We start from the raw sequence: 57,671 nt of genomic DNA, 5'->3' as shown, positions 1-57,671 counted from the left end.
ATTAAAAGAAATTCGATGATTTTGTTCATATCTAGATCAAAATCATCGGCTCTTACCCCTCGAACAATAAAGTCTTCATTGTCGGATAAATTTATATCTTCAGCCATTACGTAACGGCCATCTAGAGAATTATAGAATGAACGCACATTAGGATTGATTGGATCGCCATCATTTCTGCTTTCGACAATAGCCAGTTTATTGGAACTTAATTCGACTAATGAACCAACAGGATAAATACCCATACACTTGATAAATAAGTCGACTAAACGCTGATCTAAATGCTCTTTTTGCGCCAAACTTCGTAAAATACTAAATGCTTTTATATGGCTATAACCCTCTTTATAACAACGGTTGGCGGTTAGGGCATCAAAAATGTCACAAATGGCAATCATCCGACCATATTTCGTGATTTTTTCTTTAGGGATGTTATAAGGGTAGCCAGTGCCGTCGAGCTTCTCATGGTGGAGTGCAGCAACTTCAAGACTCAATTCGGAAATACCCGGCGTCGACTCTATTATTTTTATCGAATGGTTTACGTGGCTTTTCATAATGGTAAATTCAGCTTCTGTTAACTTACCCGGTTTATTTAAAATGCTATCTGGGATATTAATTTTACCGACATCATGTAAAAAAGCACCAACTGAAAGTAACTGAATTATTTTTTTGTCTATTTTTAAAAAGCGCGCAAAAATCGTCATTAATACAGAAACCGATACTGAATGCTCGAGTAAGTACTCATCTTTTTTCCTGATATTGATCACACAGGCTAAGGCATCCGCATTTTTAAATACGGTATCAATGGTTTTATTCGTTATTTCAATAACGGGTGTTAGGTTTATATTTCGTCCTTGTTGAGCATCTGAAAATACTTGCCGTTGAATCTCTTTTGATTGATTAAAGAGTTTTTTCGCTTTGCTTATCTCTAAGATAATGGGGGATTTATTACTTGCTGGTAAGGGCGTCTCTTTTATACGACCAACAATATTATTATCGGCATCGAAGGTGAGTGTTTTGCTGGTATCAATTAATAAACTTTCGACGCCCCTGCTACGCAAATTACCTATAACCTTGATATTTTTTATATGGCCAGGGGTTGTTAAGCTGTAAGCGCCTCGTTGTTTGGCGATATCAACCACATAATGCCCTTTTAATAATCCTGAAATTTCAATTTCAACAATCATAAATAATATACTCGTTAAACTAGCAGCTGTTTTCTATTATTCTTTAGTTGATATAAATGGGTATCCGCCTCTTTTAGCAGTTCGTCCATCGAACGTTTACCATCACTTGCTGCTACCCCACAGGTTATTGTAACGGGTAAAACTGCTTGTTGATAAGGCATAGGGTTTTTGATAAAAAACTCGCTTAAACGTTTTGCTGCTAGTTCTGCTTCTTGGTATTTTTGGCTTGCCAATACCACAACAAATTCATCGCCTGCAAAACGAAAACAGCGGTCATTTTCTCTTATTAATCCTTGTAAATTTGTCGCTATATAAGCCAGTACTCTATCACCACAATCATGACCGTATCGGTCATTAACTTGTTTGAAATCATCACAATCAACAAATAATAGTGAAAAGGGAACGCCATACCTTTGCTGTCGTACTAACTCCTCAGCAATAAAAATTTCCATTAAACGACGGTTGGCAACACCGGTTAAGCGATCATAATGTGCCATGTATTCAAGTTGCTCTCGAATGAGCACATTGGATAAGCACAAACTTACTTTAGTAGCGAGTTGCTCTAAATGAAAGGTGCCGAGTATATTACTAAAGCGACTTTTATCTCTATCAGAAAACAATAGGCTACCAAAAAGTTGCCCTTCTAGTATTAAGGGAATAAGCGCAATAGATTGTGCTTCTATAAGTAATTCAGGAGGTATAACAGCAGGTAAATTATCTAAATCATTCGTTAGGAAAGGTTTACTGTCATGATGAAAAGCTTTTAGCTGCTCTAAAGATATTTTGTTACTATGTCGTTGTTGCCAATTCGATTGCAATCGTTCATTGAATAAATAGCTGATCGGTGTTGGTTCAACCAAAAGTAAAGTAATTGAAGTGATATCAAATTTTTGTTGTATTGAGTTCAACAAACGTTGGATAAGTTCTTCACAAGATTTACTTTCAAGTACTTCTTTTTCTATTTCAAATAGCTTTAGTGCAATGTTTTCATTAGCTTTTGAGTTGGCGATTAGTTGCTCAATTTCTAATTCTGACATAATCATTTCTTGTTTTATGAAACCGTTTTAATTGTGTTCTTTTCAGAGCTATTGTGCAAGGGCTTAGTCAGGTCCCCTTTGTTAATCGCTATATTTACTAAAACATCACTTTTAAACGCTAAGGTAGTTGAGATAATGGTATTAATATTGCTTAACCTTTAATCGTTGATAAGAGAGGCTGTTGGCAACAAAAAAATGTCAGTCTTTATTACTTAACCTTTTTTATGTTCAGCCGATAATAAGTTAATGCTTATATATTTTTTTGAATTTTTGGATTGTCATTTATGCGATTTTTATTAGTAATTTTAGCGTTGTTATTTTTTATAAGTAATACCTGCTATGGTCAAAAACTTGAAGCAGTGCAAATTTATACAGATAACCAGCTTTTGGGTTTAATTAAAGAGAATAAACATTTGGGGCAAGTTGTGCTCGACGAATGTCAGCTTGTACAAGACATTGAAGCACGAGCCACTAAATCAGAATACCCTTCGTACCAATTTCTTTGGGGGGATATGCTAGCGTATGGTGTCTGTGTTAAAAAAGATGTGCCGCTTGGACTTCACTTTATGAAAAATGCTGCAGACCAAGCTTTGCCTGAGGCACTTGAACAACTGGGGCGTTACTACCATACCGGTAAATTTATGCAGGTTGATGTAGAAAAAGCAATGTTTTATCTCAAAGAAGCCGCGGCAGTAAATAATTTAAAAGCACAGATCCGTTTAGCGGATATTTATGCACAAGGCTATGGTAGTCCATTAGACTACCCAGAGTTATATACACAACTTCATCACTCAGTTACCGATGATAAAAAAATTCATCAGCAAATTGCAAAAATATTATCAGCGTTGGCAGATAAAATGCCGGAGCATGTTGTTAATTCAGCCAAAGAAGGTAAATTTTAAGCTGTTTTTTATGTGATGACATTTTTTATCGCATTACTCTCTTAATAGCTTTAGCTAGTAAATCCCATAATTAACATGGGGCTAAACGATTTATATTGCGTTATTAAATTTTAAAAAAGCATCATCATTCGATAAAATTAATGTCTATCGACAGCGTTTTTAATTACCACTTAAAACCAACGCTTTGAATGGTAACGGGTATAGGTATATAATTGCTGTATTAACACATTAATCGAGTTTATCCCCTGAAAGATCCTCATCAAAAACGCGAAGCACAAAAATACGACAATCCAGTGGCGAGTCGAGAATTACTATTATCAGTAATAGAAAACTCTGCTGTGCCACTTAATTTTAAAGCGATATGCAAAGCTTTGAATTATCATGATGAAACGCATCATGTTGGCGTAAAACGACGTTTGCGTGCTATGGAAAATGCAGGTCAGCTTGTTTTTAATAAACTTAAGCAATATGTCATTCCTGCCAAAAATAGTTTGATCACGGGTAAAGTTACCGGTCATCGTGATGGTTTTGGCTTTTTTATACCTGACATTGCTAAAGGTGAGAAGCCAGGCAAAGATTTTTATATTTCATCTCATGAAATGCAACGGGTATTCCATGGTGATATTGTTAGCGCTATTTTAGTGGATCGTACCGATCGCAAAGGCCGACAAGAAATTAAAATAATTGAAGTCATTGAACCGCGTAAAGCCGGTATTGTTGGCCGTTTCTATGTTGAACATGGTATCGCTTATATTGTTCCAGACGATGCGCGTATTAAGCAAGATATTTTGATTGAACCCGAAAGCAAGCTTGGTGCACGGCACGGACAAATGGTGGTGGTCAATGTTCTGCATCGCCCATCAAAACGCAATAATGCCGTAGGTGAAGTGATTGAAGTCTTAGGTGACCATTTAGCACCAGGCATGGAAATTGACATTGCTCTACGTGAGCATGATTTACCGCACGAATGGTCTTCTAGCGTTATTGAAGAAGTTGCAACAATAGCAGACGAAGTCGAAGACGAAGCAAAAATTTCACGAGTTGATTTACGTGACTTACCGCTAGTTACTATAGATGGCGAAGACGCCAGAGATTTTGATGATGCTGTTTACTGTCAGCCTGAAGAATCCGGTGGCTGGCGTTTATGGGTGGCTATAGCCGACGTAAGTTACTACGTACGTAATGGTACAGCGCTTGATGATGAAGCTATATCTCGTGGTAATTCGGTGTATTTCCCGAGCCAAGTTATTCCTATGTTACCGGAAAAACTATCTAACGGTTTATGTTCATTAAACCCTGATGTTGACCGTTTATGTATGGTTTGTGAAATGACTATCAGTGCGTCAGGTGAGTTGTCGGGTAGTAAGTTCTACTCTGCGGTTATGCGCTCACATGCTCGTTTTACTTATAGTAAAGTAGCAGCAATTCTATCGGGTGAAGACGCAACCGAAAAGGCAGCGTTGCGCGAACAATATCAGCCATTAGTCGGCGATTTAGAAAATTTATATCAAATGTATTTAGCATTAAAGACCTCGCGAACTAATCGTGGTGCCATTGCCTTTGAAACCTCCGAGTCTCTATTTTTGTTTAATAGTGATCGTAAAATAGAATCGATTGTGCCGCTTATTCGTAACGATGCGCATAAAATCATTGAAGAATGTATGGTTTTAGCGAATGTGGCAACGGCAAAATTTGTAGAAAAACACCAAATGCCGGGCTTATTCCGTGTTCATGACAAACCGAGTGAAGATAAGTATAAAAACTTTGTCAGTTATTTAACTGAACTCGGCATATCCTTGCCAACGCGAGAGCAACCTGAACCTGCTGATTACGCTAATATTTTAAACCATGTTCAAGGTCGTCCAGACCAAGAGTTGATCCAAACCATGTTGCTGCGCTCTATGCGCCAAGCAGTTTATCAAAGTGAAAATTTAGGACATTTTGGTTTAGCACTCGAGTCTTATAGTCATTTTACTTCGCCAATTCGTCGTTATCCAGATTTGGTTATTCATCGAGTGATTAAAGCGATTCTGGCAAAGCAAGCACAAAGCGCTAACGAAAGTAATGAAGCGAATGCCGGATTTTACCAATACTCACCTGAAGAAGTTATTGAACTAGGAGAGCATTGTTCAATGACCGAACGTCGTGCTGATGATGCGACTCGTGATGTTGCTGATTGGTTGAAATGCGAATTTATGCAAGATCACGTTGGTGATACTTTCACCGGTGTTATTTCAACCGTTACTAATTTTGGTCTATTTGTACGCTTAACCGATTTACATATCGAAGGCTTAATTCATATAACCTCTTTAGGGCATGACTATTATCACTTTGATGATGTTCGCATGTGTTTGAGCGGTGAACGTTCGGGCACTAAATATCGTATTGGTGATGTTTTAGAAGTTAATGTTGCCGCAGTAAACTTAGATGAGAAAAAAATAGATCTCGTTTTGTCGGGTGAACAAGCCCCGAAAAGTAGTGGTAAACCTGATGGTAAATCGAAAGCTAAAAGTACAGGGCTGAGAAAAAACGCCGATCAGGGCTTTAATAGGCCCAAGGGAACTAGCGACAAAGGAGCGCCTAAAAAGCCAAAAGACAAGAAAACAGAAAAATCAAAAGCTAAAAAGCGTACCGCACGAAAAAAACGTCCAGGTAAAAATGCTCGTAAAACGGCTGAGTAATATCGGTTAAAAAGTCGTAACGATTAACGTTCGACCGATACGTAATGAAGCTCGATATAGAGTAATTAAAGAAGAAGTTGAAAAGAGAATAACATGGCAAAACAAGACGAATTAGTATTTGGCATTCATGCTGTTAATGAATTAATTAAACGTGCTCCAGAACGCTTTATTGAGCTTTTTTTATTAAAAGGTCGTGAAGATGAACGGTTAATGACGATCATTAATTTGTCAAAAAAGTATGACATATCCACCCAGCTTGTTAGCCGTAAGGTCCTTGATGAAAAAAGTGATGGCGAACAGCATCAAGGCGTCTTAGCACGTATTACTCAAGGAAAAACTTACACCGAAAATGATCTCGTTGATATTCTAGCCCAAGCCAAACAAAAAGATGAAACACCCTTTTTATTAATTCTTGATGGTGTCACCGATCCTCATAATCTTGGTGCGTGTCTTAGAAATGCAGATGCGGCCGGTGTACAGGCTATTATTGTTCCAAAAGATAATGCGGCCCGCTTAACAGCAACAGTGCGTAAGGTTGCTGTTGGTGCAGCTGAAACCGTGCCATTGGTACAAGTGACAAATTTAGTACGTACGATGAAACAGTTGCAAGACAATGGTGTTTGGATTATTGGTACAGCAGGAGAAACGGATCATTGTTTGTACGATGAGAAATTAGCTGGCCCAATGGCATTAGTGATGGGCGCAGAAGGCAAAGGTATGCGTCGATTAACCCGTGAAAACTGTGATCAATTAGTTAAATTACCTATGGCTGGCAGTGTTTCAAGTTTAAATGTTTCTGTTGCTACCGGCATTTGTTTGTTTGAAATAGTACGCCAACGCCGTTAATGCTTACCTACATTTATGGTAGTTAAGTTGCTCCACAGCTTTAAACCTCAATAAAATCATCAAAGAAGTCATTTTCTTGGTGATTTTTTTGTTTATTGCCCTGTATCCTTATATTTATCTTGCCTTCGCTGCTTATATTTACTACACTTCGCGACCTTAATTCAGCCCGAACTTTTTGTTCCTTGCCTCTTTCTGGTGTTTGGCTGAGCCAGCTAATGAGGCTACAACCGTAAGGAGCTCGTAATGCGTCATTACGAAATCGTATTTATGGTTCACCCTGATCAGAGTGAACAAGTACCTGGCATGATCCAGCGCTATACAGACTTGATCAATGCTGCTGAAGGCAAAGTCCACCGTCTTGAAGACTGGGGCCGTCGCCAATTAGCATACCCAATCAATAAATTGCACAAAGCACACTATGTTTTATTAAACATTGAAGCGCCACAAGCAGTTATTGATGAGCTTGAAACAGCTTTCCGTTACAATGATGTTGTTATTCGTAACATGATCATGCGTACTAAAGACGCAGTAACAGAAGCGTCAGCAATGGCTGCTGCTAAAGAAGAACGTCGCGACGATCGCCGCGAAGTTAAGAAAGATGCTCCAGCTGTTACAGAAGCACCAGTTGCTACTGAAACTACAGAAGAAGCTGCGAGCGAATAAGTAACTCGTGACAAACTCTCTTTATGAGAATTGCCTTGTGTTGGTAGGTGAAGTGGTAAAACCACCGAAAAAATCAACAAGCCCTGCAGGTATTCAGCATTGTCAGTTTTCAATGGACCATAAGTCCATACAAAATGAAGCTGGCATGAACCGACAAGCATTTGTCCGGATACAGGTTGTCGCAACAGGTGAGCTGTCACAAAACTTAACTCGTGATTTAATTGCGGGCAGTAAGCTCAAAGTGACTGGTTTTATAAACCGTCATGAATCAAGAAATGGTAACCCACTTCTTGTCTTACATGCTCAACATATTGAAATGATTAATTAAGGTGGTTTTTTTGGTTGGTTAATCTACCCAATAAAGACACCATATTTAGGAGAAATCCATGTCTCGTTTTTTTAGACGTCGTAAGTTCTGCCGCTTCACAGCGGAAGGTGCTACCTCTATCGATTATAAAGATATTGCTACACTGAAAAACTATATCACTGAAAGTGGTAAAATCGTTCCTAGCCGTATTACTGGTACTGCCGCTAAATATCAACGTCAACTTGGTCGTGCGATCAAGCGTGCTCGTTACTTAGCTTTATTACCATATACTGATTTACATAAGTAACCTAAAAAGGGGTTTTGAAAATGGAAGTAATACTTCTTGATAAAATCGCCAAATTAGGCGGCCTTGGTGACAAGGTATCAGTTAAATCTGGTTATGCACGTAACTTCTTATTACCGCAAGGTAAAGCAGTTTTTGCATCTGAAGCTAACGTTGAACATTTTGAAGCACGTCGTGCTGAAATTGAAACAGCATTAGCAGCAACTTTAAAAGCTGCTGAAGCTAAAGCTGCTAAAATCGTTGAATTGGCTGAAATCACTATCGCATCATCTGCGGGTGAAGAAGGCAAATTATTCGGTTCTATCGGTACTAAAGATATTGCTGATGCAATTACTGAAGCAGGCGTTGAAGTAGCGAAAGCTCAAGTACGTATGCCTTTAGGTACAATCCGTGAAACGGGTGAATTCGAAATCGCAATTCACTTACACAACGATGTTGATACTAACATTAAAGTTGTTGTTATCGCTGAAGCTTAATTTAGTTCGCTAAATTACGTTGATAAAATACCGTTATTTCTTTTTAAGAATAGCGGTATTTTTTTGCCTATTGTTTCCGATAGTATAAATATTTTTACCTGAAAATTATCACTGTAAAATAATTCCCCTCTAAAATATCATCAAAAAGTAGGTATACTCCAGTCGTTAGCATTAAGTAAACCTCGTTCAATTAAACCGCCAATACCTTGTAAACCACCAGTATGTAATAAGACGAGGCGATGTCCTTTAGGAAAATACTGCTGATCTATTAAGTCTAATAACGCTAAAATCATTTTTCCTGAATATACAGGTTCAAAAATGAAACCTGTTTGTTGGCTAAAGCTTAATATTTTCTCCACATCTTCTTTACTAAATTTAGCATAACCGCCACGGTGAAATTCTGGCATTATTTGCCAATTACTGAAATGTAGATTATCACCGAGCAGGCTATTTACTTGTTCTGTTAAGTAACCATCTTGCTTTAATACGCCAATCCCTAAAAGATTATGCTGATTATTATCTGCTTTTATAAGTCCGGCTAATGTACCACCACTACCCACAGGCGTTACTAAAGTATCAAATTCACATTGTTGATTTAATTCAGTTATGACTTCGCCAACGCCAGCTAATGCTAAGGTGTTACTGCCGCCTTCAGGCACAATTAAATAGCCAGGGTATGTGAGTTGTAATTGAGCTAAGTACTCCTTGTTTTCACGAAGTCGATAGGATTTTCTGTCAACAAAGTGCAGTTCCATGCCCCATTGCTGCGCCATCGAGAGGGTGAAGTTACTCGCATATTCTTTTTCACCACGAATAATACCGATACTTTTTAACCCCTGCTTATGGCAAGCAAAGGCGAGGGCGTGAATATGATTAGAAAAACTACCACCAAAGCTTATCACACCAATATAGTTATGTGCTCGGGCGTGGCGTAAGTTAAATTTTAATTTACGCCATTTGTTGCCAGATATTATCGGATGAATAATGTCGTCTCGTTTGATCGAAACAGAGAGTTGATGCTTCTCAAATAAAGGGTGGATGATTTTCTGTAAAGGAGATTCTGTTTTCATAAAAGGTAATGTTATTCTTTACTTAAATATAACTACTCGATAAAAAACTTGCGCCTTCAATGGAATAGGGGATAATGATTTATAGACATCTGACTATAAATAATAATATTGATAAATGTCACTTATTAAAAAAATAAATAATTTTTTCTCCAAAGTTGAGTCCAAAGACTTGTTAGGTGTAAGTTTACATCAGCATTCTTTTGCTTTTTTTTCCTGTCCAGAGCAGGGGGAATCTCAGTTTCAACAAATTAACTCGCCATTGGCAGAGCATCCTCAACAGATTAAAATTCAAAAAGAAAAGTATCAGTTGCAAGGGCAATGTCATCTAGTGCTGGCTTCATCACAAACCCAAATATTGCAAGTCGACAAACCCAATATTCCCGATAATGAATTAAATGCCGCTTTAAAATGGCAGATTAAAGATCTCGTTAACCATTCTCCAGAAGATATGGTACTCGATTATTTTGACGGTCCAACACTTTCTGGTGGCAATGACAAAATAAACGTTGTTTGTGCTTCTAAAAAAGAATTATTAGCCTTAATTGGTCCACTTAATCAAGATGGGCTAATATTGAAGACGATTACTACCGAAGAATTCGCCTTTGCCAGTTTATTGCCAGTGAAAGATGATGCCTGTTTAATGGTATGTCAGCAACCTAACGAAGAAATAATTTTATTGATCGTTAAGCAAGGCAAAGTATTCTTCTCTCGTCGTTTACGTGGTTTTGCTCATATTGCAACCAAAACAGAAGAAGAGTTATCGTTTGGCATTGTTGATAATTTAAACCTTGAAATTCAACGCTCAACTGACTATTTTGAACGTCAATTAAAACAAGCACCTATACGCAGTATTGAAGTTATTGTGCCGATGGCTAATGAGGCGTTACTTGCACGTAAATTGGCTGAAAACACCAATGTTGCTGTGAACTTATTCACCATGCCTGAAGGTTTTAACCATGCACGAGAGTTTGCGGTAAGCTTAGGAGCAACAAAATTGAATAATATGGAGCCAATAAAATAATGGCAAAAAATTCAATTAATTTACTACAACAAGACTTATTGCCTAAACAAGTGCTGGTGACTTTACCCCGCGTTGTTATGCTTTGGTGTTTAACTCTCGTCTTTATGTTGTCTTGGACTTTTTTCAACCTTTATCAAGTAACTGAATTGACGGCTAAGTACGTAGCGCTTTCTCAAATAAAAACTAATCAAGATAACCAACTTGCTCAACTAGAAAATAAGCTCAAAGCGAACAGGGCAGACGTAACAGTGCTTGAAGAACTAGCAATGTTGAAAATTGTTTTGAAAAATAAAAGTGTGCTACTGAATGAATTAACTGATCGCACTCATACTTCGGTGGCAGGCTTTGCCTCATCGATGACAGAACTGTCTTTAATGCATCATAAAGACATTAGTTTGCAGCATGTTAATATTACTTATCAAGATTTAACGTTTTCTGGTGTGGCGCGAACGCCAGAAGCTGTACCCGCATGGTTAGCTAAATTTGAAACATCAAAGTTTTTATCAGGTAAATCATTTATTAATTTTTCTCTTAACGAAAATGAGCAAAAGCTTACCGAATTTTTAGTTAGTTCTAAATCAAAGACCGGAGGCGCCGATGAATAAACAATGGCAAGCGTATAGTGAAAAATATTTAACGATTACTCCTCGTGAACAATATATGGTGTTATTAACTGGGTTAGTTGCCATTATATTTATTATTCATAACTTCTTTATTGATGATAACGCGCTAAAGATTGTTAAGCTTGATAAGCAAATTATACAAGTGAACAACGACAATCGAACAGCTAAAGCTTCTATATTAATTTTTGAAGAAGGCTTGTCAAAAGATCCTAACGAATCATTAAATAAGCAAATTTCACAATATAAAGATAAATTAAATAAGGTTGATGTAAATTTATTAAAACTTACCTCAGACTTAATAGACCCTGTTCAAATGCGTTACGCGTTAATGCAGTTATTAAAAACCCAGAAAGGTGTTTCTTTACAATCATTTCAAGTTATTGCTGCACAGCCGATGAACATCGCTAGTACAGCGACTGCGGTTACCGATGATGGCACTAAAACGGCTATCGTTAACTCTGACCAGCCAGAATTGATACTTTATCGTCATGCGATAAAAATTAAACTCAGCGGTAGTTACTTTCAATTACGTGACTACTTAACACAGCTGGAAGCATTATCTTGGAAGTTTTTTTGGCAAGAGTTTACTTACCAGCTAAAAGAATACCCAGTGAGTGAGTTAGAAATAGAAATGTACAGCTTAAGTACTAAACGGGAGTTTATAGGTGTTTAAAATCTTAACTTTCAACAGTATTTTTTTTATAATTTTGCTGACTTCTATTGTGGCTAACGCTCAAGATGTTGACCCAACTAAACCGCTTTCAGGTACTGATTTTTCATCAATGAGTAAAGCTCAAACGACACCGAAAGCAGAATTAATATTAGAAAGTATTATTCATGGTGTAGAAGTACACACTGCTGTTATTAATGGCCAAGTGTTAAAAATAGGTGATTTTATTCGCCAATATGAATTAGTAGCTGTGAACAATACCAGCGTGGTCTTACGTTCAGCAGAAAAACGCTTAAAGCTCAGTGTTTTTTCTAGTGTCGTGGTTAAATCAAAATGAAAAGATATGATCAAATGAAAAACACTCAAAGAAAATTTTATTGTTTCACCTTACTGTTAACTTTGTTTGGTTGTCAAACGGCGCCAGATAAACCAACTGAAATGATTAATGCACTAGACAAAGCGATTGAAGAATCGAGTAAACCTGCGCCTAAAGCATTGCAACAAGTGCCAAGTGCTATTCAGCAAGAATTAATGCAACGTAATGTTAGCCAAGCTCGAGAGGGTTTATTGGCAGAAAAACGCTTAGAAATTGCCGCTAGCGATGTTAGCGCACAAGAGTTTTTCGCAGCCTTAGTCGACGAGTCAGCGTACAGCGTTGTTGTACATCCCGACGTAAGCGGTACGATTACCTTGAACTTGAAAAGCAGTACGCTTAATGAAGTGCTTGATGTTGTTGAAGAGGTTTATGGCTATGAAATTAGACGTAGTGGCAAAATAGTACAAGTTTATCCAGCCGGTATTCGCACTGAAACTATTCCACTAAATTATTTGTTTGTTAAACGCTCAGGCATGTCGAGTACTAGTATTAATTCTGGTGGCGTGTCAGAAAATGACCAAGGTAGTGGTAATAACTCAAATAACAGTTCAAACGGTAATTCAAACAATTCTGGTAATTCAGGTGGTGGAAACAACCAAAATAGTCAGCAAGGAAGTAGCGGTATTAATATTTATACTGAGACCACATCTGACTTCTGGGCTGAATTAAAAGAAACGCTAACGGTATTGGTAGGTTCTGAAGAAGGCCGTTCAGTTTTTGTTTCTCCGCAAGCAGGCTTAGTGACTGTTCGCGCTTTTCCAGATGAAATAAAAGTCATTAAGAGTTTTATTAACGATACAGAAACTCATTTACGTCGCCAAGTCATTATTGAAGCTAAGATTATGGAAGTTACGCTCAACGATGATTATCAGCAAGGTGTTAAATGGGATCAAATTTTAGGCAGTATTGGTAGCACTAACTTAGCTTTTTCAACGTCTGGCTCCATCGCTGGCAATGTTATTTCAAATACTATTGGTGGCACAAGTAATCTTACCATTAACAATAACGATTTTTCAGGCGTTATAGATTTACTCTCTACCCAAGGAAATGTTCAAGTATTGTCAAGCCCAAGAATTACCGCTACCAATAATCAAAAAGCGGTAATTAAAGTCGGTGGTGATGAATATTATGTTACTGAGGTTTCAAGTACGACGACTACCGGTACGTCAACTACTACTACACCTGAAATTAACCTAACCCCTTTTTTCTCAGGGATTGCTTTGGATGTTACCCCTCAAATAGATGGTAATGGTGAGGTTATTCTTCATGTTCATCCTTCAGTTACTTCAACTGATGAGCAGACTAAAGTTATTAAACTTGGCAGTGAAGAAATAATTTTACCACTTGCACAAAGTAGCGTACGTGAGTCCGATACTATTATTCGTGCTAAATCAGGTGAAATAGTGGTGATTGGTGGGTTAATAGAAACACGTAAAGTGATGTTAGATTCAAAAACACCTTTTTTGGGCGATATTCCATTTATGGGAGAGTTATTTAAAAGTAAAAGTGAAACTACCCAGAAAAAAGAACTGGTGATCATGTTAAAGCCGATTGTTATTGGCCAGGATACTTGGAAAAATCAATTACAAGATGCTCGCTCATTATTGAAACAATGGTTTCCTGAGGAAAATGATTTTTCTCAAAGTGAAAAAGGTAGGTCTGATGATTCTAGCGACAATGAATAATAGCTAAAATCTATGTACCTTTACCACTTTGGTTTAACGGAACTTCCGTTTACATTAACACCAAATACTGCATTTTATGTAGGGTTAGAGCCGCATAACGAAGCGTTAGCTGTTTTATTAACCGCGCTGAAAACAGGTGAAGGCTTTATAAAAGTTATCGGTGAAGTCGGTACGGGTAAAACCCTGCTTTGCCGTAAACTGCTTAACGAAATACCCGAACATTTTGTAACCGCTTATATTCCTAACCCTTATTTAAAACCTGATGAATTACGACGAGCGGTGGCGGTTGAATTAGGTATCAAACAAGCACAGCGAATGTCAGTGCAATTGCTTACTCAACGTATTCAACAGCGATTACTAGAACTTCATTTAGCCGGACATTCGGTAGTGCTTATACTTGATGAAGCACAAGCGTTACCAGAAGAAAGCCTAGAGGCTTTACGCTTATTTACTAACTTGGAAACTGAAACACGTAAACTTTTGCAAGTTGTGCTGTTCGCACAGCCAGAATTAGATGAGCGCTTAGCGACGAAAAGATTTAGGCAGTTAAAGCAACGTATCACTTTTTCTTATAAATTACGTGCCATGACAGCGCCAGAAGTTCAACGTTATATTCAACATCGTATGCAAGTTGCTGGCTATAAAGGTGCTTCTTTATTTAGTGCCGCCATATCGAAGAAGGTGGCGAAAGTTAGTTTAGGAATCCCACGTTTAGTTAATGTGTTATGTCATAAAATGTTGATGTTAAGTTATGGCCAAGGTCAATATCAGATAACGAACAAGCATTTATCTGTGGCGATAGAAGATACCGAAGCAACAACTCAAGCGAGCAATGTTAAAGGCTATTTAAGTATTACGGGTCTGATCATTTCAGCCATCTTAATTGTCTATGTTTTAAAAAATTATGGAGTGATCGCTTGAGCGTAATTAACCAGATGTTAAAAGATTTAGATCAGCGTAAAGCTCAACAACAAGGTTCGAGTGATTTTACCGTACCTGTTTCTTCAGCGTCCTTAAATAAAAAAACTGTTTTTATCAGTTTACTGGTCATTATTTTATTAAACATTTGCGGTATTTTTGTTTGGCAATTGTATGTTGAAAACCAAACATTAAAAATGTCTAATTCTTCAGAAATTAATCGAGTTGAAAAAAAAGCCGAGCAAAATCAGGTCGTAATAAGTGAAAGTTTAGCGCAACCACCGAACATCACTGAACCAGTAAACATGACCAAAAATAGTGTTGCAGCATCTAAACAGGCTAGTTTGAATAATAATTTGAAAAGAGAACAGCTAATTCAAGTTGACTTAAACCAAGCTAATTTAGCTGAAACTTTGTCTCAGAATATTACAGCCGAAGAAGCGCCCAGTAAGATTGATGTACCAGAGACAAAAAATAGTGGCTTAGTGAATGACTCAAATATTCAACAAGCGTCAATTGACTCTTTAGCGCCAGTAGCGAAAAAATCAACATTAACAATATCTCGAAAAGCACTAACGCCTTATCAACTTGCTGAGCAAAAATTAAAACGTGCTGAGCAAGCGCTTGCCAACAATGATATTTCTAAAGCAGAGACTATGTTCGAAGATGTATTATTAGTTCTGCCAACACATAAAACAGCGAGAAAACATTTAGCGGCTTTATGGTTTGGCCGTCAATCTTATGCTGCTGCGTTAAACTTACTTTCTCAAGGCATTAACTTATCCCCTGATGATAGCGAATTTCGGGTGATGCAAGCTCGAATTTATTTACAGCAAAACAGACTACAACAAGCATTCGCCACTTTAAATAATATGCCGAATGTCAATGATGTTATTAATGTCGAATATCAGAGTTTACGCGCAACAACAGCGCAGCAACTTAAGGAATTCACATTTTCTGCACAAGCCTACCAAATTTTAGTTAATATCGAACCTACTTCGGGGCGATGGTGGTTAGGCTTAGGCGTAGCTTTGGACAGTAATAGTGAATTTAAGCAAGCAAGTACAGCGTATCAAAACGCATTAACTAAAACAGGGTTATCTGCAAGCGCTGAGAATTTTGCCCGTCAGCGTATTATCGAGTTGGGAGAATAATTATGGCAGCACCTAAATTAAAAATGCGCCTAGGCGATTTATTAGTACACGAGCATATCATTACTAATGAACAATTAATGCAGGCACTGAATAGCCAGAAAGCGACAGGACGAAAACTAGGCGATACCTTAATTGAACTTGGCCACATCGGCGAGCGTCAATTACAAGAGTTCTTAGCGCAACAGCTTAATGTACCTTTCTTAGATATTAGTCAACGTCGTATTCCCAATGAAGTCGCCTCATTATTACCAGAAGTTCATGCACGTCGTTTACGCGCGTTAATCATTGAAGACCAAGGTGAAAGTGTCTTGCTAGGGATGAGCGATCCTGCTGATTTAAGTGGTCTAGACCAGCTTGAAAGAATGCTTGCTCCGAAAAAAATAAACCTTGCCGTGGTCATGGAGTCACAGCTTTATCAAGCATTTGATGGCTTGTATCGACGCACAGCAGATATTGAATCATTCGCCAGTCAGTTAGAAGAAGAGTATGAACAAACCACTGATTTCGATTTATCATCAACATTTTCAGATGACAGCGGTGATGCAACGGTTGGTAAATTATTACAATCGGTCTTTGAAGATGCGGTGCAGATGCGTGCCTCTGATATCCATATTGAGCCAGATGAAAATCTATTGCGCATTCGTCAGCGAATAGATGGAGTATTACAAGAAAATATTTTAAAAGAAAATAAAATTGCTTCAGCCATGGTTTTACGATTGAAACTAATGGCTGGCTTAGATATTTCAGAAAAACGTTTACCACAAGATGGCCGTTTTAATCTTCAAATTAAAGGCCATAATATTGATGTGCGTATGTCTACTATGCCAGTACAGTACGGTGAATCGGTCGTTATGCGATTACTTGACCAGTCTGCAGGTTTGCTGTCTCTCGATAAAATTGGAATGCCTGCCGACTTAGTCGCCCGTGTTCGTCACCAAATTACCCGGCCACATGGTATGGTGCTAGTTACAGGGCCAACAGGTAGTGGTAAAACAACAACTTTGTATGGCGCGTTAACCGAACTTAACCAAGCGAGTAAAAAAATTATTACCGTGGAAGACCCCGTAGAATATCGTCTACCTCGGATAAATCAGGTGCAAGTCGCACCAAAAATCAATTTAAATTTTTCAACCGTGCTACGTACTGCGCTTCGTCAAGATCCCGATATTATTATGGTTGGCGAAATGCGTGATCAAGAAACGGTCGAAATTGGTTTACGTGGCGCATTAACAGGTCACTTAGTACTATCAACACTGCATACCAATGATGCCATTACCAGTGCCTTACGATTAATTGATATGGGCGCAGCGGGTTTTCTTGTTGGTAGTTCACTACGCGCGGTGATTGCACAACGTTTAGTACGCAAAGTCTGTGAATATTGCCTTGAAGACCATTCGCCAGACAGTCAAGAAATGATGTGGCTGACTCATCTTGCTGGCGATGAAGCCACAACAGCCAATTATAAAAAAGGTCGTGGCTGTCAGTCATGCCAGTATACAGGTTATAAAGGACGTATAGGTGTATTCGAATTATTAGAAATGAATGATGCGATGATGGCGGCTTTAAAACGTGATGATGCTGAAGCATTCACTGAATTAGCAAAAGCTAATCCTACTTTCACACCGATAGCACAAGCGGCGTTTAATTATGCTAAACAGGGTATTATTAGCGCAGAAGAAGTACTTCGTTTAGTTGATAGTATTGACGTTCAGGGTTAAGAGTAGACTTACTTATGGCTATATTTAGTTACGTAGGCAGAAATGCTAGCGGCTCACAAGTTAAAGGGACAATAGAAGCAACAAACGCTAATACGGTTGCTGAGCAATTGTCACGTCAAGGCATTATTCCCGTTGCTATTAATAAATCAAAAGATAGCGGTTCAACAGATATAGCAAATATAGATATTGGAGATTTACTGGGCTTTTCTGCTATATCACTGGATGAACTCATTGTCTTTTGTCGACAAATGTATGCACTTGTTCGTTCGGGCGTTCCAATATTACGCGCGATCAACGGTATGGCAGAATCAAGTACTTCTGATAAATTAAAAGTTGCTTTAACTGATATTGGTAGTCAATTAGAAGGCGGCTACACCCTTTCAACCGCTTTAAGTAAATACCCTAAGCTTTTCTCACCTCTATTTGTTTCGTTAGTCCATGTTGGCGAGAATACCGGGCAGCTAGATGGTTCGTTCTTAAAGCTGGCCAATTATCTTGAACGAGAGCAAGACACCCGTAAACGAATAAAAACCGCCTTACGTTATCCAAGTTTTGTCCTCGGCGCCATTGTGATTGCTATGGTCATTTTGAATATTTTTGTTGTTCCTACATTTGCAAATATGTTTGCAAAATTAGGTGCTGACTTACCCGTGACTACAAAAATGCTAATTGCCAGTTCGAATTTCTTTTTAAACTACTGGCCTCATCTGCTTGTAGGAAGTGTATTTGGCTTCTTTGGCCTAAAAAATTATTTAAAAACTGAACGTGGTATGTATTTATGGGACCGATTAAAAACAAAATTACCGGTTGTCGGAGGGGTGATTGAACGGTCTATTCTGTCACGATTTTCCCATACATTTGCCATTGTACTTAAAGCCGGTGTTCCTTTAACAACAGGATTAACCTTAGTTGCAGACGCCGTAGATAACACTTATATGCGAGATAAAATTTTAGCCATGCGCGGTGGTATTGAAAGTGGAGATAGTTTATTGCGCTCAGCCAATGCCAGTAAGTTATTTACGCCTCTCGTTTTACAAATGGTGGCTGTTGGTGAAGAAACCGGTCGAGTAGACGAGCTTCTAGAAGAAGTCGGTGATTACTATGAACGCGAGGTTGATTACGAACTGAGTACGTTAACGGCTCGTATTGAGCCGATAATGATCGCTATTGTTGCCGCTATGGTATTGGTGCTTGCACTGGGTATATTTACTCCAATGTGGGACATGATGTCGGCCTTTAAAGGTAAATAGTGTTTGTCTTTAATTGTTACGTTTGATTATTATCAATGTAATGAGCCTATGACTTGAAACGTAGATCAATTTAGCTTGTTGATTTAATCGTTGAGGTATTTATAGCCTAATAATTTTTATGGATTAAGTTAGTTATAATATGACATTACAACAGGTAAGTGCTAAAAAGGGTAAGTCGTTAGCTGAAAATCTGATCATACTCGCTATGATTGGCTTACTTATGGCGACATTCCTCTATTATTTTTTTAAACAAGAGCAGCATTTATCACGTGTAGGTTTTGATTCTGTTGCCAATACATTTTCCGCACGAGTTATAGGTATTCATGCGCAATGGTTTATGGATAATAAACCCACCTGGGTCTTGATCAAAGAAGCAACAGCAGTCAATGGCGATCGCGAAAATAATCGCATTGCCGTAAACAAATTGGGTTGGGTTGATATAGCAACTGTAAATAACCTAAGTAATGAAAACGAGTGTCAGAAAATATGGCAACAAGTGTTAGCAACACCTATGATTTATATAAAACAGCCTATTTCAGCAGTAATAGTCAATATAAAAACTAATCAAGTGGGGCAGCAACAAAAATATCTTTGCCAATATAGCTTACCTTCGGGTGAATATTTTGAATATCACCCAAGCAACGGTAAGGTTACTGAAATAAAGATACATTAATAAAAAGTAGTGAATTTGTTTTATATACGTTAATAATGCTATAAAAGTACACTAAGTAAGTGACTTTATTAGTAAATCGTTGTTAGAATCAATTTATAACACTAGTCAAAGCGCTAGCAAAACGATAGAAGAGGTTGTGATGAAAAAACAAGCAGGTTTTACACTCATTGAATTAGTCATTGTTGTGGTTATTTTAGGTTTCTTAGCGGTAACGGCCATTCCTAAATTTATTGATTTAACTGATCAAGCTAAACAAGCCAACATCGAAGGTATGGCAGGTGGTTTTGCAACGGGTATTTCTCTAGCTAGAGCTCAGTGGGAAGCTGAAGGGCGCACGACTACTGGCACAAATAACACCACAGTTTATGATGGTGTGAGTCTAACATTAACCACTGAAGCAGCAGGTGTGCGTCCTGGTTATGTAACGGGTTTAACCGATGGGGCAACATTAGGTGATGGCTTCAACGCAGCTAACTGTAAAGAAATTTGGGATAATATTTTTCAACAACCTCCAACATTAGAAACATTTGCTAACTCAGACAGTACAACAAATTATATTGTTGCTGAAACAGGTGATGTCGCTGACTCACATTGTATTTATTATTTAACAGAAACATTGAATAAAGACGCAACAACGGGGGCTTTTGTTGACCCGGGTGTAGCAAATATAGGCAACAATTTTACCTATTATCCTGCGACTAGTCGTGTAGAGATTAATATTGCAGTAACAAACTAATCGTTAGATAGATAAAAATTTAAAATTAAATTAAAAGGTAAATTATGAAAAAATTACAAAAGCAAGCCGGTTTTACGTTAATTGAATTAGTTATTGTTATCGTTATTTTAGGTATTTTAGCGGCAACGGCAGCACCTAAGTTTATTAATTTGACTGGTGATGCACGTTCAGCTACAGTCGAGGCTGTTGAAGGTGCATTAAATTCAGCCGCAGATTTAGCTCGTGCCAAAGCTTTAGTTTCAGGAACTGCTAATGGCAGTCTTAGTATCGCAGGTTCAACTATTGTGTTTGCTGGTGGTTGGCCAACAGAGGAGACTATTGGTTTGTTACTTGAAATAGACTCTACGGGTAGTGATTTTTCTGAAGTTTCTGGTACTCCTGGAACTTTTACTCATAATGATGCGGCAGAGCCTACAACTTGTCAGGCAATATACAATGCAACCGGTGCAAGCAATACGGTAAGACCAGATATTAAAAGTATAGTGACTGATTGTAACTAATCAATAACAGCTCTATCGATATAAGAAACCGAGCAATGCTTGGTTTTTTATGTCACTTAATATCATTCAGCTTTAAGTTCTTACCCCAAACATCAATAAGAGGGTAAGTGTGCTTTGCTTCTTTAAGTACTTCTTCGTATTGTTCTCTTTTTCCTAAAACACTTAAACACAGTAGTATCTTTGAATAAACACTCGGACGAGGTTTATAGCGCACACGACTTAACCCCCAATCAATATATTGTTGCAGTTTGCCAGTATTCTTTTCTTTAAGTCCTGAGATTAATATGAGGCTGTATATATTAGCCTCAAATCGACTTTGCCAAGCTACAGGGTTAATGATTTGTTCAAATGATTCTATATTTTGGTGACCATTTTTTTCATATGCGGTAATGATAATACCCGTATGTAGAGTTGTCGCTAAAAAAGGTAGGAAAATAACAGGTAATAAAACCGCAACAAAACGTAATAAAAAGGTTTTATCGAATGAAAAATTATTTTTATCACTACTACCTTGTATATCAGTAAACCATAATAAAATTATGAATATAAACCAGTGGCTTATTGAGCTATAAAAAGGAAACTCTAATTGGCTGTGCAGCAGTAATGGGATAATCAATCCTAAAATGGCTAATCGCTTGGCGAGCTTATTATTTATTTTTAGCCAGCTTTTCATATAGGCCACAAAGAAAAAAGCCATTCCTAATAAAGCAACAATTCCACCTTCACTGACCCAATATAAAACTTCATTGTGAGGGTGTGATAACATCAGTAATGGATGGTTAATCTCTGAAGTATCTAATTTTAACTGGTTATTAAAATCTAGATAACTACGTTCAAATCCTCCATAGCCAAAACCAAATATTGGTTTTTCCAATATCATTTTGATTGATATTAAATAAATATCAGAACGAGCCGTAATATTTGTAACCCTTTTTTCGATTAGGTTACTAGGTTTGTCGACAATACTAAGTTGGGCTAAAAATAAAGCTGAAAGTACGATCAACAATAATTTAGTCAATTGTTTTTTATTGACCAAAAATAGGTATGGCGCTATCAATAAGCTTGTGATTATAACTACTAAGTAACCTGTTCTTGAAGAAAGTGGAATAATCAGAAAGCTGGTATTAAATAGTGTGATGTAAATAAACCATTTTTTTAGGAAAGCATATTTTTTTTTGTCAACATCGACAGTTAAATATAAACTCAAACTGATGCCTAAGCCCATAAAACTTGCCATAACATTAGGTTGTAAAAAACTGCCGTGAGGCCGACTAATTCCCATCTTATAACCACCCCAATCACCTGTTTCTAAAATAAAATATTGTACTAAGCCAAAACTTGCTTGTAGAGCAACGGCAATTAATATCCACCAGAGAACTTGTTGAGGGTTATTTCTTAATTCATCAAATTGATATAAAGATAACAGAAGCAATAAACCACCGGCCAAACCTAGTAAGCGTGGAATAGCGTGGTCACTGAACTCACTGCCATAAAACATAGGCACACATAAACACAGAAACCCCAATAAACTGTAAAGCTGTAATTTACTAAGAATGACTTTTTTATTAATAGTAATTTGCCAAAGACCTAAAGAAATAAGTATGGTGGCGATTAACCAACCAAAAACATTGAATGACAAATAAAGCCCTGTGCCACCGGGTGTTTCAAGAACAATATGCATGGCAAAGCAGAAGTATAAAATGAGAAAAAATCGGAAATAGGGAAATAGCGTCACGGTAATTTAGTCAGAGAAAATAGTGCATAAAGAGTAAAGTGCTTCATCTATATTTACAATATTTAATCGGTTAATTGTTTGTCGTTTACAAGATATATTTTTATAAACAAATACGATATGCTATTTAATATTAAATAGATGAGATTTTTCAAAAGTGAAAGTATCAATGGACTCTAAAGTGACACTAATACAGTCAAAAAAAATTACTCAAGGCTTTACGCTTATTGAGTTGATCGTGGTTATTGTTATTTTAGGTATTCTTGCTGCCACAGTAGCGCCAAAATACATAGACATAACATCTGATGCTCATACAGCGACATTAGAAGCTGTAAAGGGATCTTTAGAAGGAGCGTCGGCTCTTGTCTATAGTAAGTCTATAGTTGCTGGAAATCAGAATATCCATAGAAATGATTCACCAACAGTTGCCTTGTCTGATGGTCCTCTTAATATTCATTACGGTTACCCCAAAGCAAATGTTGCAGATTGGAAAAGGTTGATTGAAGTTGACGAGAATGTTTATTCTATGCTCATTGCTGGAGATGGATCATTAATTATATATAGATCCGATAGAGAAGGTGCTCCCCCTACTCGCATTGTATTTGATTGTATAGCTTATTACAGGCAAGGGGGCGAAAATCGTAAGTCTGTAGCAGGGGTAAACCCTTGCATTTAAATTATGAAACTCTCTAAGTAAAGAGATTTAATAAGGGGGAGTTAATGCTTTATAAATTGAATTATAATAACTTTAAGAATATAACTGGTTTCACTACAATTGAACTAGTTGTTGTGATCATACTTATTGGTATTATTTCTGCCACCGTAATCCCTAAAATGCAATCAACAGGTGGATATGAAGAAATAATCTATCAAGATGAAACCGTTACCAAACTTCGCAGTATTCAGTTACGTGCCATGCAAGATACCTCTGTTAGCGGGTGTCATGATGTATTAGTTACGAGTGATAAGTTAGGTATTCCAGATGTTAGCTGCACAACTTTTGTTGATAATAATGTGAACAGTACCACCATCGTTAAAATAATCGAAGATGGGGTGAGCTTTCAATATGCAGGTGGTTCAACACTTTTTTCTTTTGATCATTTAGGACGACCTGTTGATTGTGTTTCTCCTTGCCAAATTAGTATAGTTGGTAAAGAACAAACCCTCATTGTTGCCATTAACGATCAAGGCTATATTTATGCTGTTAATTAATCAGATAAAATATCAGAGTACTGCAAAACAAACTGGCTTTACGCTGATTGAAATTATTGTCGGTATCGTGGTTTTATCTACTACTTATGCCGTGCTAACAACTTTGATATATCCTCTAGCAAGCCAAAGTGCTGCTCAAGTTCATCAGATCAGAGCTGCGGAATTAGGTCAATCCATGATCAATGAAATTTTAGGCAAAGCCTTTGATGAAAACTCTGATATGTCCGGTGGTTTTTTACGATGTGGAGAAATTTCTGCAGATCTTTGTACTACATCGGCGAATTTGGGTGCTGACGGCAGTGAGCAGCGCGTTGATTATAATGATGTAGATGATTACAACTCGATTAATTTTACTGACGATAACATTCTCAACTCTCAAGGTAATCCTATTTCTGATGTTTATGTCGGCTTCTCTATGAATGTTTCGGTAATTTATGACAGTGATTATAGTGGAACATATGATGCAAGTGTTGATGATGAAAAAACAACAAAGTTAATTACTATTACTGTGCGCAGCCCACAAGATGATGATTACATTTTTTCGGTATATAGGGTGAACTTCTAATGCTTTCTCGTTTTTGTCAGCCCAATAACCTTAAAATAAATGCTATTCATTGCTTACATTCAAAAAAAGAAAACTTTAAAACGGGGCATTTTAAAAATATAAAATCAAAAGGCTTTACGTTAATTGAGTTTATAGTCGCTATGGTATTATTGGGTATACTCGCGGTAGGTGTTAGCTCTTTTTTACAATTTGGCAGTCAAATATATTCTGATGTATCGGCACGAGATCAAATATTATCATCTGCCCGGTTTGCCATTGAAAGACTCAACAGAGAACTTAGAGGTGCGTTGCCTAATAGTGCACGGATAACGACCAACGGCTGTTTAGAGTTTATGCCGATTCAATCTAGTGCTATTTATGTTGATATCCCCGTTGCTCCAGACTCAGCAAGTGATAAAGTTACTATTGTGCCAGCTTCGACCACGGTCAGTATTACAGATGTAGTAACCTTTAATGCGATCGTTTACCCTTTAAATTCGAATGATGTTTATCTTTCATCTAATCAGAAGTTTTATCCTATTGATAGTGCAATTTATTCGACTAACTCTTCGATAGACCCGCATGTTTTAACATTAGATAGTTCAGTGCTATTTGCCGAAGAATCAACAACCAACAGAGTATATTTTATCGACGACTCTGTGATGTATTGTATCGAAGGCAGCGATGACAATAATAGTTTAATTCGATACGATGTGACAAGTCATAGTATCACCGGCGAGCCAGTCAACTTAAGCAATAGAGCTGTAATGGCAGAATATCTAAAAGATGATTCTGCCTTTAGTACGATTGGTGCTAATTTGCAGCGAAATGCAATTGTTTCGATTCGATTATATTTTACAAGGCAATTCGAAGAAATTTTATTTGAGAATGAAATACAGGTGCCGAATGTTCCATAGCGATAGAAGTATAAATTTACATAAACGCGATGATTGCGTTATTCAAGTCACAGCCAAGCAAAAGGGTAGTGCTATCGTTATCGCTATTTTTGTCATTGTGGTAATGGCTTTACTTGGTGCGGGGTTGGTTAAAATATTATCATCAAGTGCTGAGTCTGTAGCTTATGAAGTTATCGGTACGCGTGCATATGCAGCAGCGCAGACGGGGGCTCAATGGCAATTACTCGAAGTTTTTCCTCATGACACTGATATAAGAACGACATGCCAAAATATTATAATTGAACCTGATTTTTCGAATGTTAAAGGTTTAGAGAATTGCGAAGCTTTAGTAACCTGTAATGATGACGGTGAATTTGATGGCACAACCTACTATATTATTACCAGTACAGGTCAATGTTCCATCGGCGGTGTTATAACATCTCGTACCGTTAAAATAGAAGCAAGAAGCCTATAACGTCTGTTGCAGTGTTTTAGCATTAAGTGTTAGAAATTTTTACAGTTTACTTTATGTATATATACCTAAAAGAGCAACCTGTTGTTTTTTAATGGAATTTACTGGTTGGCATAACTTGTGCTTACTAGTTGATATACTAAGTTTTTCATTAATTGAGAATTATAATGATTAAGTTTTCTTTGAAATTAGCTGTTTTTCTAATTTATTTGTTATCAAGCGCAGCTCATGCTGGCTTAATAGATGAATCTGGTGTTTGGGTTTGTGACGATCCTGAAGATGAGGTTTGTATAATCAGTGATGTAATCCCTGAAGAGTTTTATATAGTTAAAGGTCAATTTCAGTGGGTATGGGCATCTTATGTAAATACAGAGTTTTATGACGGGAATCAATTAATGAGCCCTGAAGATTTTCATCTAAATGAAGGGTGGCGATTTGCAACTACAAACGAAGAATTATTTGAACTATCTGAACTTACACTTAGTGATTTTACCAATGATAATGGGAGTTTAATTGAAGCTGCGATATATTGGAATACACGCTATATGGGTGTTGATAGCCTTAATTTAGATGATAGTGACATTTCAAGCGTTTGGGTTTCTAATGTTCATGACAATTTCTTTTTCGATACTTTTTACGTTCGCAATACTCCAGCTCAAGTACCTGAACCTACAACAATTATGATTTTTGCCATTGCTTTAATCGCATTATCCATGAGAAATCGTGTAATTCAATAGTTTCGAATTTGTAGCGTTTACGTGCAAACAGCCTCGTCAATACGGGGCTTTTTATTGCCTTAAAATAATTATATAGGACCTATATTAGGCTCGCTAAATTTATTTGAAAAGATGTGCCGATAAAAAACAGTTGGCTTTTAAGCCGAACATTCATCTTTATTCATTAGTCATCATGAAATTTTATTCACCGATAAATATGATTAATTAGCATGGTAATCTCGTGGTAAAATGCTGAAATTTATTAAATAGGTTATCCAAAAAGATTGATTTTTAATTCGCGGCGAGTGTAAAAATATTTTTGTCATTTTATGGTAATAATTAGGGAACTATTGGTGTTGAATACAAGACTAAAGATTGGCGAAAGTGTAACTGCACCGCAAAAGTAAGTAACACAACCGATAAACGTAATTGTGCAATTGTAACATTTTGTCCAAATCGAGAAAATGTTACTATGACTTTTTAACAAGAATGAGGGATTTAATACATTATTGATTAACAATTCCCTCAATTTTGGCTTAGTCATTAAAAATATGCTAAAAAAGTGATGTTTTTTATCATTCAAACAACACAAATTTGAAACACTCAGGTATGATTAGCCCATATAATATATTATTAACAAACTTGACAAAATGCTCATTGATTAACTCAATGCTTTGTTGAGAATAAAAGAGATTAATTCTCTTTTTATAACACTTTAGGATATTTAGATCTTATGTTTAAAAAATTACGCGGCATGTTTTCTAATGATTTATCAATAGATTTAGGAACGGCGAACACTCTTATTTATGTAAAAGACCAAGGCATCGTTTTGAATGAGCCTTCGGTAGTTGCTATTCGCCAAGACCGCTCTGGTGGTTCAAAAAGTGTAGCTGCAGTAGGTTCTGCTGCAAAACAAATGCTGGGCAGAACGCCAGGTAATATTGAAGCTATTCGCCCAATGAAAGATGGTGTTATCGCTAACTTTTTTGTTACTGAAAAAATGCTGCAATACTTTATTAAACAAGTTCACAGTAATAATTTTTTACGCCCAAGTCCTCGTGTACTTGTTTGTGTTCCTTGCGGTTCTACTCAAGTTGAACGTCGCGCTATTCGTGAGTCTGCACTTGGTGCTGGCGCCCGTGAAGTTTATCTTATTGACGAACCAATGGCTGCGGCTATTGGTGCAGGTATGCCCGTTTCAGAAGCTACAGGTTCGATGGTAGTTGATATTGGTGGTGGTACCACTGAAGTCGGTATTATTTCATTGAACGGTGTGGTTTATTCTTCTTCTGTACGTATCGGTGGCGATAAGTTTGACGATGCCATTATCAATTACGTACGTCGTAATTTTGGTAGTTTAATTGGCGAAGCAACCGCTGAGCGTATTAAACATGAAATTGGTTCAGCCTACCCAGGTGAAGAAGTATTAGAAATTGAAGTACGTGGCCGTAACTTAGCTGAAGGTGTTCCTCGTAGTTTTACGTTGAACAGCAATGAAATATTAGAAGCACTACAAGAACCACTAACCGGCATTGTTAGTGCTATTATGGTTGCTTTAGAGCAAGCGCCACCAGAACTAGCCTCTGACATTTCAGAACGTGGTATGGTACTTACTGGTGGTGGCGCATTATTACGTGACTTGGATCGTTTATTAATGGAAGAAACTGGCATTCCTGTTGTCGTTGCTGATGATCCACTTACGTGTGTGGCTCTTGGTGGTGGTAAAGCGCTTGAGATGATTGATATGCACGGCGGCGATTTATTCTCTTATGAATAAGTAACCTTCCGTCTGTCGTTGTAGGGTAAATTTAGCGGGTAGAAGTACTTATTGACTGATGTCATCTTGTATTTATTACTTAAATTTACCTATGTAGCTTAACGATGACCATTCCCTAAATAAATTTTAGGTTTATATGAATCCAATATTTAAACATGGCCCTTCCCCTCAGCACCGCCTCTTGTTGGTGCTGTTTTGTTCTGTGTCTTTAATTTTTTTCGATCACAAAATGAATAGCTTTGAAAATATTCGAGGTTATTTACAGTCTCTGGTCAGCCCCTTACAGTATTTAGCGACGACTCCTAAGCAAGTCATGACTTGGGCTGCCGAAAATATTGTTACGCGGCGACAACTACTCAGTGATAACCAGCAATATAAAGTTGAAGAATTGCGTTTTCATCAACAACTATTAGAACTTGAAATTATCAAGAAAGAAAATACGCGGTTGCGTTTATTACTGGCCTCGCCGATACGTGGTGAAGTAAAGAAAATGGTCGCTGAAATAATATCAGTCGACTCTGATCCGTATAGTCAGCAAGTCGTTATTAACCGTGGCAGTGATGATGGTGTCTTTGAAGGTCAACCTGTTATTGACGATGAAGGTATTGTTGGGCAAGTATTACATGTGGGCATTAATAGTAGTCGGGTTATTTTAATTACTGATGTCACTCACGCCGTACCTGTTAGAGTTAGTCGAAATGGTGTGCGTTTAGTCGCTTCAGGAACAGGACAAATAGACAGATTAACCCATAATTTTGTGCAACACAGTACGGATGTTCGCACGGGTGATTTATTAGTAACTTCAGGTCTTGGTGATAAGTACCCTGAAGGGTATCCTGTTGCACGAGTGACCAAAGTTTCACAGAATGATGCAAATGCCTTTGCTTTAGTACAAAGTCAGCCGGTCGCTAAAATTGATCGATTACGCTATTTATTATTGCTGTGGCCTGAAAAAGCATCAGAGATTTTTGCGCCTTCGCAAAAAGTAGTAACACCAAACGTACCTGATAATAAAAAAAGTGAAGATAACACAGGACTAAATAATGTCGATACGTAACCTTTTGATTATTATTTTTACTACGGTTATCGCTTTAATCGCCAGCATTATGCCATTACCCCAGAGTATTGATGTTTTTCGTCCAGACTGGGTATTAGTGGTCTTAGTATACTGGTGCTTAGCCTTACCCGCGCGTGTTAATGTTATAACCGCTGGTTTTGTTGGCTTATTACTTGATGTTTTACTGGGGTCTATTCTCGGTGTGCACACGATGGCGATGGCCCTTGCTGTTTATATTATCGCGGGCAACTTTCAAAAAATTAGAAATTTCTCTGTTTGGCAACAATCACTCATTGTTGGTGTTTTATCGGCGTTATATCATTTAATTGTTTTTTGGATGCAACGGTTTTTAACTGATGCCGTGTTCCTACCTAGTTATTTATATCCGGTGATCACAACGATTGTACTGTGGCCTTGGGCGTTTTTATTATTAAGAAAAGTACGTCGTCACTTTCGTATTACTTAACCCCTGTTATTGACCCGTTAACTGAGTAATTTTTCTATGAAGCCTGTTTTAATTTTAGCGTCACAGTCACCACGAAGAAAAGAATTACTTAGCCAACTTGGTTATCAATTTCAAACTATTTCTGCTGATATCGATGAAAGCATCATCGACAATGAATCACCAAGCGATTATGTGTTACGTTTGGCGATTGAAAAAGCGACGGTAGTCTCAAAAAATCAAGTAGCAGGCAGTGTCGTTCTCGGTTCTGATACTAGCGTTATTTTCGACAATCATATTCTTGGTAAACCGGAGAATATTGCAGCATGCTGTCAACAACTGCTAATGTTATCAAACAACACTCACCAAGTACTGACCGCCATTGCCGTTGTAAAAAACAAACAAATATTATCCGCGGTTATTTCTACGGATGTTACCTTTAAAAAATTGTCTGTTGAAGAAATTAAGCGCTACTGGCATACCGGTGAACCTCAAGATAAAGCAGGCTCGTACGGTATTCAAGGTATTGGTGGACAATTTGTGACACAAATTAAAGGTAGTTATTCTGCTGTAGTCGGTTTACCTTTATATGAAACAGCAAAATTATTGGCTGAGTTAGGTTTACCTACCCCTGTTCAAGACCAAGCAAGCCCCCTCAGCGACGGAGAAATTTTATGAGCGGTGAATTACTGATTAATGTAACCCCAAGTGAAACTCGAGTTGCGCTAATAGAAAATGGCGTATTGCAAGAAGTTCATGTTGAACGTGAATCTCGTCGTGGTTTGGTTGGCAATATTTATCTAGGTAAAGTTATTCGGGTTTTACCGGGTATGCAAGCAGCCTTTATTGATATTAATTTAGAAAAAGCCGCGTTCTTACATGCTTCAGACATCAACACTAAACTCATTATTAGTAATGACGATTTGCCCGCTGACCACGTACCTGACATTAGAGCGTTAGTGCATGAAGGCCAGCAAATTGTGGTTCAGGTCATTAAAGATCCACTGGGCACCAAAGGAGCGCGCTTAACCACAGATATTACCGTAGCCGCTCGATATTTGGTGTTAATGCCAAATGCTAATCATGCGGGCATATCACAACGTATTGAATCTTCAAAAGAGCGCAATCGTCTCAAAGATATTATTACGCCATATTGTAGTGAGGAACACGGATTTATTGTTCGAACGGCTGCTGAAGGTGCTGATGAAAAAGAATTAAAACATGATGCTGAATTTTTACGTCGTGTCTGGAAAAAAGTGCAAGACCGTAAAAAAAGAAAGCAAATGAAAGCGCCTATCTATCAAGATCTTTCATTAGCATTTCGTGTACTCCGTGATTTTGTTGGTATTGATCTTGAACGAATTCGTATCGATTCAAAACTGACTTTTGAGCAGTTGCGGGAATTTACCGAAGAATTTGTCCCTAATTTAACCCCTTTTTTAGAAAATTACCCAGGGGAGCGACCAATCTTTGACTTGTTTGATGTCGAAAATGAGATACAAAGAGCGTTGCATAGAAGAATTGAATTGAAGTCGGGTGGTTACTTAATTATTGATCAAACCGAAGCGATGACCACGATTGATATAAATACCGGTGGATTTGTCGGCCATCGTAATCTAGAAGAAACTATTTTTAATACTAATTCAGAAGCCACACAAGTCATTGCTCGACAGTTGAGACTGAGAAATCTAGGTGGCATCATTATTGTCGATTTTATTGACATGAACAGTGCCGAGCACCAAAAACGTGTGTTACACAGTTTAGATGTAGCGATGGCGAAAGATAATGTTAAATACAGTATTAGTAAGTTTTCTAAGCTTGGCTTAGTAGAAATGACCCGTAAACGTACCCGAGAGAGTCTAGAACATATATTGTGTGGAGAATGTTCAGTGTGTTCAGGTCGAGGGCATTTAAAAACTGTTGAAACCGTTTGTTTTGAAATTTTGCGTGAAATAGTACGAGTAAATCGCGCCTATGATTCAGATAAATTCACTGTTTATGCTTCTTCTGCAGTGAGTGAGTCACTAATTAATGATGAATATCATCACCTTGCTGAGTTAGAAGTTTTCATCGGTAAGCAAATTAAAGTTCAGACAGAAACCATGTATAATCAAGAGCAGTTTGATGTGATTATGATGTAATTAAAAACTATCGATAAAGGCCATTAGGGTCTTATTGTTACTTAAACTTAGGTTTATAGTTCCAGACTAAACCTAAGTACCTACATCCGTGTAGGCACAGGTTTACAGGTATAGAGTTCCAGACTAAACCTAAGTACCTGCATCCGTGTAGGCATAGGTTTACAGGTATAGAGTTCCAGACTAAACCTAAGTACCTACATCCGTGTAGGCACAGGTTTACAGGTATAGAGTTCCAGACTAAACCTAAGTACCTACATCCGTGTAGGCACAGGTTTACAGGTACAGAGTTCCATACTAAACCTAAGTACCTACATCCGTGTAGGCAATTTAGTATAATGGCTTCAAAACCTGATTTGACGGTAAATAAATCAATCACCGTAAGTTAAAAATTAAGATAATTAAGTGTGTAGTAAATTCATTTTATGAGTATTTCAGCTTTTTCGAATCGTTGGTTAAATCGACTGTATAAAGTATTGGCAATTTTGTTGGTGCTTTTTGCGGTACTGATCAGTGCGTTTCGTTTATCTTTGCCCTACGCACATAATTTTCATCAAGACTTACAATATTATCTCAATGAAACTTATGACAGCAATGTAAGCATAGGTTCGTTGAGTATGGAGTGGGCGGTTGACGGGCCGACGATAGTTGTTGAAAAAGTCAATGTACTAGATACTCAAACCGCTAATATATTTGTGTCTCGCATGGAATTGACTGTTGATTTCTGGGGAAGCTTACGCCAACAAAAATTGATTTCTCAAGATATAACCTTAGCAGGTGTACAAGTTTTTTTTGATAAAGCATTATTAACGTCAAAAGATCAAAACGCGGAAGATAGTTCGGTTATTGCTACCATCAGCGATGTATTGTTTCAGCAAATTAATCGCTTTTCATTAATAAACAGTAATATCACCATACAAGATGAGTCAAAAACGCGAACCTTTTTGGTCGACCAACTTGCTTGGGTCAATAACGGTAATCATCATCGAGCTACGGGTAGTATGCTTATTGACGGGTTAACATCTAATAATATTAAATTTAATCTTGATGCATCTGGACAAGACCTTCGTGATTTAAGTGGTCAACTATACTTTGAAGCGAATAAGCTTAATGTAACTCCGTGGCTAGATACTGTTTTTGCTATCGAAAATGACAAAACTTATTCATCGGTTAATTTTAGTGCTTGGTATACCTTAAACAAAGGCAAAGCCAACAGATTACAAATCGCATTAGGCGATAATGAAGTGAGCTGGCTTTTTAAAGATGAATTACACAGTATTCGTATCGATGAAGGTAATATCTTGGTTGAAAATTTTGACGATGCTAAAAATATAAGCACTACGACCACACCATTACAGTTCTACACCAACAATAAGGCTTGGCAGCCTTTAACCATCAACACGAGAAGAACGGCCAATGGCCTACTTACGTATATTTCTTCATTAGAGCTGTTTGGTTTAGCTGACCTTTATCCACTTTTTTCTGGCCACCCAGAAAGTGAAACATTATTAAATGATCTTGCTCCGGTTGGACAGATAACCGACGTTTACTTGCTCAATAATGACGATGATATTAAAGCCGTAGCGCAATTTTCGGATGTTACCTCTTCGTTTAGTCAAGGGATCCCCGGCGTTGAAAATGTCAGTGGTGAACTTACCTTCACTCAAAAAAACTTGCAGGTTAAGTTGTTAGCTCAAAATGGAGAGCTAGATTTTGACCAACACTTTCTTTATCCCATTCCATACCAATCGATTGCTGCACAAGTTAATGTCGACTTTAATCATGCTGAACTATTAGTGAAAGTTCAGCAAATCGAAATGATATCAGAACAACTTAATGCTACCGCCGATTTAGAAATTAAAGCGCTAGAAGATGAAACAATCACGATGGCATTACTCGCTAATGTGCATCAAGGTGACGCTAAGCTCGCAAACTATTTTTACCCACATCTATTGATGGGACAGGAACTGGTCGATTACTTAAACTTAGCCATCATTGACGGTGAATTCGCACAAGCTCAAGTGCTTTTTAATGGGCCACTCGATAAATTCCCATTTGAAGATAATAGCGGTATTTTTGTTGTTAATGCAGAATTGGTCAAGAGTAAATTTCAGTTTGATCCAAGTTGGCCGGTGATTAATGATTTTGATGCTAACTTAAATTTCACTAACAACAGCATGCTAATTACGGGTCGAGGTGGCGAGCTTACTGGCATAGACGTTACCGGTGTTAAGGTTGCTATTGATGATTTAGCTGGCCAACAAATATTAACGGTTGCCGCGAATTTTAAAGATACCCAAGCCAATGCAGTAAGTGACTTAATGAACAATAGTCCGTTGGCCGACACGGTTGGAGAGACACTAAACCAGCTACAAGTATCAGAAAATATTTCAGGTAGCTTTGCACTAAATTTACCTTTAAATGATCTTGATAGTGCTGTGGCAAGTGGCAAGGTTGAGTTCAAGAATAATAAAATAGCATTGCAAGCACCTGCCATGAACTTTACGGAAGTGAATGGTGAATTGAGCTACGAAAATGATGTAATAAAGACGCAAGGACTGACATTAAATTGGCGAGAAATGCCCTTAGTACTGAAAGTAGAAGCCCAGGATACTAACCGTAAATATTACCAAACATTGATTAACCTACAAGCGCAGTGGCCAGAAACCGTTTGGAAAAAAGAGCTGCCAGAATTACTTGAAAAATATGGTCAGGGTCTGTTAGCGTGGCAAGGTGATTTAACGCTAAAGATGCACCACCAAGGTGGTTTTAGTTATGAACTCTTACTGGACTCTACTTTAGAAAAGATAGCACTTTCATTACCTGCGCCTTATAAAAAAATAGCCGATGATGTACTTAATGTTGCGGTAAAAGTTTCTGGAGAGGAAAATTCATCAGTACTTTACGCACAAATCGGTGATGAGCTAAATTTTTATGGTGAGTTAAATCATAGTAAAGTGCAATTTACTAAAGCACATTTAGTCTTAGGTAATGAACATATGTTATTACCAACGGAAGGCTTTCATATCACGACAAACTTATCTACCGCCTCAGTAACCGAGTGGCAACCGTTAATTTTTGATATTCTTGATGGCATAGAACAAGCATCGGTAAATACAGCTGCAGATAATGTTGCCCTGTTAAGTGCGCCTAAACGTATTAGGGGCAAGGTTGAAAAGCTTAATGTGTTAGGACAAGAATTAACTGACGTCTCTTTTAATCTTAACGATGAAGAGCAATGGTGGTTACTTGAATTGCAAGCCAAAGAAACACGTACCAAAGCTAAGTTTTATCCTGATTGGCATCAACAAGGGATAGAGCTTAATGCTGATTTTATTCATTTAACGGCAGATGATGAACTTGTTAATGAAAACCTTGTTGAGGAACCATCAGCAGAACCGATAAGTAACGATGTTATTTTCGCTAATATTCCGCCTATTCGTGGGAAATGTTCGAGTTGTAGCTATGGAAAATTTGATTTTGGTGAAGTTGATTTTTCTATTGAACGGTCTGCTGTCGATACGTTAACCATTAAAAAATTTACGGCTACACGGGGTAAAACACAATTAAGTTTTGATGCCAGTTGGCAACATAATGCCGATGAATCTCAAACCACTATTATAGGCAAATTGAAAGCGAAAAATGTTGATCAAGAAGTCGAGAAATTAGGTTATCCTTCAACGATAAAAGATAGTGAATTGGACATGTACTATAATTTTAACTGGACAGGTAGCCCATTAGATTTTGCGATAGAAAGCTTTAACGGTACAAGCCAAGTTAAACTTTCAGACGGATATTTAGCTGAAGTACCTGATCAAGCCCGAGCATTTTCACTACTCAGTTTACAGTCCTTAGTTCGTAAATTGAAGTTTGATTTTCGAGATATTTTTAGTGATGGTATGTTCTATGATTCCATTAAAGGAGATTTTGAGGTCAAAAATGGCGTTGTTTATACCGATAACACTTTCATGAAAGGTGCGGCAGGCGACTTATCTATAAAAGGTAATACCAACTTAAACGACCAAGTACTCGATTATAAAATGTCTTATAAGCCCAATTTAACCTCAAGCTTACCTGCAATTGCCTGGATAGCGACATTAAACCCATTGACCTTTATTGGTGCTTTGGCTCTTGATGGCGTTATTACCTCGCAAGTTGTTTCAGAATATAAAATTGAAGTTACTGGGCCAATTGACTTACCCGTAGTAAAAGTCGTCGATAAAAAAACCCAAAATATAAAAGTTGGCCGTTCAACACCTCCTGAAGTTATTGATATCATTCCTGATCAGAACAATATCACTCCTGTTACACCAGCAAATAAAACAGAGGGTATAAAAGATCACAAGGAAATAAACCTAGATGGTTAGACTTACGGCAATACAACTATGCTCTGTACCCAATGTTGAAGAAAACCTAGTGAGTATTGAGGCTGAATTAGCTCGATTATCGCCAGTTACTTCGAATGATGAACATATTGTCGTTTTACCTGAGTGTTGTTTGTTCTTTGGAGGAAAAGACGCCGAGCAATTAGCGGTATCTAAACGATCATTAAAAGATAAGCTGGCAACGTTAGCCAAAAAATATCAGGTGCTTTTGGTTGCTGGTAGTATTCCACTAGCAACCTCAGCCAAAATTGAAGATAAGTTTACTAACAGTAGTTGTATTTTTTCACCGCAAGGTCATGAGTTAATACAGTACGATAAAATTCATTTATTCGATGCTAATGTTGAAGATAACGAAAAAAGTTATCGTGAATCTCGCTATACTCAAGCGGGTGATAAAGTTTGTTGTTGGCAAGCTGAAAATGTGAATATTGGCTTAACAATTTGTTATGACTTGAGATTTCCTGAACTTTATCGCCAACTTCGCTTGTTAGGTGCTGATGTTATTACGGTACCAAGTGCCTTTACTACAGTAACCGGTCAAGCACATTGGCAAACATTATTACAAGCACGTGCCATTGAAAATCAAGTGTATATTGTAGCTGCAGGCCAACATGGTACGCATCTTAATGGTAGAGAAACATGGGGACACAGTATGATTATCAGTCCTTGGGGAGAAATACTTAGCTGTATAGAGCAAGGTATTGGTAGTATTAGTGTTGAATTTTCCCGTGACGAACTAGACAGAGTAAGAGCAGCAATGCCTGTTACTGAACATAATCAATTTGAAAGCACATTAAAACGCCCAAATTAAATAAATTAATACGATAAGTGAAAAATATGAATAGTGTTGAACGTGAACTTTTAGCCGATAGCCAAATTGACCGAGATCTTTTAGATCAAACGTTAAACAATATATATCAACGAAACATTGATTTAGCCGACTTATACTTTCAGTCGAGCTGTCATGAGTCATGGATGCTAGAAGATGGCATTGTCAAAGAAGGTTCATATAATATTGAACGTGGTGTTGGTGTGCGAGCAATATCAGGCGAAAAAACTGGTTTTGCTTACTCTGATGATATTTCTCCTCTCGCGTTAAAAAAAGCAGCTGATGCCGCTAAAGGTATTGCAAATGCCGACCAAAATGGTCGAGTACTTGCTTTTAAAAATCAAACAGTGAAATCAGTTTATCAAGCCACTGATCCGTTAGGCAGTCTAGCGCAAGAGCAAAAAATCACCTTAATGCATGAAATTGAAGCCCATGCTCGTTCAGTTGATAAGCGTGTTCAGCAGGTTATTGTTAGTTTGTCAGGTGTTTATGAAAAAATATTAGTGGCTGCTAGCGATGGTACTTTTGCTACTGATATACGACCACTGGTTCGCTTAAATTGCTCAGTATTAGTTGAAGATAATGGTAAACGTGAACGTGGCAGTGCTGGCGGTGGTGCTCGAACTGATTATAGTTATTTCTTTGAACTTGAAAATGGTAAAGCACGTTATTTAGCTTATGCCGAAGAAGCGGTTCGTCAAGCTTTAGTCAATGTGGTGGCAATAGAATCTCCAGCTGGCATGTTACCTGTTGTACTTGGTTCAGGTTGGCCGGGCGTGCTATTGCATGAAGCCGTTGGTCATGGTTTAGAAGGTGATTTTAACCGTAAAGGTTCGTCAGCATTTTCAGGTAAAATTGGTCAAAAGGTGACTTCTGATTTATGCACTATTGTTGATGATGGCACAATCCCTAATCGCCGTGGTTCAATTTCAATAGATGATGAAGGAACGCCAGGACAATACAATGTACTGATTGAAAAAGGTATTTTGAAAGGTTATATGCAAGATAAGCATAACGCTAAGCTGATGGGTGTAGCACCTACCGGTAATGGTCGCCGTGAATCTTATGCACATTTACCTATGCCTAGAATGACTAATACTTATATGCTTGCGGGTGAACATGATCCAAAAGATATTATTAAGTCAGTGAAAAAAGGCATTTACGCGCCACATTTTGCTGGTGGTCAAGTTGATATTACCTCTGGAAAATTTGTTTTCACCAGCTCTGAAGCTTACCTTATTGAAAACGGTGAAATTACTTCGCCAATAAAAGGCGCTACGTTAATTGGTAGTGGTCCTGAAGCGATGAAAAATGTCAGCATGGTCGGTAACGACCTGAAACTTGATGCTGGCGTTGGTGTTTGTGGAAAAGATGGACAAAGTATTCCGGTAGGTGTTGGCCAACCTACTTTGAAAATCAATGAAATGACAATTGGTGGCACTCAGTAGTTCATTTCTGAATAAATTACTTTTAAGAAAGTCATCCGCTATTTAGAAATAAATGGCTGATGACTTTTTTTTTGCGCTAGCTATTAAGAGGAATATTTTGGCAATACATTATAAAAGTAATAACAATCGCTATTTTTATTAACAGGGATTGAAAAACAGTTCTAATTGTTATAATGTAACAACATATGCGTAGTAATTACTTTTTATTTACACAGTTTTTTTCACAGAGTCGGCAATCAATAATAAGTTTATTGATCATGTCTGCATTTCTGTGCGCCACGCTTAGTCATAGTTCGCATGGTGAATTGATACCTGATAATGTTGAATTACAGCAGTGTAAACTGTGTCAGCATAACATTGACACGCCAAAGAATAATATCACCTTAAAACTGGTTAACGTCAGTAATTATCAACAATCCACGCAAACGTTAATTATAGTTAATCGTTACACGCCATTTTATTTGATACCACAGTTACGTGCCCCCCCTGTTCAATAGATAAAAATTAACACAGTTCAAAAATAAAAATTTTAGGAAATTAGCTTAATCGCTAATCTTCTTTAGATCTATCTATTGGAAAAAAAATGAAATCAATTTATATCAATAAAATTGCACCTTTGTGTGCCTTATCATTATTAATGGTCGGCGCTGCCAGCCATGCTCAAAAATTTTCAGGCGTAGTATTTGATGCCGATGGCAACAGGATTGCGAAAGCTAAAGTTTCTTTGGTTAATACTAAATATAAAGCAGTTACTGACGAAAAAGGCCAATTTACTTTTAGTGACATTGGTGTTGGTAAAGTAGAACTTCATGTTAGTGCTAAAAACTTTAGCCATATCAACGAGTATTTCACCATTACCGATCAAGACATTACCGAGGTGACAATTTCACTGAGCGCTACGGTCATGGAAGTGGTCGATGTTTATGCGACACCTTTGCATTCATCGAGTATTGAGTCGGCCTTGCCAGTAAATGTTATTTCTGGTGACGAGCTGCGTTTAAAGCAAGCATCTACTTTAGGTGAAACACTGAAAAATGAAGTGGGTGTACATTCAAGTTATTTTGGCCCAGTTGCAAGTAGTCCTATTATTCGTGGTATGGATGGACCAAGAGTGTTAATCACACAAAATGGTTTAGACGTAGGGGATGCATCTCGTGTAGGACCAGACCACGCGGTTGCAGCCGAAGCTGGTACTGCCCAACAGGTAGAAGTACTTCGTGGGCCGTCAACGCTTTTTTATGGCAGTGGTGCGATAGGTGGTGTGGTGAATGTCGTTGATAATCGAGTACCTACAAATATTGATAATCAGGTCGATTATTTACTTAAGCATAACGATGTTGCAGATGAAAGTGAAGCAACACTCAATGTAAACACAGGGTACAAAAGTCTAGCCGTTCATCTTGATGCGTTTTGGCGTGAATCTAATGATTATAAGATCCCAGGCTATGCGACTGCAGAAGAAGACCATGATGAACATGAAGAAGGTCATGATGAACATGAAGGCGAAGAAATTAAAGGTATTCTAGAGAACAGTGCCTCGAAGTCATCAGGTTTTACCCTGGGCTCAAGTTATTTGTTTGACGCAGGATATATTGGCTTTTCGTATGGACGAATGGAAAGAACTTACGGTATTCCTGGGCATTCAGAACACGGTGAAGAAGAACATGAAGAAACAGGAACTGAAATCAGTGAAGAAGGCGCTGTTTTTGGTGATTTAGTACAAAACAGATATCAACTATTGAGTGAAATTAGTTTTGAAGACAGTTTTATTAATCGCGTGATGAGTAAAGCTGCTTACACAGATTACCAACATCAAGAAATTGAAGGAGGAGAAGTCGGTACTCAATTTAATAATGAGATGTTAGAAACACGCTTTGATCTTTATCATCAAGCCGTTAACGGTTGGAAAGGTGCATGGACATTGCATTATAAAGAAAATGATTTTAATGCGATTGGAGAAGAAGCATTCACGCCTCCTTCAAACACAGAATCAATTGCCATTGCTTGGCTTGAAGAGAAACACATAGACGATGTTTTATGGCAATTAGGAATACGTGCCGAACATGTAACCTTGAGTGCAAATAGTGAAGTTGAATCACACGATGAACATAGCGATGAACTAGACAGCCATGACGAAGAAGAGTCGCATTTTAATAAACAGAGCTTTACGCCTATAAGTGCCTCTTTAGGTGCTGTATGGGAATATTCAACGGGTTATAATTTAGGATTTTCTGCTGCGTTTTCTCAGCGAGCACCTTCAGCGAGTGAATTGTTTTCGAATGGTGCTCATATCGGCACGAATACTTATGAAGTTGGGGCATTGTTTGAGGTACATGAAGAAGACCATGAATTACATGTAGACCTGTCTGATCAAAATGTTGAGTTAGAGACAGCTTATAATCTAGATCTTACTTGGAGAAAATTTGAAGGCGACTTTGGTTTTGTTGCCAGTGCTTTTTATAATCATATTGACGATTATTATTATCAAGCGAATACTGGGCTATTTGCAGAAGGTGGCCATGATAGTCACGATGAAGCCATTGAAGAAAATCATGAGGAGGAAACTGCCGGTTTGCCCGTTTATGTATTCCAACAAAATAATGTGGTGATGTATGGTGTAGAAGCTGAGTTTTTTTATCAGGTAGCACCTTCACTTAAAGCGACGCTATTTACTGATTATATTCGTGCAAAGCTTACTGATCATAACAATGATAATCTACCTAGGATCCCGCCAATGCGCGTTGGTGGTCAATTAAATTATATGACCGATAAGTATTCAGCAGAGCTAAGTGCAACACATTACTTTAAACAATCAGACACAGCGGCATTAGAAAGTGAAACAGATGGCTATACTATGCTAGATGCTAACTTTAATTACTTTATTAATAATGTTGGCGACGATATGGTGGCATTTTTAAAAGTGAATAATATTACAGATGAAGAAGCACGAGTACATACGTCATTTCTCAAAGGTGTTTCACCATTACCGGCACGAGGGTTTACGGTTGGTATTAGAGGAAGTTTTTAAGCAGTAGAATAATAGCTTTGTAGATGAGGCCAAGGCTTCATCTACAAAGTATGTTTAACGATTTACTTTAATCTAAGACCTGATTTTTCAATCGTGATTTTGTCTTTCTTCAATAAGTTTCCAACGGTAGCTTTAAAGGTTTTTTTACTAACACCAAGAATACGCTGAATAAGTTCTGGCGAACTTTTGTCATGTAATGGGCTAAAACCATCATTTTCTGCAATGTGCGCTAATAATTTATCGGCAAAGTCATTAACTTTCCCTTCACCTGAACGAGAAAGTGATAAATCGATACGACCATCTTCACGGATGTTTTTAATAAAACCGTCAATAATTTTACCAACACGTAATGGTTGAAAAATTTCATTGTCGTAAAGTAAGCCCCAGTGCTTATCGTTGATAATCGCTTTGAAACCCAGATCAGTTTTTCCACCAATCATTAACTTAACTTTGTCCCACTTTTGATAATCAGCAGGCCAAATATCAATATATTTGTCGAGCTTACTTGAAGCGGCAATTCGGTCTGTGGTGGTATCAAGAAAAATACGTACTAGATAATATTTCCCTTCTTCCATTGGTGTATGCTGCTGATTAAAAGGTACTAATAAATCTTTAGGTAACCCCCAATCAAGGAATGCACCCATTTTATTGAGCTGTTTTACTTTCAATGAAACGAATTCATCTACTTGGCCAAACGGCTTTTCAGTGGTCGCAATAATGCGTTCAGCTGAATCAACATAAATGAAGACAGTGAGTTTATCGTCTACTTTACAGTTTTCAGGAATAAAACGGTTCGGTAGTAATACTTCACCCAGTTCTCCAGCACTTAAATAAGCACCTTTTTCGGTGACTGCAACTACAGAAAGGGTATTATATTTACCAATGTCGGCCATTTGAATTTACCAAGAAAATTAATATGAAAATCTTAAGGGCTATAATAACGCATATCAAAAATGAATGATGTTATTTTCTTGGTTTGGTTTGAATATATTCAGCGTGGCGTAGCTGAAGTAAATCGCCAATTTTGCGAATAACATGCTCTTCAATACTTGCCAGCTCACCATCGGCATAAGCCATATTCCATAACTGCTTAACAATTGATATTCGTTGTTCGATAGAAAAATGTTTATTTATTTTCGATGTATATCGATAAAAATCAGTCGCTTGTTCACTTTGAATCAGCGCCTGGTCAATAATTTGCTTAACTTCTTCTTCATTCAAGTGAAACTGTTCAACGAGTAACACGGCCAGTTTAGCTTGTTCTTTTTGGTCAAAGTGTCCATCAGCACGCATCACTTCACACAATAATACCGCACAGGCTAGCTCTATAGTCACCTCATCAGAATTTTTTTTAGTGTTAGTGTCTGTTAAATCATCGGCCAGGTTTTGAAAAAAAGAACTGATTTTTGTAAGCATGTTTATTCCTTAAATAAAGTAATCACTTTATTGTTACGCTCAGCAATAAAGAAAACAAGCAGATAATAGCTATATTTGATAACAAAGTGTGTCTGATTGCTATTTTTTGCTGGTAATATTATGATAACAAACTGATGACAGCGCTGTCTTTGTTGGCAAGGTTGCACTAAAGTTTATAAGGTAAAAGAATGTTAAGTCAGTATCCCTCTGCAGTTGTAAAAGCAAGTCCAAATAAAAAACGACTATTGTCAATTGACGCTTTACGTGGTTTCGATATGTTTTGGATTTTAGGCGCTGAAGGTTTGTTTGCAGCATTATTTATAGCGACAGGCTGGCCCATTCTTGCGGTGCTTGCACAGCAAATGGAACACAGTGCTTGGCATGGGTTTCGTATTTATGATTTAATTTTTCCATTATTTATTTTTCTATCAGGAGTCAGTCTAGGTATCGCAGCAAAGCCCTTATCAAGCTATGAGCCAGAACAAGCAAAATCGATTTTATATAATGGCATCAGGCGCTTATTGCTTTTGATTAGTTTTGGTATTTTATATAACCATGGTTGGGGCGGCGGTATTCCCACATCATTTGATAGTATCCGTTATGTTAGCGTACTCGGGCGTATTGGTATTGCGTGGTTTGTAGCAGCATTATTAGTTTGGTACGTCAGTGAAAAAATACAGTGGTTCGTTGCAGGCGGTATTTTAATAGGATATTGGTTACTACTAAGCTTAGTCACATTAGGTGGATATGGTGGCGGTGATTTTTCAGCGAATGGAGCATTGAACGCTTGGTTTGATCAACATTTATTACCGGGGTCAACTTATCAGGGGCTCGCCATCGACCCAGAAGGGTTGTTATCAAATATAACATCGATTGTAAATGCACTAGCGGGTGTCTTCATTGGTCGTTACATGATAAAAAATATTTATACGCCCAAGACACTATTAACCGGTCTTTTGGTTATTGGGACCTCTATTTTATTACTCGGTTATTTATGGGGCGTTTTTTTCCCAATTAACAAAACATTATGGACGAGTTCATTCACTTTGGTCACTATTGGTTACAGTATCTTATTACTGACGCTATTTTATTGGCTGATTGATGTAGTAGAGTTCACCCTATGGGCTAAATTTTTCGCAGTAATTGGTACGAATTCAATCATTATTTATTTAGGTTCGAGTATTGTTGATTGGCAATATACCTCGAAAAGTATTTTCGGAGGCTTAATCAACTCTGTACCTGCAGGTTGGCAAGATTTTATTCTTTATGCTGGCATGGTGCTTTTACAATGGCTAGTCCTGTATTGGCTATATCGAAGAAATATTTTTATAAAAGTATAAATATTGGTTAAAAGGACGAATATTGTCGAGGACTGTTTTTTCAAGGCAGTCTTTTTTTATATCAGTAAATAAATAGTGGTTTGTTAACTTATTGTTTTTGATTGAAAAATAATGTTTTTTTGTTTTTGTTTACTGAATTTGTTATTTCGGCGCGTATCTTGTAACAAGCATTTACAACTTAATTGATTGTATAGACTGTTAATTAGCTATCCTATAGACAATTAAAAAAATTATTAGTTCAGATCACATTTATGAGGACATAACCGTGACACGTAAAAAACAAATTATTATACCCATTGCCATTCTAATCATTGGCATTTTATTGTTTTTTGGCTTTTCAAGCATGAAATCGCCACCAGAAGAAAAAGCGGAAGTTGATAATACCCCCATCGTTGCTGTTGAAGAGGTTCATGTTGCACCGATGAATTTAACGGTTAAATCATATGGTGTCGTACAGCCTAAGTATGAAACCGAACTTGTCGCTCAAATTAGTGGTGAAGTAGTTGAACTGGCAGATGTTTTTGTACGTGGTGGTTTTGTTGCAAAAAACCAATTGCTCGCCCGTATCGACCCTAATGATTACCAAGCTGCATTAATTGATGCTGAAGCAACAATGGCCTCGGCACGTGCTTCGCTAGAAAAAGAGCGTGCCCAAGGGCAGGTAGCTGAACAAGAATGGAAACGCATTACGGATACTTCTCCTACTGAATTGAGCTTGCGTAAACCGCAACTAGCACAAGAACTTGCTAATGTTAAATCAGCACAAGCCTCTGTACTTCGCGCCAAACGTAACCTAGAACGTACCGAAATTAGAGCGCCTTATGATGCAATGATTGAAAGTCGTATGATTGGTTTAGGCTCTTTTGTCGGTACTGGCACTAAAGTGGGTAAATTATTAGGAACAGGGGTAGCTGAAGTTCGCTTACCCGTAGCCGATGATCAACTGCAGTTTTTAGCTTCACAAGGGGAAAATGCCCAGGTTAATTTACTTGGAACATTTGCGGGTGAAAATATTACATGGTCCGCAAAAATTGCTCGCAGTGAAGGTGTTGTAGACAATAAAAGCCGTATGACTTATTTAGTGGCTGAAGTTAAAGACCCTTATGGTTTGAAGTCTCAAAAAAATGTAAATAAACACAATCCTATTCGCTTTGGCTCTTATGTTAAAGCAGAAATTTTTGGTATTAGCCTTAATCGTGCCGCTTTGTTACCTCGATACCTCGTTAGTAATAACCGCGTTGCCATTTTAGATGCCGATTCTAAATTGCACTATGCTGACATCATTATCGCTCGTCAAGAAGGCTCAAATGTTATTGTAACTAACGGTTTGAAGGAAGGTGACCAGCTCATTGTTTCAGCATTAGATTACCCTGTTGATGGCATGAAATTAGCTTTGCAAGGTAGTAAAAGTGAAGTCATTAATCAAGATGAACTTGAAACACAAATCGCAAGCACTAAGGATTAGATGATGGATGATACCAATAAAGGCTTAATTGCTTGGTTCGCCCGTAATAGTGTCGCGGCAAATTTGTTGATGATATTTATTCTAGTGGGTGGTTTTTTTACGATTAGCACCATCAACAAACAAATGTTTCCACAAATAAACATTAACTGGATTTCTTATACCGCACCTTATCCAGGGGCAGCCCCTCAGGAAGTAGAGGAAGGTATTACCATTAAGGTTGAAGAAGCTTTAGAGACTGTTCAAGGCTTAAAACGTGTGATCACTTATTCTAACCGCAATTTTTCAAATGGTTGGTTTGAAGTTGATCTCGATTACGACCCACAAGTTGTTTTAGAAGAAGTTAAATCAGCTATTGATTCTATTTCAAGCTTTCCTGACGGTATGGAGCGTATTAAAGTTGAACGCCAAAAGTTTCGTCAAGAAGTTATGTATATTAGTTTATACGGTGACCTAACTAATGGCGAGCTTAAAGAGTTAGGACGAAAAGTCCATAATGAAATTCAACAATTACCTTTAGTCAATATTGCAGAATTATACAGTGGCTTAGACTACGAAATTTCAATAGAAGTTAGTAAAGATAAGTTACGCGAATATGGCTTAACTTTTAGAGATGTTGCTCAAGCGGTACGTGGTTATTCTGGCAATATGTCTGCTGGACAAATTCGTGCAGAGAATGGCTACATTAATTTACGCGTTGAGAACCAAGCTTATCGAGGTTACGAATTCGAGCAAATACCTATTATTACCTTAGCCGATGGTACTAAAGTCTTGTTGGGCCAAATGGCGACTATTATTGATGGTTTTACTGAAGGCTTACAGTATTCAAAATTCAATGGTGAAAACTCAGTCACTATTTTTATTGGCGCTGCCAATAATCAAAGTATTACTGATGTTGCCGATGTTATTAAAAAGTATGTTGATGAAAAGTCGAATGTTCTTCCTGCAGGCGTTAAGTTAGAAACTTGGGTTGATATGACCTACTATCTTGAAGGCCGTTTGACCATGATGATCGACAATATGAAAAGTGGTGCAATATTAGTCTTTCTAATGTTAGCGTTATTCTTACGTGTCCGTTTGGCTTTTTGGGTAATGATGGGCTTACCCGTATGTTTTCTTGGTACTTTATTCCTGATGCCATTAGAATTTATTAATGTCACTATTAATGTCATTAGCTTGTTCGCCTTTATTTTGGTGCTAGGTATTGTTGTTGATGACGCCATCGTTATGGGGGAGAGTGCTCATGACGAAATTGAACAACATGGCCATAGTACTGAAAATGTTATTCGCGGTATTCAACGTGTTGCTATGCCAGCAACCTTTGGGGTATTAACAACGATTGCGGTATTCTTGCCTTTTCTTTTTGGTGAAGGGCCTTCTGCCGCGTTTGGTAAAGCCATTGGCTCGGTAGTTATCTTGTGTTTAATTTTCTCTTTAATTGAGTCAAAACTCATTTTACCGGCGCATTTGGTTAAAATGAAGATCAAAGCATTTAATCCTAAGAACCCAATCGATAGACTACGTTTATCGATTGATACCAAATTAAAAGCCTTCATTAATAATGTCTATCGACCCGCGTTAATCACTTTTATTAGCTATCGATATGCCGTACTAATGTTTTTTATTAGTTTAATGTTAATCAGCGCTGGCTTATTTAGTGGTGGTTTTGTTCGCTTTGTTGGTCAACCTAAGATCCCACATGACTTTCCTCGTGTTAATGTTGAAATGAATGTAGATGCCTCAGAGAAAGCAACCTTACAAACCTTATTAAATATCCAAGGTGTAATTAATACCATAGATAAAGAGATTGAAGCTCAATACGGTCAGTCAATGATCTCTGATATGCAGGTCGAATTACGCAGCAGAACCAGTGGTCAATTGATGGTTAAATTAGTGATACCTGAATTGAGACCGATGAATACTTTCGAACTGGCTGATTTATGGCGTGCCGCTATACCAAATTATCCTGGGGTAAAATCGTTTACCATTGGTGATAATTTATTTGGCTCTGGCCGAGACGACGGTGATATTGCCTTTAGATTAGAAAGTAAAGATGATGCACAACTACTCGCCGCATCAAGAGAGTTAAAAACTAAACTTAATTCTTTAAAAGGTATTGGCGATGTTAATGATAGTCGTCAAACAAGTGCCAAAGAAGTTCAGTTTGAATTGAAACCGCTTGCTTATAGTTTAGGATTAACTTTAGCCGAAATTGCTTCACAAGTGAGTTACAGTTTCTATGGTTTAGAAGCACAACGCATTTTACGTGACAGCGAAGAAGTGAAAGTGATGATCCGTTATCCACTTGAGCAACGAAGCTCTGTTGGACATGTTGATGATGTGATGATCAAAGCGCCAAATGGTGCGGAATTACCTTTGTCGGAATTGGCTAATATTACCTTACAAGAAGGGGTGACTAGTATTCGCCGTGAAAATGGTAATCGGACAATTAACGTCTGGGCAAGTGTTGACGCTGAACAAGTTGAGCCATTCAAAGTTGCTAAGGATATCAGAGACAACTTTATTCCTGAACTATTAAGAAAATTTCCAAAAGTTCAAAGTGAAGTGTCGGGCAGTATTCAAGAAGAAATGGAAGGTGCGGACAATCAAAAACGTGACTTTATTATCTCATTGTTGATTGTTTTCTCATTACTGGCTATACCATTGAAGTCTTACTCTCAGGCAGTGATGATTATGATCGTTATTCCTTTTGGTATTATTGGTTCGGTCTTTGGCCACTTCCTTTTAGGTATGGACTTAAGTGCACTATCAGTTATGGGGATATTAGCCGCTGCGGGTGTGGTCGTTAATGACTCCTTAGTCATGGTTGATTATGTTAATAATGCTAGGAAATCAGGCGTCAAACTAAAAGATGCGGTAATACATGCCGGCACTAAACGTTTTAGAGCTATCATGTTAACGTCAATAACAACCTTTATTGGTTTAGTGCCTATCATCTTCTTTGAGGTAAGTGCCCAAGCACAAATCGTAATTCCAATGGCGATATCTTTAGCCTTTGGGGTATTATTTGCGACTATAGTTACACTGGTACTGATCCCAAGTTTATATCTTATTATTGAAGATATGAAAAAGATCTTTAAGCGTAAAAAGAAACAACCGCTTATTGCTGAAAACACAGGTGATTTATCGGTTAATTAATCGATAGTATTTTTATCAAAGCCATTACTTTTGTAATGGCTTTTTTATGCGATTCATTAAATTTATTAACCAATATCTCTCTGCTAGCCTGGTCAAGAAAAGCTATCGTTAATAATAATAGGTGGCTATAATGGTGTTAATGCTAATATTAATAAATGAAGCGAACTCATTATAATGAAATATATTTATCTTTTTTCAACACTTACTCTCATGACAATAACGGGTTGTTCGACAACTGAAAATGCTTGCGAAGATATAACCATCGCGAGTGAACAGATTCAAATGTGCCAGTCACTGCAACGCCAAATAGCAGACGCCAAAGGTAAACCTATAAAACGAACTGAGTTAGAACGTCGTTATCAAGTTGACTGCATCGACATTCGCTACTATCGTGATGACAAACAACCAGCAATTTGTGGTAATAAACAAAAAATTGGCGAAGAAATTAAGACGCTTAAAAAAGAGGCTAATCAGTAAACGATTAAGCTCTTGGTCGCTTACTTTAAGGCAAACTTTAGGGTTTGCTTTTTTGTTTACTTTTCTTAAAATTAATCATCAAATGAGTGTGTCATATGTTTAAAAAAATAGTCGGTTTAGTCTTCACTTGTAGCTTTTTATTCTCATGTCAGCAAGCCGCTGAGGAAGTGACTAGCAGAGATACAGCCAATACCGAAGCTATTTCAGCCGCAGAGGTATCAATAATGCCTAAAAAAAGTTTGTCTGCTAAAGCGGAACCTGAGCAAATATCATTTACCGCAACAATTAAATATATGAATTTAGAAGGGGGCTTTTTTGGATTAATTTCTAAAGAAGGTAAGCATTGGTTACCGCTGAATTTAGAAAAAGAATTCCAAAAAGATGGCGCTGTTATCAAAGTAACAGGCAAAGCTATCACGGGTATGATGACTATTCAGCAATGGGGAACTCCTTTTTCAATTACCGATATTGAATTAATTACTGCAGCGAATAAAGCGCCTGAAAATAAGAACCTGCAGTAGTTTTACTTACTGAGCGAAGGTTGCATCAATAATGTTAGATGACTAATGTTAGGTGACGATTTTCACCTGAAATGATGATTTGATAGATACCACGATATTCTTGTTCTGTCATTACTGATACAAAGCTTTGGCTTAGTCATTCTGCCAATTGTATTAAGGTATGTAGCGGTGTTACTTGCAGAGCGAAGGTTGCATTAGTAATGTTAGGTGTCGATTTTCACCTGAAATGATGATTTGATAGATACCACGATATTCTTGTTCTGTCATTGGTGATACTGAGCTTTGGCTTAGTAATTCTGCCAATTGTGCCGTGGTGTTACTGTGTCCAAACACTACGGTGTTCTCTTGTTCTTTGATCAATTGCCAGGCGAGTTGCTCTAATTTATTGGGCGCATAATTTTTGATCGCAAGTTGTTGCTGTTGTGCTAGCGGTGTAGCCGTTGCCATAGTCCGTTGATAGCGCGTACTGTATATATTTTCTATTTCTGCATTCTCTAGAATACGCGCAAGTTCTTTTGCTCTATATGTACCGCATTGTGTTAATCCAGAATCTTCTTGTTCAGTTTTGTTTTCAGCATGACGAATTAAATAAAGGCTGTAGCTTTTACTTTCCTTTTGTACATAAGCGTTTTCAGTCGCATTAACGATTAAAAAAGGTATGTTGATAAAAAAAATTAACAGTAAAATTAATTTATTCATAACATACCTTTTTCGATTCATGCTTATTCACTGTTAAAATAAACGATTCAAACCATTCAATGCAGCAACACGAAATGCCTCAGCCATCGTTGGATAATTAAACGTGGTATTAACAAAGTATTCAATGGTATTACCGCCATTGGTTTGTTGCATAATTGCTTGACCAATATGAATGATTTCAGCTGCATTTTCACCAAAACAATGAATACCTAAAATTTCTTTAGTTTCGCTGTGAAAAAGTATCTTCAGTGAACCGACTAAACTATTTGATATTTGTGCTCTTGCTAAATGTTTGAACTGGGCACGACCAACCTCATACGGAATTTTTGCCGCGGTCAGTTCTTGTTCTGTTTTACCAACAGAGCTTATTTCTGGAATCGTGTAGATACCTGTAGGAATATCAGCAATAAGTTTTGCTGTACTTTGGTGATCTATCATCGCTGAAGCTGCTAACCGGCCTTGATCATAAGCTGCACTGGCTAAGCTTGGGTAACCAATGACATCACCTACCGCATATATATTGTCGACACTGGTTTGATATTGATCGTTGACTTTTAGTTGCCCACGTCCATCTGCTGATAATCCTGCATTTTCAACTTTTAAATCGGCTGTATTACCTGTTCGCCCATTAGCAAAGAGTAAACAGTCGGCGCGCATTTTTTTACCTGATTCTAAATGAACAACCACAGAGTCGTCGGATGCTTCAACTCGTGCAATCGCTTCGCCATGACGGATCACTACACCATTATTCCATAAGTGGTAGCTGAGTGAATCAGACATTTCTGCATCTAAAAAAGAAAGCAGTCTATCTCGGGTATTAATTAAATCTACCTTTACACCTAAACCTCTAAATATAGAGGCATATTCGGAACCAATAACACCAGCACCATAAATAATGATAGAACGGGGATCATGCTTAAGTGATAAGATGGTATCTGAGTCATAGACTCGCGGATGGTTAAAATCAATATCTTTAGGTCGGTAGGGATGTGAACCAGTAGCAATAACAATTTGCTTTGCCGTAATTTGTTCAATAGCGCCCTCGTTATTCACTATTCTAAGCGTATGGGCATCAATAAAAGACGCTTCACCCGAAATCAGTTCAACGCGGTTACGATCATAAAAGCCACTGCGTAGCTGCACTTGTTTACGAATAACCGAAGAGGCATGTTTAAGAATAGCTGGGAACGTTAAATGTTTTGCTTTTTCATGGCCTCTAAAAAGTGGGCTCGCGTTATACTCAATGAGTCGGCTAACACTTTGACGTAAAGCTTTTGAAGGAATAGTTCCCCAATGCGTACAACCACCGCCAACGTCTTTATATCGCTCAACAATAGCAACACGTTTTTCTTTTTTAGATAGCTCCATAGCCGTACCTTCGCCACCTGGTCCGGTACCTATAATTATTGCATCGTAATCGTAATCGTTATTTGTTTTCTTCTTCGTTTTAGCTTTATTTTGAGTTGCCAAAATCTTGCCTTAAATTCCTACTAAGATAAAAAAATTTTAGCAGGAATTTAGACATCTGACCATGTAAAAGCTTATTAATCTAGAGGGTTTATGCCAGTTGGGTTAATAAGCGTTGAAAATGTTGTTGCTGGTCTGCCAAGTGCTGCTTAAATTCTTGGTATTGCGCTGCTAATTCAGAGCTCTCAACGTCGGCGATTAATTTATCGCGCCTACTGGCAAGTAATTTTTTACGCACATCATAGTAGTCATTAATTCTACTAATGAGTAAATCATATTCTTGTTGTAGTTTTTCTCGCATTTGCTCCGCATTTGGATGAGAGAGTAACTTCTTCTGGCTACGTTTAAATACCATAGCTAAGCGCGCTTTTTCAATTTTGTCATCCGGGTAAGTCCGTAGTTTTGAGGTAAGCTTCAAAAACTCACAACCCTTAATCAACCATTTAGTTGGATCAAACTGCCACCAACGAATGCCGTTACGATAATCATTTTCAAAAATATGATGATAGTTATGATAGCCCTCACCAAAAGTTAAAAAAGCAAGAAAGCCATTATCTCGTGCAGTATTTCTTTCTGTGTAAGTTTGTTTACCCCAGATATGTGCCAAAGAATTAATGAAAAAAGTAGTGTGATGGCTTAACACTAAACGCAAGAAACCGACTAAAAGTAAACTACTAATAATATCGCCGTGCCATAAACCAAATAAAATAGGTACACCAAAGTTCATTAATATTGTCAGCAACAAATAATTTCTGTGCTGCCACATTACAATAGCGTCTTTTTGTAAATCACGGGTATTGTCGTAATTAGCATATCGATGCGCTTGATACTCACGAAGCATCCAACCGATATGTGAATACCAAAAGCCTTTTTTAGCTGAATAGGGGTCTTTGTCATTATTATCGACATGCTTATGATGAACTCTATGATCAGAAGCCCAATGTAATATACTATTTTGTAAGGCAAATGCTCCGCCTAGTGCAAAAATGAAACGCAGCGAAGCATGTGCTTGATAGGTTTTGTGCGACCATAATCGGTGATAGCCAGCAGTAATAGACATACCACAATAAATAAAGCAGCATAGTGCTACTACAAGTTCAGTGGTATCAAAACCGTGTGTTATTGCTCGATACGGGACGCCAATTGCGGCAACTAAAAAGGTAATTAAAAACACACTAAAATTTAGCCAAACGATTTTAGGTTTATTCATGTAATAAGAATTCCATCAGTAAAAAAACGAACACTAAGTAAATATTTTCAGTGTACACGTGTACTCTATTTTAACTTTGATCACTTTTCAGTCAAGGTAATTTTTATTAAACTTTTTATCTTCAATCAATAATACTGGATTTAAATGTAGATGTTAGTGATCAAGTTTCTAGTAAATAGATGAAAATTCAGTATGATATAAACAGGCTAAAGTATAGGTTAATTAAGTAATGAGCGGGATTCGGGCACAGCAAAAAGAAAAAACACGTCGACAAATAATTGATGCTGCTCTTGGGCAGTTAAGTAGTGAACGTAGCTTTTCGAGTTTGAGCTTACGGGAAGTCGCTAAAGAGGCTGGCTTAGCACCAACATCATTTTATCGACATTTTTCTGATATGAACGAACTAGGTTTGACGCTGGTCGATGAAGCGGGTTTAACTTTGCGTCAATTAATGCGACAAGCTCGCCAACGAATTGAAAAAGGTGGTTCTGTCATTCAAATATCTGTCGTTACCTTTATGGAGTTTATTGAAAGTAACGGTAATATATTTCGCTTATTATTACGAGAGCGTTCTGGAACGTCAGCTGCTTTTCGAGCGGCGGTAAATCGAGAAGTGCGTTATTTCACCTTAGAATTATGTGATTATTTACAGCAAGCAAATAAATTGAATGCGGATGTGGCTTTTTTACAAGCCGATGCAGCGGTGACTATCGTATTTAGTGCTGGCTCTGATGCATTAGATGTTGATAAAGAGGATCGTCAACAAATATCAATGCGTACCATTCAGCAGCTGCGCTTTATAGCACGGGGAGCTGCTGAATTTAGCAATAGGGGAGTAAAAAAGTAAAAACGTTACTTTTTACGTGAAAGTATCACACCTGTTTCAACATGGTGGGTATATGGAAACTGATCAAATAACGCAAATTTTTCAATATTGTGTGTCTTTATTAGTTCAACTAAGTTTTCTTTTAATGTCTCAGGATTACATGAGATATAAACAATACGTTCAAATCGGCTGACTAACTCAACGCTGTCAGGGTCAAGACCAGCTCTTGGTGGATCAACTAATACTGTATCGTAATTATAGCTTTTAAGATCGAAACCTTCTAGACGACGAAATACTCGCTCACCATTCATCGCTTGACTAAAATCTTCACTGGACATTCTTATTATATCAACATTGGTTAACTGGTTTGCGGTGATATTATTTTGTGCAGATTTTACTGATGTCTTCGATATTTCAGTACCTAATACCCGATCAAAGTTTTCAGCGAGTGCGATACTAAAGTTACCATTACCACAATAGAGTTCGATTAAGTCACCACCGATATTTTGTGTGCCTTGCTTTGCCCAAAGTAGCATTTGCTCATTAACGTGCCCATTAGGCTGTGTAAAACTATTTTCTACTTGCTCGTAGATATAAGTTTTATCGCCAACAGTTAACTTCTCAGTGACATAATCTTTATCAAGGATAAATTTTTGTTTTTTAGCACGGCCAATAATATCAACAGGGGCTATTGCTGAAAGGGTTGATTTTAGTGTTGCCGCTTCAGTTAGCCATTCTTCATCTAATTGTCTGTGATACAACAAGCTTATTAAAAGCTCGCCACTGAGCGTTGATAAAAAATCGACTTGAAATAATCGATGACGAAGTGACGGTTTATCTTTAATTTCGTCAAGCAAGGCTTTCATAGCTTGATTAATGAGTTTACTGGCAACCGGAAAAGTGTCGACGCGATACTTTTCTTTCGTTTCACTATTAAACATAATATAAAATAAGTCATCATTGTCATGCCAAACTCTAAATTCTGCTCGTAATCTATAGTTTAAAGGCTCTGATCGAAAAACATCAAAATTTGGTAAGTCAAAATCACTAAACAATTTAGCGATATCATCCTGTTTGTTATCAAGTTGTTTATCATAAAATTGTGGTGCAATGTGACTAAACATATATAAGCCTTAAACGTAGAAAGAATTAAACAATATTATACCCAACTCTAGTGAGTATTAAAGAGGCGCTGAGTTTAGCGATTGTGATTACTTTGTCTAGTCATTTGTCTATAATTTTCATACAAGAGATTGACTTCTTGCTAAAGTTTTACGAAAAAATGCCGATATAATAGCCATATTAAATTTAAGGATCTTTAGATCTTTGATTGTGTTTAATTAAAATTTAATTAGATACTGGAGAGTAACAATGAATAAAATTGATAATCAGACAAGGTTGCCGAATTATTTAGGGCAAAGTCGTAAAAGTGAACCAGCAAATAATGAAGTCGTTAAACGAGAAATGCCAGCAGAGTCAGTTAATACACTGGCATTAAACCATCGTGCTGCCATTACTATGAAAATTATATCTCAATCAATTTCTAGTCAGATTTCAGCAAATTTTCAAAAGATTACCGATGCACCACAAGCAACTAACGTAGTGATGAGTGATATCAGTAAAACAGCGTTAACTGAAAGCGAGCCATCAACTAGCCTTTTTGATTTCGAAGCAGTGGCTCGTAATGTTATGGACTTTGTTAGCGCGAGTATCTTAGCTGCCCAAGCAAATGGAGCGAGTGAGGACAAGTTGAAAGAGATGTTTGAGCAGGGGCGTGCTGGGGCGAATTTAGGTATTGATCAAGCAAAAGGCGATTTAAAAGATCTCGCCATGCTTGACGATGACTTAAACCAAGGTATAGAAAAAAGTCGTACGCTTATTAACAAGGGAATTGATGACCTCCATGAACAAATGTTTCCTTCAGCCAATAAATCAAATGAGAAGGTATCAGAGTTAACGCCAATTATCAGTTCTACAGCAATTGATAGCGAATTATACACAAGCAATTCAAAAAGTAGCGAGCTGAGTATTACTACTACTGACGGTGATGTAGTTTCAATATCATTTAGCGAATTACAAGAATATGCCAGTAAAGAAGCTTACCAGTATCAAGAGAGTAGCCAAGGGGGATCGACAAATTATAGTAGTACCAGTAGTCAGTATCATGAAATCAACTTTTCTTATAGCGTAGAGGGTGAACTTGATGATAATGAAAAAGCAGCAATCGAAGCATTAATTAAAGACGTAAATTCATTACAAAAAGATTTCTTTAATGGCGATGTTAATAAAGCTTTTGAAAAAGCAGTTGAACTTGGCTTCGATAATAAACAGATAACTAGTTTTAGTATGGACTTGCAACAAACAAAAACCAGTTATGTTAGCCAAGCGTATACAGCAGTGGCAGAGTTGGATGATAAATTAGCGCCTAGTGTCGGAAAAGACCTGAGGCCTTTAATTGACTTCTTAGATCAGTTTAACCAACTACAAGAACAAGCAGATAAAATATTGTCTAAAAATGATGATGCTTTTGGTCTGTTACTTGATGCAGTCTTTAAAGCTGAGTTTGGTGACGATAACGTCGCTAAAGAAAAGTTCGATAAAGTAATAGATACGGTTAAGTCTGACAACATTAAGCTTTAATAGATAAAATAAACCCACGCTAACGTGGGTTTATTTAGGATAACTTACCAAGAAGAACGGTTATTCTTCTTCGAGATTTTTTTCTGGACGTTCCTTAGCTTCACGAACTTTCAAAGTACGCTGCTGAAATTCAGTATCATTAAGCGATGAAACAGCCGCATCAGCCGCATCAGCTGACATTTCAACAAAACCAAAACCACGACGCTTTCCAGTATGTTTATCTTTCATTAAACGAACAGAATGAACTTGACCATGTTCAGAGAATAACTCTCTAATCGATGATTCATTTGCTCGGTAAGGTAGATTCCCTACATATAACGTTTTTATTTCTTCATCAGCACTTTCTGCAGTAGTTGATGAACCTATAAGTGGCGCAATAAAAGTACTTACTAAAACTAATATCGCAGTAATTTCTGGTGAGCTGCCAATAACAGTTGATAAAATGTAAGCAATAACAGCAAATACTACTGCGACTATAAATGTTAACCCTTGAGGAGACTTCATATATGAATACCTAATTATTATTTTAAATTCTAAATTAAAAAACTAAATTGCAATGTACCTGCTACCCAGCCTTGAATATTGTACAAAGTACAAAGTTGTAAAAAAGATAAGTGTAATTTATATGCAAATAACACCTTACTTATATTAAGCAAAAAATAAAAAGTTTACTACACTAAATAAGCATATTAATTAAAAGCACTATTTTAGTGCTTATATAAGCCACTTTAAATGGATTATTATATAGGTGGAATAAGAACACTGATGTTTATTGAGCGATTAGAGAGTATATTGCCCACATTGTTTTTATTTTCAGCAAACAAACATAAAGATGAAAATAGTGCTTGATCCTTTTCAAAATATGTCTAGAATGCGCTCCAGTTCCAAGGGGTAACCCAAACGAACGTTTTGATAAGTTATCTACATCACTTTAGAGTAAAGTAGTTAACTTAACGTTTTATAGATAAGGTTTGAATCTTCGAAAAG

Annotated in this window: 53 protein-coding genes (1 of these 53 running past the window's edge); 42 read left to right on the top strand and 11 right to left on the bottom strand. The window is 37.4% G+C overall.

Annotated features, from left to right (window positions below; all coding sequences use genetic code 11):
- Positions 1-1,181 carry the 5' portion of an HD-GYP domain-containing protein gene (locus H4J70_RS10220; protein ID WP_182221281.1) on the bottom strand. Its footprint begins 10 nt before the window's first position, so the window shows 1,181 of its 1,191 coding nt (coding positions 1-1,181); the start codon lies at positions 1,179-1,181; its stop codon lies off the left edge, out of view.
- 14 nt (positions 1,182-1,195) lie between these two features.
- The gene (locus tag H4J70_RS10215; protein WP_182251073.1) at positions 1,196-2,218 is read right to left on the bottom strand and encodes a DUF484 family protein; all 1,023 of its coding nucleotides are present in this window, start codon (positions 2,216-2,218) and stop codon (positions 1,196-1,198) included.
- A gap of 284 nt (positions 2,219-2,502) precedes the next feature.
- On the opposite strand from H4J70_RS10215, the gene H4J70_RS10210 reads away from it, so the two are divergent.
- The 7 genes from H4J70_RS10210 to rplI all read left to right on the top strand — a co-directional run bounded on the left by H4J70_RS10210 (position 2,503) and on the right by rplI (position 8,397).
- The gene (locus H4J70_RS10210; RefSeq protein WP_182221279.1) at positions 2,503-3,120 is read left to right on the top strand and encodes a tetratricopeptide repeat protein; all 618 of its coding nucleotides are present in this window, start codon (positions 2,503-2,505) and stop codon (positions 3,118-3,120) included.
- A 293-nt stretch (positions 3,121-3,413) separates the two neighbouring features.
- The gene (rnr, locus tag H4J70_RS10205; protein ID WP_404842397.1) at positions 3,414-5,801 is read left to right on the top strand and encodes a ribonuclease R; all 2,388 of its coding nucleotides are present in this window, start codon (positions 3,414-3,416) and stop codon (positions 5,799-5,801) included.
- Positions 5,802-5,894: 93 nt separating this feature from the next.
- Entirely contained in the window at positions 5,895-6,647 is a 753-nt protein-coding gene (rlmB, locus tag H4J70_RS10200) for a 23S rRNA (guanosine(2251)-2'-O)-methyltransferase RlmB (RefSeq protein ID WP_070375544.1), read from the top strand.
- Between the two features lie 243 nt (positions 6,648-6,890).
- The gene (gene rpsF, locus H4J70_RS10195; protein WP_070375545.1) at positions 6,891-7,310 is read left to right on the top strand and encodes a 30S ribosomal protein S6; all 420 of its coding nucleotides are present in this window, start codon (positions 6,891-6,893) and stop codon (positions 7,308-7,310) included.
- Between the two features lie 37 nt (positions 7,311-7,347).
- The gene (gene priB, locus H4J70_RS10190; protein ID WP_083277989.1) at positions 7,348-7,638 is read left to right on the top strand and encodes a primosomal replication protein N; all 291 of its coding nucleotides are present in this window, start codon (positions 7,348-7,350) and stop codon (positions 7,636-7,638) included.
- Positions 7,639-7,696: 58 nt separating this feature from the next.
- The gene (gene rpsR, locus H4J70_RS10185; protein WP_070375547.1) at positions 7,697-7,924 is read left to right on the top strand and encodes a 30S ribosomal protein S18; all 228 of its coding nucleotides are present in this window, start codon (positions 7,697-7,699) and stop codon (positions 7,922-7,924) included.
- Positions 7,925-7,944: 20 nt separating this feature from the next.
- Positions 7,945-8,397 carry a 50S ribosomal protein L9 gene (gene rplI / locus H4J70_RS10180; RefSeq protein WP_182175428.1) on the top strand — a complete coding sequence of 151 codons (453 nt, stop codon included), beginning with the start codon at positions 7,945-7,947 and terminating at the stop codon, positions 8,395-8,397.
- Between the two features lie 140 nt (positions 8,398-8,537).
- Here rplI and H4J70_RS10175 read toward each other — a convergent pair whose 3' ends face one another.
- Positions 8,538-9,467, bottom strand: a complete 930-nt coding sequence (locus H4J70_RS10175; protein WP_182251072.1) for a 1-aminocyclopropane-1-carboxylate deaminase/D-cysteine desulfhydrase — start codon at positions 9,465-9,467, stop codon at positions 8,538-8,540.
- A 115-nt stretch (positions 9,468-9,582) separates the two neighbouring features.
- Here H4J70_RS10175 and H4J70_RS10170 point away from each other — a divergent pair, with 115 nt between their 5' ends.
- From H4J70_RS10170 to H4J70_RS20905, 12 genes are all read left to right on the top strand, one after another.
- Positions 9,583-10,488, top strand: a complete 906-nt coding sequence (locus H4J70_RS10170) for an MSHA biogenesis protein MshI (protein ID WP_182215563.1) — start codon at positions 9,583-9,585, stop codon at positions 10,486-10,488.
- Entirely contained in the window at positions 10,488-11,093 is a 606-nt protein-coding gene (locus tag H4J70_RS10165) for a PilN domain-containing protein (protein ID WP_182221277.1), read from the top strand. Before H4J70_RS10170 ends, H4J70_RS10165 begins: the two co-directional genes overlap by 1 nt.
- Complete coding sequence (locus tag H4J70_RS10160; RefSeq protein WP_182221276.1) at positions 11,086-11,784, top strand: hypothetical protein; 699 nt, start codon at positions 11,086-11,088, stop codon at positions 11,782-11,784. The genes H4J70_RS10165 and H4J70_RS10160 overlap by 8 nt, the downstream gene beginning before the upstream one ends.
- Positions 11,785-11,833: 49 nt before the next feature.
- Entirely contained in the window at positions 11,834-12,118 is a 285-nt protein-coding gene (locus tag H4J70_RS10155) for a hypothetical protein (protein WP_182221275.1), read from the top strand.
- A 14-nt stretch (positions 12,119-12,132) separates the two neighbouring features.
- On the top strand, positions 12,133-13,842 hold the full coding sequence (mshL, locus tag H4J70_RS10150) for a pilus (MSHA type) biogenesis protein MshL (RefSeq protein WP_182215556.1): 1,710 nt from the start codon (positions 12,133-12,135) through the stop codon (positions 13,840-13,842).
- A gap of 12 nt (positions 13,843-13,854) precedes the next feature.
- Positions 13,855-14,763, top strand: coding sequence for an ExeA family protein (locus tag H4J70_RS10145; protein WP_182215554.1), 909 nt, complete (start codon positions 13,855-13,857; stop codon positions 14,761-14,763).
- Positions 14,760-15,914, top strand: a complete 1,155-nt coding sequence (locus tag H4J70_RS10140) for a lipopolysaccharide assembly protein LapB (protein WP_182251071.1) — start codon at positions 14,760-14,762, stop codon at positions 15,912-15,914. The genes H4J70_RS10145 and H4J70_RS10140 overlap by 4 nt, the downstream gene beginning before the upstream one ends.
- 2 nt (positions 15,915-15,916) lie before the next feature.
- Complete coding sequence (locus tag H4J70_RS10135; RefSeq protein ID WP_182251070.1) at positions 15,917-17,632, top strand: GspE/PulE family protein; 1,716 nt, start codon at positions 15,917-15,919, stop codon at positions 17,630-17,632.
- A gap of 14 nt (positions 17,633-17,646) precedes the next feature.
- The gene (locus tag H4J70_RS10130; protein WP_182251069.1) at positions 17,647-18,882 is read left to right on the top strand and encodes a type II secretion system F family protein; all 1,236 of its coding nucleotides are present in this window, start codon (positions 17,647-17,649) and stop codon (positions 18,880-18,882) included.
- A gap of 139 nt (positions 18,883-19,021) precedes the next feature.
- Positions 19,022-19,555, top strand: a complete 534-nt coding sequence (locus H4J70_RS10125) for a hypothetical protein (protein ID WP_182251068.1) — start codon at positions 19,022-19,024, stop codon at positions 19,553-19,555.
- Between the two features lie 139 nt (positions 19,556-19,694).
- Complete coding sequence (locus tag H4J70_RS10120) at positions 19,695-20,291, top strand: type II secretion system protein (RefSeq protein WP_182251067.1); 597 nt, start codon at positions 19,695-19,697, stop codon at positions 20,289-20,291.
- Between the two features lie 44 nt (positions 20,292-20,335).
- The gene (locus H4J70_RS20905) at positions 20,336-20,791 is read left to right on the top strand and encodes a prepilin-type N-terminal cleavage/methylation domain-containing protein (RefSeq protein WP_182251066.1); all 456 of its coding nucleotides are present in this window, start codon (positions 20,336-20,338) and stop codon (positions 20,789-20,791) included.
- 52 nt (positions 20,792-20,843) lie between these two features.
- Here the strand turns inward: H4J70_RS20905 and H4J70_RS10110 are convergent, their stop codons facing one another.
- Positions 20,844-22,472, bottom strand: a complete 1,629-nt coding sequence (locus H4J70_RS10110) for a PglL family O-oligosaccharyltransferase (RefSeq protein WP_182251065.1) — start codon at positions 22,470-22,472, stop codon at positions 20,844-20,846.
- A gap of 232 nt (positions 22,473-22,704) precedes the next feature.
- Here H4J70_RS10110 and H4J70_RS20900 point away from each other — a divergent pair, with 232 nt between their 5' ends.
- The 16 genes from H4J70_RS20900 to H4J70_RS10030 all read left to right on the top strand — a co-directional run bounded on the left by H4J70_RS20900 (position 22,705) and on the right by H4J70_RS10030 (position 41,467).
- Positions 22,705-23,199, top strand: coding sequence for a prepilin-type N-terminal cleavage/methylation domain-containing protein (locus tag H4J70_RS20900; protein ID WP_310733820.1), 495 nt, complete (start codon positions 22,705-22,707; stop codon positions 23,197-23,199).
- Between the two features lie 44 nt (positions 23,200-23,243).
- Positions 23,244-23,735 carry a hypothetical protein gene (locus H4J70_RS10100; protein ID WP_182251063.1) on the top strand — a complete coding sequence of 164 codons (492 nt, stop codon included), beginning with the start codon at positions 23,244-23,246 and terminating at the stop codon, positions 23,733-23,735.
- Entirely contained in the window at positions 23,722-24,300 is a 579-nt protein-coding gene (locus H4J70_RS10095) for a prepilin-type N-terminal cleavage/methylation domain-containing protein (RefSeq protein WP_182251062.1), read from the top strand. Before H4J70_RS10100 ends, H4J70_RS10095 begins: the two co-directional genes overlap by 14 nt.
- The gene (locus H4J70_RS10090; protein ID WP_182251061.1) at positions 24,300-25,196 is read left to right on the top strand and encodes a PilW family protein; all 897 of its coding nucleotides are present in this window, start codon (positions 24,300-24,302) and stop codon (positions 25,194-25,196) included. The genes H4J70_RS10095 and H4J70_RS10090 overlap by 1 nt, the downstream gene beginning before the upstream one ends.
- The gene (locus H4J70_RS10085) at positions 25,186-25,650 is read left to right on the top strand and encodes a type II secretory pathway component (protein ID WP_182251060.1); all 465 of its coding nucleotides are present in this window, start codon (positions 25,186-25,188) and stop codon (positions 25,648-25,650) included. Before H4J70_RS10090 ends, H4J70_RS10085 begins: the two co-directional genes overlap by 11 nt.
- Positions 25,651-25,814: 164 nt before the next feature.
- Complete coding sequence (locus H4J70_RS10080; protein WP_182251059.1) at positions 25,815-26,384, top strand: PEP-CTERM sorting domain-containing protein; 570 nt, start codon at positions 25,815-25,817, stop codon at positions 26,382-26,384.
- 712 nt (positions 26,385-27,096) lie between these two features.
- Positions 27,097-28,140, top strand: a complete 1,044-nt coding sequence (locus tag H4J70_RS10075; protein ID WP_070375565.1) for a rod shape-determining protein — start codon at positions 27,097-27,099, stop codon at positions 28,138-28,140.
- A 136-nt stretch (positions 28,141-28,276) separates the two neighbouring features.
- Positions 28,277-29,197, top strand: a complete 921-nt coding sequence (gene mreC / locus H4J70_RS10070) for a rod shape-determining protein MreC (RefSeq protein ID WP_182244109.1) — start codon at positions 28,277-28,279, stop codon at positions 29,195-29,197.
- Positions 29,184-29,663, top strand: a complete 480-nt coding sequence (mreD, locus tag H4J70_RS10065) for a rod shape-determining protein MreD (RefSeq protein WP_070375567.1) — start codon at positions 29,184-29,186, stop codon at positions 29,661-29,663. The genes mreC and mreD overlap by 14 nt, the downstream gene beginning before the upstream one ends.
- Positions 29,664-29,699: 36 nt before the next feature.
- Positions 29,700-30,317 carry a nucleoside triphosphate pyrophosphatase gene (locus tag H4J70_RS10060; RefSeq protein WP_182251058.1) on the top strand — a complete coding sequence of 206 codons (618 nt, stop codon included), beginning with the start codon at positions 29,700-29,702 and terminating at the stop codon, positions 30,315-30,317.
- Positions 30,314-31,780: a ribonuclease G gene (gene rng / locus H4J70_RS10055; protein WP_182175473.1), complete on the top strand. Its 1,467-nt coding sequence runs from the start codon at positions 30,314-30,316 to the stop codon at positions 31,778-31,780. Before H4J70_RS10060 ends, rng begins: the two co-directional genes overlap by 4 nt.
- A 422-nt stretch (positions 31,781-32,202) precedes the next feature.
- The gene (locus H4J70_RS10050) at positions 32,203-36,144 is read left to right on the top strand and encodes a YhdP family protein (RefSeq protein ID WP_182251057.1); all 3,942 of its coding nucleotides are present in this window, start codon (positions 32,203-32,205) and stop codon (positions 36,142-36,144) included.
- Complete coding sequence (locus H4J70_RS10045; RefSeq protein WP_182251056.1) at positions 36,137-36,973, top strand: carbon-nitrogen hydrolase family protein; 837 nt, start codon at positions 36,137-36,139, stop codon at positions 36,971-36,973. Before H4J70_RS10050 ends, H4J70_RS10045 begins: the two co-directional genes overlap by 8 nt.
- A gap of 26 nt (positions 36,974-36,999) precedes the next feature.
- Positions 37,000-38,439 carry a metalloprotease TldD gene (gene tldD, locus H4J70_RS10040; RefSeq protein WP_182175476.1) on the top strand — a complete coding sequence of 480 codons (1,440 nt, stop codon included), beginning with the start codon at positions 37,000-37,002 and terminating at the stop codon, positions 38,437-38,439.
- A 257-nt stretch (positions 38,440-38,696) separates the two neighbouring features.
- Positions 38,697-38,936 (top strand): hypothetical protein, encoded by a 240-nt coding sequence (locus tag H4J70_RS10035; RefSeq protein WP_182175477.1) that lies wholly within the window; start codon positions 38,697-38,699, stop codon positions 38,934-38,936.
- Between the two features lie 86 nt (positions 38,937-39,022).
- Complete coding sequence (locus H4J70_RS10030) at positions 39,023-41,467, top strand: TonB-dependent receptor (protein WP_182251055.1); 2,445 nt, start codon at positions 39,023-39,025, stop codon at positions 41,465-41,467.
- A 62-nt stretch (positions 41,468-41,529) separates the two neighbouring features.
- Here H4J70_RS10030 and H4J70_RS10025 read toward each other — a convergent pair whose 3' ends face one another.
- Both H4J70_RS10025 and H4J70_RS10020 read right to left on the bottom strand, forming a co-directional pair.
- A complete protein-coding gene (locus H4J70_RS10025) occupies positions 41,530-42,360 on the bottom strand; it encodes a S1 RNA-binding domain-containing protein (protein ID WP_182215524.1) in 831 nt (276 codons plus the stop codon).
- A 70-nt stretch (positions 42,361-42,430) separates the two neighbouring features.
- Positions 42,431-42,883, bottom strand: coding sequence for a TerB family tellurite resistance protein (locus H4J70_RS10020; protein ID WP_182251054.1), 453 nt, complete (start codon positions 42,881-42,883; stop codon positions 42,431-42,433).
- A gap of 188 nt (positions 42,884-43,071) precedes the next feature.
- Here H4J70_RS10020 and nagX point away from each other — a divergent pair, with 188 nt between their 5' ends.
- From nagX to H4J70_RS09995, 5 genes are all read left to right on the top strand, one after another.
- Positions 43,072-44,223 carry a transmembrane glucosamine N-acetyltransferase NagX gene (gene nagX / locus H4J70_RS10015; RefSeq protein ID WP_182251053.1) on the top strand — a complete coding sequence of 384 codons (1,152 nt, stop codon included), beginning with the start codon at positions 43,072-43,074 and terminating at the stop codon, positions 44,221-44,223.
- A gap of 265 nt (positions 44,224-44,488) precedes the next feature.
- A complete protein-coding gene (locus H4J70_RS10010) occupies positions 44,489-45,688 on the top strand; it encodes an efflux RND transporter periplasmic adaptor subunit (protein WP_182251052.1) in 1,200 nt (399 codons plus the stop codon).
- Between the two features lie 3 nt (positions 45,689-45,691).
- Positions 45,692-48,844, top strand: coding sequence for an efflux RND transporter permease subunit (locus tag H4J70_RS10005; protein ID WP_182230489.1), 3,153 nt, complete (start codon positions 45,692-45,694; stop codon positions 48,842-48,844).
- A 174-nt stretch (positions 48,845-49,018) separates the two neighbouring features.
- Positions 49,019-49,321 carry a hypothetical protein gene (locus H4J70_RS10000; protein WP_182215516.1) on the top strand — a complete coding sequence of 101 codons (303 nt, stop codon included), beginning with the start codon at positions 49,019-49,021 and terminating at the stop codon, positions 49,319-49,321.
- Positions 49,322-49,416: 95 nt separating this feature from the next.
- The gene (locus H4J70_RS09995; protein WP_182215515.1) at positions 49,417-49,842 is read left to right on the top strand and encodes a hypothetical protein; all 426 of its coding nucleotides are present in this window, start codon (positions 49,417-49,419) and stop codon (positions 49,840-49,842) included.
- 171 nt (positions 49,843-50,013) lie between these two features.
- Here the strand turns inward: H4J70_RS09995 and H4J70_RS09990 are convergent, their stop codons facing one another.
- The 3 genes from H4J70_RS09990 to H4J70_RS09980 form a co-directional block, all read right to left on the bottom strand.
- Positions 50,014-50,541 carry a histidine phosphatase family protein gene (locus H4J70_RS09990; protein ID WP_182221260.1) on the bottom strand — a complete coding sequence of 176 codons (528 nt, stop codon included), beginning with the start codon at positions 50,539-50,541 and terminating at the stop codon, positions 50,014-50,016.
- A gap of 33 nt (positions 50,542-50,574) precedes the next feature.
- Entirely contained in the window at positions 50,575-52,011 is a 1,437-nt protein-coding gene (sthA, locus tag H4J70_RS09985; protein WP_182175485.1) for a Si-specific NAD(P)(+) transhydrogenase, read from the bottom strand.
- Between the two features lie 88 nt (positions 52,012-52,099).
- On the bottom strand, positions 52,100-53,218 hold the full coding sequence (locus H4J70_RS09980; protein WP_182221259.1) for a fatty acid desaturase: 1,119 nt from the start codon (positions 53,216-53,218) through the stop codon (positions 52,100-52,102).
- Between the two features lie 229 nt (positions 53,219-53,447).
- On the opposite strand from H4J70_RS09980, the gene fabR reads away from it, so the two are divergent.
- A complete protein-coding gene (fabR, locus tag H4J70_RS09975) occupies positions 53,448-54,065 on the top strand; it encodes an HTH-type transcriptional repressor FabR (RefSeq protein ID WP_070375583.1) in 618 nt (205 codons plus the stop codon).
- A 5-nt stretch (positions 54,066-54,070) separates the two neighbouring features.
- Here the strand turns inward: fabR and trmA are convergent, their stop codons facing one another.
- A complete protein-coding gene (trmA, locus tag H4J70_RS09970; protein ID WP_182230488.1) occupies positions 54,071-55,168 on the bottom strand; it encodes a tRNA (uridine(54)-C5)-methyltransferase TrmA in 1,098 nt (365 codons plus the stop codon).
- Positions 55,169-55,415: 247 nt separating this feature from the next.
- Between trmA and H4J70_RS09965 the strand changes: the two genes are divergently transcribed.
- A complete protein-coding gene (locus H4J70_RS09965) occupies positions 55,416-56,684 on the top strand; it encodes a DUF5610 domain-containing protein (protein WP_182251051.1) in 1,269 nt (422 codons plus the stop codon).
- 60 nt (positions 56,685-56,744) lie between these two features.
- On the opposite strand, the gene H4J70_RS09960 is transcribed toward H4J70_RS09965, so the two are convergent.
- A complete protein-coding gene (locus H4J70_RS09960; RefSeq protein WP_070375587.1) occupies positions 56,745-57,188 on the bottom strand; it encodes an RNA-binding protein in 444 nt (147 codons plus the stop codon).
- Positions 57,189-57,671 lie beyond the last annotated feature (483 nt).

The organism is Colwellia sp. BRX8-9 (genome assembly GCF_014077245.1).
Lineage (GTDB): Bacteria > Pseudomonadota > Gammaproteobacteria > Enterobacterales > Alteromonadaceae > Colwellia_A.
The sequence above is the reverse complement of the archived record's forward strand: the minus strand, read 5'-3'. Positions and strand labels throughout refer to the sequence as shown.

Excerpts from the sequence above, each read along its gene's own strand:
- H4J70_RS10170 (WP_182215563.1), top strand. The coding sequence starts at position 9,583 with ATGTCACTTATTAAAAAAATAAATAATTTTTTCTCCAAAGTTGAGTCC.
- rng (WP_182175473.1), top strand. The coding sequence starts at position 30,314 with ATGAGCGGTGAATTACTGATTAATGTAACCCCAAGTGAAACTCGAGTT.
- rplI (WP_182175428.1), top strand. The coding sequence starts at position 7,945 with ATGGAAGTAATACTTCTTGATAAAATCGCCAAATTAGGCGGCCTTGGT.
- H4J70_RS09980 (WP_182221259.1), bottom strand. The coding sequence starts at position 53,218 with ATGAATAAACCTAAAATCGTTTGGCTAAATTTTAGTGTGTTTTTAATT.
- nagX (WP_182251053.1), top strand. The coding sequence starts at position 43,072 with ATGTTAAGTCAGTATCCCTCTGCAGTTGTAAAAGCAAGTCCAAATAAA.
- H4J70_RS10020 (WP_182251054.1), bottom strand. The coding sequence starts at position 42,883 with ATGCTTACAAAAATCAGTTCTTTTTTTCAAAACCTGGCCGATGATTTA.
- H4J70_RS10085 (WP_182251060.1), top strand. The coding sequence starts at position 25,186 with ATGTTCCATAGCGATAGAAGTATAAATTTACATAAACGCGATGATTGC.
- H4J70_RS10165 (WP_182221277.1), top strand. The coding sequence starts at position 10,488 with ATGGCAAAAAATTCAATTAATTTACTACAACAAGACTTATTGCCTAAA.
- tldD (WP_182175476.1), top strand. The coding sequence starts at position 37,000 with ATGAATAGTGTTGAACGTGAACTTTTAGCCGATAGCCAAATTGACCGA.
- mshL (WP_182215556.1), top strand. The coding sequence starts at position 12,133 with ATGAAAAACACTCAAAGAAAATTTTATTGTTTCACCTTACTGTTAACT.
- H4J70_RS10080 (WP_182251059.1), top strand. The coding sequence starts at position 25,815 with ATGATTAAGTTTTCTTTGAAATTAGCTGTTTTTCTAATTTATTTGTTA.
- H4J70_RS09990 (WP_182221260.1), bottom strand. The coding sequence starts at position 50,541 with ATGAATAAATTAATTTTACTGTTAATTTTTTTTATCAACATACCTTTT.
- H4J70_RS10090 (WP_182251061.1), top strand. The coding sequence starts at position 24,300 with ATGCTTTCTCGTTTTTGTCAGCCCAATAACCTTAAAATAAATGCTATT.
- rpsF (WP_070375545.1), top strand. The coding sequence starts at position 6,891 with ATGCGTCATTACGAAATCGTATTTATGGTTCACCCTGATCAGAGTGAA.
- trmA (WP_182230488.1), bottom strand. The coding sequence starts at position 55,168 with ATGTTTAGTCACATTGCACCACAATTTTATGATAAACAACTTGATAAC.
- H4J70_RS10160 (WP_182221276.1), top strand. The coding sequence starts at position 11,086 with ATGAATAAACAATGGCAAGCGTATAGTGAAAAATATTTAACGATTACT.
- mreC (WP_182244109.1), top strand. The coding sequence starts at position 28,277 with ATGAATCCAATATTTAAACATGGCCCTTCCCCTCAGCACCGCCTCTTG.
- fabR (WP_070375583.1), top strand. The coding sequence starts at position 53,448 with ATGAGCGGGATTCGGGCACAGCAAAAAGAAAAAACACGTCGACAAATA.
- H4J70_RS10145 (WP_182215554.1), top strand. The coding sequence starts at position 13,855 with ATGTACCTTTACCACTTTGGTTTAACGGAACTTCCGTTTACATTAACA.
- rlmB (WP_070375544.1), top strand. The coding sequence starts at position 5,895 with ATGGCAAAACAAGACGAATTAGTATTTGGCATTCATGCTGTTAATGAA.
- H4J70_RS20905 (WP_182251066.1), top strand. The coding sequence starts at position 20,336 with ATGAAAAAATTACAAAAGCAAGCCGGTTTTACGTTAATTGAATTAGTT.
- H4J70_RS10030 (WP_182251055.1), top strand. The coding sequence starts at position 39,023 with ATGAAATCAATTTATATCAATAAAATTGCACCTTTGTGTGCCTTATCA.
- H4J70_RS10060 (WP_182251058.1), top strand. The coding sequence starts at position 29,700 with ATGAAGCCTGTTTTAATTTTAGCGTCACAGTCACCACGAAGAAAAGAA.
- H4J70_RS10025 (WP_182215524.1), bottom strand. The coding sequence starts at position 42,360 with ATGGCCGACATTGGTAAATATAATACCCTTTCTGTAGTTGCAGTCACC.
- H4J70_RS10035 (WP_182175477.1), top strand. The coding sequence starts at position 38,697 with ATGTCTGCATTTCTGTGCGCCACGCTTAGTCATAGTTCGCATGGTGAA.
- H4J70_RS10175 (WP_182251072.1), bottom strand. The coding sequence starts at position 9,467 with ATGAAAACAGAATCTCCTTTACAGAAAATCATCCACCCTTTATTTGAG.
- H4J70_RS09960 (WP_070375587.1), bottom strand. The coding sequence starts at position 57,188 with ATGAAGTCTCCTCAAGGGTTAACATTTATAGTCGCAGTAGTATTTGCT.
- H4J70_RS10075 (WP_070375565.1), top strand. The coding sequence starts at position 27,097 with ATGTTTAAAAAATTACGCGGCATGTTTTCTAATGATTTATCAATAGAT.
- H4J70_RS09965 (WP_182251051.1), top strand. The coding sequence starts at position 55,416 with ATGAATAAAATTGATAATCAGACAAGGTTGCCGAATTATTTAGGGCAA.
- H4J70_RS10100 (WP_182251063.1), top strand. The coding sequence starts at position 23,244 with ATGCTTTATAAATTGAATTATAATAACTTTAAGAATATAACTGGTTTC.
- rpsR (WP_070375547.1), top strand. The coding sequence starts at position 7,697 with ATGTCTCGTTTTTTTAGACGTCGTAAGTTCTGCCGCTTCACAGCGGAA.
- H4J70_RS10095 (WP_182251062.1), top strand. The coding sequence starts at position 23,722 with ATGCTGTTAATTAATCAGATAAAATATCAGAGTACTGCAAAACAAACT.
- mreD (WP_070375567.1), top strand. The coding sequence starts at position 29,184 with ATGTCGATACGTAACCTTTTGATTATTATTTTTACTACGGTTATCGCT.
- H4J70_RS10120 (WP_182251067.1), top strand. The coding sequence starts at position 19,695 with ATGAAAAAACAAGCAGGTTTTACACTCATTGAATTAGTCATTGTTGTG.
- H4J70_RS10005 (WP_182230489.1), top strand. The coding sequence starts at position 45,692 with ATGGATGATACCAATAAAGGCTTAATTGCTTGGTTCGCCCGTAATAGT.
- H4J70_RS10215 (WP_182251073.1), bottom strand. The coding sequence starts at position 2,218 with ATGTCAGAATTAGAAATTGAGCAACTAATCGCCAACTCAAAAGCTAAT.
- H4J70_RS10000 (WP_182215516.1), top strand. The coding sequence starts at position 49,019 with ATGAAATATATTTATCTTTTTTCAACACTTACTCTCATGACAATAACG.
- H4J70_RS10130 (WP_182251069.1), top strand. The coding sequence starts at position 17,647 with ATGGCTATATTTAGTTACGTAGGCAGAAATGCTAGCGGCTCACAAGTT.
- H4J70_RS10050 (WP_182251057.1), top strand. The coding sequence starts at position 32,203 with ATGAGTATTTCAGCTTTTTCGAATCGTTGGTTAAATCGACTGTATAAA.
- H4J70_RS10125 (WP_182251068.1), top strand. The coding sequence starts at position 19,022 with ATGACATTACAACAGGTAAGTGCTAAAAAGGGTAAGTCGTTAGCTGAA.
- H4J70_RS10045 (WP_182251056.1), top strand. The coding sequence starts at position 36,137 with ATGGTTAGACTTACGGCAATACAACTATGCTCTGTACCCAATGTTGAA.
- H4J70_RS10135 (WP_182251070.1), top strand. The coding sequence starts at position 15,917 with ATGGCAGCACCTAAATTAAAAATGCGCCTAGGCGATTTATTAGTACAC.
- H4J70_RS09995 (WP_182215515.1), top strand. The coding sequence starts at position 49,417 with ATGTTTAAAAAAATAGTCGGTTTAGTCTTCACTTGTAGCTTTTTATTC.
- H4J70_RS10110 (WP_182251065.1), bottom strand. The coding sequence starts at position 22,472 with ATGCATATTGTTCTTGAAACACCCGGTGGCACAGGGCTTTATTTGTCA.
- H4J70_RS10210 (WP_182221279.1), top strand. The coding sequence starts at position 2,503 with ATGCGATTTTTATTAGTAATTTTAGCGTTGTTATTTTTTATAAGTAAT.